General features: G+C 70.5%; 51 protein-coding genes and 7 pseudogenes (2 of these 58 cut by a window edge). 35 read left to right on the forward strand and 23 right to left on the reverse strand.

Translation table 11 applies throughout. The annotated features are described in order from the left end of the window. Positions 1 to 519, reverse strand: the beginning of a protein-coding gene (locus tag ACFT7S_RS21765) for an extracellular solute-binding protein (protein WP_382734379.1). The gene continues 753 nt to the left of window position 1, outside the view; only the first 519 of its 1,272 coding nucleotides appear in the window; it begins with the start codon at positions 517 to 519; its stop codon lies off the left edge, out of view. Positions 520 to 890: 371 nt separating this feature from the next. Between ACFT7S_RS21765 and ACFT7S_RS21770 the strand changes: the two genes are divergently transcribed. Beyond that, complete coding sequence (locus ACFT7S_RS21770) at positions 891 to 1,934, forward strand: LacI family DNA-binding transcriptional regulator (RefSeq protein WP_382734381.1); 1,044 nt, start codon at positions 891 to 893, stop codon at positions 1,932 to 1,934. 91 nt (positions 1,935 to 2,025) lie between these two features. Continuing rightward, on the forward strand, positions 2,026 to 2,925 hold the full coding sequence (locus ACFT7S_RS21775) for a phosphatase PAP2 family protein (protein WP_382734383.1): 900 nt from the start codon (positions 2,026 to 2,028) through the stop codon (positions 2,923 to 2,925). A 36-nt stretch (positions 2,926 to 2,961) separates the two neighbouring features. On the opposite strand, the pseudogene ACFT7S_RS21780 reads toward ACFT7S_RS21775, so the two are convergent. Next, a pseudogene (locus tag ACFT7S_RS21780) lies at positions 2,962 to 3,378 on the reverse strand (amidohydrolase); the annotation flags it as partial. 57 nt (positions 3,379 to 3,435) lie between these two features. Between ACFT7S_RS21780 and ACFT7S_RS21785 the strand changes: the two are divergent. Next, positions 3,436 to 3,701, forward strand: a pseudogene (locus ACFT7S_RS21785) (TetR/AcrR family transcriptional regulator); the annotation flags it as partial. A 135-nt stretch (positions 3,702 to 3,836) separates the two neighbouring features. Here ACFT7S_RS21785 and ACFT7S_RS21790 read toward each other — a convergent pair. Next, positions 3,837 to 6,827, reverse strand: coding sequence for a bifunctional [glutamine synthetase] adenylyltransferase/[glutamine synthetase]-adenylyl-L-tyrosine phosphorylase (locus ACFT7S_RS21790; protein WP_382734385.1), 2,991 nt, complete (start codon positions 6,825 to 6,827; stop codon positions 3,837 to 3,839). 124 nt (positions 6,828 to 6,951) lie between these two features. On the opposite strand from ACFT7S_RS21790, the gene ACFT7S_RS21795 reads away from it, so the two are divergent. Continuing rightward, the gene (locus tag ACFT7S_RS21795; RefSeq protein WP_382734387.1) at positions 6,952 to 7,467 is read left to right on the forward strand and encodes a pyridoxamine 5'-phosphate oxidase family protein; all 516 of its coding nucleotides are present in this window, start codon (positions 6,952 to 6,954) and stop codon (positions 7,465 to 7,467) included. A gap of 82 nt (positions 7,468 to 7,549) precedes the next feature. Here the strand turns inward: ACFT7S_RS21795 and ACFT7S_RS21800 are convergent, their stop codons facing one another. The 3 genes and pseudogenes from ACFT7S_RS21800 to ACFT7S_RS21810 all read right to left on the reverse strand — a co-directional run. After that, positions 7,550 to 8,341, reverse strand: coding sequence for a putative protein N(5)-glutamine methyltransferase (locus ACFT7S_RS21800; protein ID WP_382734389.1), 792 nt, complete (start codon positions 8,339 to 8,341; stop codon positions 7,550 to 7,552). 196 nt (positions 8,342 to 8,537) lie between these two features. Beyond that, positions 8,538 to 8,762: a hypothetical protein gene (locus ACFT7S_RS21805; protein WP_382734392.1), complete on the reverse strand. Its 225-nt coding sequence runs from the start codon at positions 8,760 to 8,762 to the stop codon at positions 8,538 to 8,540. Between the two features lie 82 nt (positions 8,763 to 8,844). After that, positions 8,845 to 9,123, reverse strand: a pseudogene (locus ACFT7S_RS21810) (EmrB/QacA family drug resistance transporter); the annotation flags it as partial. Here ACFT7S_RS21810 and ACFT7S_RS21815 point away from each other — a divergent pair. The 3 genes and pseudogenes from ACFT7S_RS21815 to ACFT7S_RS21825 all read left to right on the forward strand — a co-directional run. Next, a pseudogene (locus tag ACFT7S_RS21815) lies at positions 9,124 to 9,249 on the forward strand (TetR family transcriptional regulator); the annotation flags it as partial. A gap of 75 nt (positions 9,250 to 9,324) precedes the next feature. Beyond that, positions 9,325 to 9,651: a hypothetical protein gene (locus ACFT7S_RS21820; RefSeq protein ID WP_382734394.1), complete on the forward strand. Its 327-nt coding sequence runs from the start codon at positions 9,325 to 9,327 to the stop codon at positions 9,649 to 9,651. Next, entirely contained in the window at positions 9,648 to 10,352 is a 705-nt protein-coding gene (locus tag ACFT7S_RS21825; protein ID WP_382734396.1) for a hypothetical protein, read from the forward strand. The genes ACFT7S_RS21820 and ACFT7S_RS21825 overlap by 4 nt, the downstream gene beginning before the upstream one ends. Before the next feature lie 17 nt (positions 10,353 to 10,369). Here the strand turns inward: ACFT7S_RS21825 and glnA are convergent, their stop codons facing one another. Next, positions 10,370 to 11,731, reverse strand: coding sequence for a type I glutamate--ammonia ligase (gene glnA, locus ACFT7S_RS21830; protein WP_382734398.1), 1,362 nt, complete (start codon positions 11,729 to 11,731; stop codon positions 10,370 to 10,372). A gap of 241 nt (positions 11,732 to 11,972) precedes the next feature. Between glnA and ACFT7S_RS21835 the strand changes: the two genes are divergently transcribed. The 6 genes and pseudogenes from ACFT7S_RS21835 to ACFT7S_RS21860 all read left to right on the forward strand — a co-directional run bounded on the left by ACFT7S_RS21835 (position 11,973) and on the right by ACFT7S_RS21860 (position 17,788). Further along, a complete protein-coding gene (locus ACFT7S_RS21835) occupies positions 11,973 to 12,653 on the forward strand; it encodes a DUF3105 domain-containing protein (protein ID WP_382734400.1) in 681 nt (226 codons plus the stop codon). A gap of 68 nt (positions 12,654 to 12,721) precedes the next feature. Further along, positions 12,722 to 13,239, forward strand: a pseudogene (locus ACFT7S_RS21840) (DUF305 domain-containing protein). A 119-nt stretch (positions 13,240 to 13,358) separates the two neighbouring features. After that, positions 13,359 to 13,784, forward strand: coding sequence for a CBS domain-containing protein (locus ACFT7S_RS21845; protein ID WP_382734402.1), 426 nt, complete (start codon positions 13,359 to 13,361; stop codon positions 13,782 to 13,784). A gap of 91 nt (positions 13,785 to 13,875) precedes the next feature. Further along, positions 13,876 to 14,304 carry a hypothetical protein gene (locus ACFT7S_RS21850; RefSeq protein WP_382734403.1) on the forward strand — a complete coding sequence of 143 codons (429 nt, stop codon included), beginning with the start codon at positions 13,876 to 13,878 and terminating at the stop codon, positions 14,302 to 14,304. Positions 14,305 to 14,363: 59 nt separating this feature from the next. Further along, the gene (locus ACFT7S_RS21855) at positions 14,364 to 15,953 is read left to right on the forward strand and encodes a multicopper oxidase family protein (protein ID WP_382734405.1); all 1,590 of its coding nucleotides are present in this window, start codon (positions 14,364 to 14,366) and stop codon (positions 15,951 to 15,953) included. 80 nt (positions 15,954 to 16,033) lie between these two features. Beyond that, the gene (locus ACFT7S_RS21860; RefSeq protein ID WP_382734407.1) at positions 16,034 to 17,788 is read left to right on the forward strand and encodes an NAD+ synthase; all 1,755 of its coding nucleotides are present in this window, start codon (positions 16,034 to 16,036) and stop codon (positions 17,786 to 17,788) included. 159 nt (positions 17,789 to 17,947) lie between these two features. Here the strand turns inward: ACFT7S_RS21860 and ACFT7S_RS21865 are convergent, their stop codons facing one another. After that, positions 17,948 to 19,174: an MFS transporter gene (locus ACFT7S_RS21865; protein WP_382734409.1), complete on the reverse strand. Its 1,227-nt coding sequence runs from the start codon at positions 19,172 to 19,174 to the stop codon at positions 17,948 to 17,950. Positions 19,175 to 19,372: 198 nt separating this feature from the next. Next, positions 19,373 to 20,395 (reverse strand): endonuclease/exonuclease/phosphatase family protein, encoded by a 1,023-nt coding sequence (locus ACFT7S_RS21870; RefSeq protein ID WP_382734411.1) that lies wholly within the window; start codon positions 20,393 to 20,395, stop codon positions 19,373 to 19,375. A 384-nt stretch (positions 20,396 to 20,779) separates the two neighbouring features. Between ACFT7S_RS21870 and panB the strand changes: the two genes are divergently transcribed. From panB to ACFT7S_RS21885, 3 genes are all read left to right on the forward strand, one after another. Continuing rightward, complete coding sequence (panB, locus tag ACFT7S_RS21875; RefSeq protein ID WP_382734413.1) at positions 20,780 to 21,664, forward strand: 3-methyl-2-oxobutanoate hydroxymethyltransferase; 885 nt, start codon at positions 20,780 to 20,782, stop codon at positions 21,662 to 21,664. 112 nt (positions 21,665 to 21,776) lie between these two features. Further along, positions 21,777 to 22,799 (forward strand): ATP-binding cassette domain-containing protein, encoded by a 1,023-nt coding sequence (locus ACFT7S_RS21880; protein ID WP_382734415.1) that lies wholly within the window; start codon positions 21,777 to 21,779, stop codon positions 22,797 to 22,799. Then, positions 22,796 to 23,644: an ABC transporter permease gene (locus ACFT7S_RS21885; protein ID WP_382734417.1), complete on the forward strand. Its 849-nt coding sequence runs from the start codon at positions 22,796 to 22,798 to the stop codon at positions 23,642 to 23,644. Before ACFT7S_RS21880 ends, ACFT7S_RS21885 begins: the two co-directional genes overlap by 4 nt. 26 nt (positions 23,645 to 23,670) lie before the next feature. On the opposite strand, the pseudogene ACFT7S_RS21890 reads toward ACFT7S_RS21885, so the two are convergent. Next, positions 23,671 to 24,693: pseudogene (locus tag ACFT7S_RS21890) on the reverse strand (AfsR/SARP family transcriptional regulator); the annotation flags it as partial. Between the two features lie 105 nt (positions 24,694 to 24,798). Between ACFT7S_RS21890 and ACFT7S_RS21895 the strand changes: the two are divergent. Next, a complete protein-coding gene (locus ACFT7S_RS21895) occupies positions 24,799 to 26,427 on the forward strand; it encodes an IS200/IS605 family accessory protein TnpB-related protein (RefSeq protein ID WP_382734419.1) in 1,629 nt (542 codons plus the stop codon). A 3-nt stretch (positions 26,428 to 26,430) separates the two neighbouring features. Here the strand turns inward: ACFT7S_RS21895 and ACFT7S_RS21900 are convergent. Beyond that, positions 26,431 to 26,981 (reverse strand): annotated as a pseudogene (locus ACFT7S_RS21900) (BTAD domain-containing putative transcriptional regulator); the annotation flags it as partial. 156 nt (positions 26,982 to 27,137) lie between these two features. Between ACFT7S_RS21900 and ACFT7S_RS21905 the strand changes: the two are divergent. Then, entirely contained in the window at positions 27,138 to 27,935 is a 798-nt protein-coding gene (locus tag ACFT7S_RS21905) for a site-2 protease family protein (protein ID WP_382734421.1), read from the forward strand. On the opposite strand, the gene ACFT7S_RS21910 is transcribed toward ACFT7S_RS21905, so the two are convergent. Further along, entirely contained in the window at positions 27,932 to 28,126 is a 195-nt protein-coding gene (locus tag ACFT7S_RS21910) for a hypothetical protein (protein WP_382734423.1), read from the reverse strand. The two genes, ACFT7S_RS21905 and ACFT7S_RS21910, sit on opposite strands and share 4 nt — an antisense overlap. Before the next feature lie 111 nt (positions 28,127 to 28,237). Further along, a complete protein-coding gene (gene npdG / locus ACFT7S_RS21915) occupies positions 28,238 to 28,948 on the reverse strand; it encodes an NADPH-dependent F420 reductase (protein ID WP_382734425.1) in 711 nt (236 codons plus the stop codon). Positions 28,949 to 29,087: 139 nt separating this feature from the next. On the opposite strand from npdG, the gene ACFT7S_RS21920 reads away from it, so the two are divergent. Continuing rightward, positions 29,088 to 29,690, forward strand: a complete 603-nt coding sequence (locus ACFT7S_RS21920; RefSeq protein WP_382734427.1) for a hypothetical protein — start codon at positions 29,088 to 29,090, stop codon at positions 29,688 to 29,690. Positions 29,691 to 29,990: 300 nt separating this feature from the next. Beyond that, entirely contained in the window at positions 29,991 to 31,289 is a 1,299-nt protein-coding gene (locus ACFT7S_RS21925) for an MFS transporter (protein ID WP_382734429.1), read from the forward strand. Between the two features lie 29 nt (positions 31,290 to 31,318). Here ACFT7S_RS21925 and ACFT7S_RS21930 read toward each other — a convergent pair whose 3' ends face one another. Further along, positions 31,319 to 31,552 (reverse strand): hypothetical protein, encoded by a 234-nt coding sequence (locus tag ACFT7S_RS21930; RefSeq protein WP_382734431.1) that lies wholly within the window; start codon positions 31,550 to 31,552, stop codon positions 31,319 to 31,321. Positions 31,553 to 31,610: 58 nt separating this feature from the next. Here ACFT7S_RS21930 and map point away from each other — a divergent pair, with 58 nt between their 5' ends. Together map and ACFT7S_RS21940 are read left to right on the forward strand one after the other, a co-directional pair. Then, positions 31,611 to 32,468, forward strand: coding sequence for a type I methionyl aminopeptidase (gene map, locus ACFT7S_RS21935; protein ID WP_382734433.1), 858 nt, complete (start codon positions 31,611 to 31,613; stop codon positions 32,466 to 32,468). Positions 32,469 to 32,664: 196 nt separating this feature from the next. Beyond that, positions 32,665 to 33,330: a heme oxygenase (biliverdin-producing) gene (locus ACFT7S_RS21940; protein ID WP_382734435.1), complete on the forward strand. Its 666-nt coding sequence runs from the start codon at positions 32,665 to 32,667 to the stop codon at positions 33,328 to 33,330. Positions 33,331 to 33,345: 15 nt separating this feature from the next. Here the strand turns inward: ACFT7S_RS21940 and ACFT7S_RS21945 are convergent, their stop codons facing one another. Both ACFT7S_RS21945 and ACFT7S_RS21950 read right to left on the reverse strand, forming a co-directional pair. After that, positions 33,346 to 34,029 carry a PhzF family phenazine biosynthesis protein gene (locus tag ACFT7S_RS21945; RefSeq protein ID WP_382734538.1) on the reverse strand — a complete coding sequence of 228 codons (684 nt, stop codon included), beginning with the start codon at positions 34,027 to 34,029 and terminating at the stop codon, positions 33,346 to 33,348. Positions 34,030 to 34,037: 8 nt separating this feature from the next. Further along, positions 34,038 to 34,220 (reverse strand): hypothetical protein, encoded by a 183-nt coding sequence (locus ACFT7S_RS21950; RefSeq protein WP_382734437.1) that lies wholly within the window; start codon positions 34,218 to 34,220, stop codon positions 34,038 to 34,040. A gap of 283 nt (positions 34,221 to 34,503) precedes the next feature. On the opposite strand from ACFT7S_RS21950, the gene efeO reads away from it, so the two are divergent. Genes efeO through ACFT7S_RS21970 form a run of 4 tightly spaced genes read left to right on the forward strand, consistent with a single transcriptional unit; the run spans position 34,504 to position 38,860 of the window. Continuing rightward, complete coding sequence (gene efeO, locus ACFT7S_RS21955; protein ID WP_382734439.1) at positions 34,504 to 35,640, forward strand: iron uptake system protein EfeO; 1,137 nt, start codon at positions 34,504 to 34,506, stop codon at positions 35,638 to 35,640. A 23-nt stretch (positions 35,641 to 35,663) separates the two neighbouring features. Then, positions 35,664 to 36,968 (forward strand): iron uptake transporter deferrochelatase/peroxidase subunit, encoded by a 1,305-nt coding sequence (gene efeB, locus ACFT7S_RS21960; RefSeq protein WP_382734441.1) that lies wholly within the window; start codon positions 35,664 to 35,666, stop codon positions 36,966 to 36,968. Between the two features lie 52 nt (positions 36,969 to 37,020). After that, on the forward strand, positions 37,021 to 37,989 hold the full coding sequence (gene efeU, locus ACFT7S_RS21965) for an iron uptake transporter permease EfeU (protein ID WP_382734443.1): 969 nt from the start codon (positions 37,021 to 37,023) through the stop codon (positions 37,987 to 37,989). Beyond that, positions 37,877 to 38,860, forward strand: coding sequence for a hypothetical protein (locus ACFT7S_RS21970; protein ID WP_382734539.1), 984 nt, complete (start codon positions 37,877 to 37,879; stop codon positions 38,858 to 38,860). Before efeU ends, ACFT7S_RS21970 begins: the two co-directional genes overlap by 113 nt. A gap of 131 nt (positions 38,861 to 38,991) precedes the next feature. On the opposite strand, the gene ACFT7S_RS21975 is transcribed toward ACFT7S_RS21970, so the two are convergent. Together ACFT7S_RS21975 and ACFT7S_RS21980 are read right to left on the reverse strand one after the other, a co-directional pair. After that, positions 38,992 to 39,738, reverse strand: a complete 747-nt coding sequence (locus ACFT7S_RS21975; protein ID WP_382734445.1) for a bifunctional DNA primase/polymerase — start codon at positions 39,736 to 39,738, stop codon at positions 38,992 to 38,994. Positions 39,739 to 39,878: 140 nt separating this feature from the next. Next, positions 39,879 to 40,493, reverse strand: coding sequence for a TetR/AcrR family transcriptional regulator (locus ACFT7S_RS21980; RefSeq protein WP_382734447.1), 615 nt, complete (start codon positions 40,491 to 40,493; stop codon positions 39,879 to 39,881). Between the two features lie 111 nt (positions 40,494 to 40,604). On the opposite strand from ACFT7S_RS21980, the gene ddaH reads away from it, so the two are divergent. Then, entirely contained in the window at positions 40,605 to 41,489 is an 885-nt protein-coding gene (ddaH, locus tag ACFT7S_RS21985; RefSeq protein WP_382734449.1) for a dimethylargininase, read from the forward strand. On the opposite strand, the gene ACFT7S_RS21990 is transcribed toward ddaH, so the two are convergent. Beyond that, the gene (locus tag ACFT7S_RS21990; RefSeq protein ID WP_382734451.1) at positions 41,478 to 42,476 is read right to left on the reverse strand and encodes a small ribosomal subunit Rsm22 family protein; all 999 of its coding nucleotides are present in this window, start codon (positions 42,474 to 42,476) and stop codon (positions 41,478 to 41,480) included. The two genes, ddaH and ACFT7S_RS21990, sit on opposite strands and share 12 nt — an antisense overlap. Before the next feature lie 153 nt (positions 42,477 to 42,629). On the opposite strand from ACFT7S_RS21990, the gene ACFT7S_RS21995 reads away from it, so the two are divergent. Continuing rightward, positions 42,630 to 43,940 (forward strand): hypothetical protein, encoded by a 1,311-nt coding sequence (locus tag ACFT7S_RS21995; protein WP_382734453.1) that lies wholly within the window; start codon positions 42,630 to 42,632, stop codon positions 43,938 to 43,940. Between the two features lie 43 nt (positions 43,941 to 43,983). On the opposite strand, the gene ACFT7S_RS22000 is transcribed toward ACFT7S_RS21995, so the two are convergent. Further along, the gene (locus tag ACFT7S_RS22000; protein WP_382734541.1) at positions 43,984 to 45,300 is read right to left on the reverse strand and encodes a multidrug effflux MFS transporter; all 1,317 of its coding nucleotides are present in this window, start codon (positions 45,298 to 45,300) and stop codon (positions 43,984 to 43,986) included. Between the two features lie 81 nt (positions 45,301 to 45,381). Here ACFT7S_RS22000 and ACFT7S_RS22005 point away from each other — a divergent pair, with 81 nt between their 5' ends. After that, complete coding sequence (locus ACFT7S_RS22005) at positions 45,382 to 46,407, forward strand: Gfo/Idh/MocA family protein (RefSeq protein ID WP_382734455.1); 1,026 nt, start codon at positions 45,382 to 45,384, stop codon at positions 46,405 to 46,407. A gap of 48 nt (positions 46,408 to 46,455) precedes the next feature. Here ACFT7S_RS22005 and ACFT7S_RS22010 read toward each other — a convergent pair whose 3' ends face one another. Next, the gene (locus ACFT7S_RS22010) at positions 46,456 to 48,123 is read right to left on the reverse strand and encodes an alkaline phosphatase D family protein (RefSeq protein ID WP_382734457.1); all 1,668 of its coding nucleotides are present in this window, start codon (positions 48,121 to 48,123) and stop codon (positions 46,456 to 46,458) included. A 142-nt stretch (positions 48,124 to 48,265) separates the two neighbouring features. Here ACFT7S_RS22010 and ACFT7S_RS22015 point away from each other — a divergent pair, with 142 nt between their 5' ends. Then, positions 48,266 to 49,021, forward strand: a complete 756-nt coding sequence (locus ACFT7S_RS22015) for an SDR family oxidoreductase (RefSeq protein WP_382734459.1) — start codon at positions 48,266 to 48,268, stop codon at positions 49,019 to 49,021. Between the two features lie 79 nt (positions 49,022 to 49,100). Next, positions 49,101 to 49,988, forward strand: a complete 888-nt coding sequence (locus ACFT7S_RS22020; RefSeq protein WP_382734461.1) for a PhzF family phenazine biosynthesis protein — start codon at positions 49,101 to 49,103, stop codon at positions 49,986 to 49,988. Positions 49,989 to 50,051: 63 nt separating this feature from the next. Here ACFT7S_RS22020 and ACFT7S_RS22025 read toward each other — a convergent pair whose 3' ends face one another. Next, positions 50,052 to 50,663: a TetR/AcrR family transcriptional regulator gene (locus ACFT7S_RS22025; RefSeq protein WP_382734463.1), complete on the reverse strand. Its 612-nt coding sequence runs from the start codon at positions 50,661 to 50,663 to the stop codon at positions 50,052 to 50,054. 103 nt (positions 50,664 to 50,766) lie between these two features. Here ACFT7S_RS22025 and ACFT7S_RS22030 point away from each other — a divergent pair, with 103 nt between their 5' ends. The 3 genes from ACFT7S_RS22030 (at position 50,767) to ACFT7S_RS22040 (ending at position 53,835) form a co-directional block, all read left to right on the forward strand. After that, positions 50,767 to 52,215, forward strand: coding sequence for an MFS transporter (locus ACFT7S_RS22030; RefSeq protein ID WP_382734465.1), 1,449 nt, complete (start codon positions 50,767 to 50,769; stop codon positions 52,213 to 52,215). A gap of 73 nt (positions 52,216 to 52,288) precedes the next feature. Next, entirely contained in the window at positions 52,289 to 52,870 is a 582-nt protein-coding gene (locus ACFT7S_RS22035) for a GNAT family N-acetyltransferase (protein WP_382734467.1), read from the forward strand. Between the two features lie 62 nt (positions 52,871 to 52,932). After that, positions 52,933 to 53,835, forward strand: coding sequence for a glycosyltransferase family 2 protein (locus ACFT7S_RS22040; RefSeq protein WP_382734469.1), 903 nt, complete (start codon positions 52,933 to 52,935; stop codon positions 53,833 to 53,835). 314 nt (positions 53,836 to 54,149) lie between these two features. On the opposite strand, the gene ACFT7S_RS22045 is transcribed toward ACFT7S_RS22040, so the two are convergent. After that, entirely contained in the window at positions 54,150 to 54,680 is a 531-nt protein-coding gene (locus ACFT7S_RS22045) for a hypothetical protein (RefSeq protein WP_382734471.1), read from the reverse strand. A 244-nt stretch (positions 54,681 to 54,924) separates the two neighbouring features. Here ACFT7S_RS22045 and ACFT7S_RS22050 point away from each other — a divergent pair, with 244 nt between their 5' ends. Next, positions 54,925 to 55,270, forward strand: partial view of a Gfo/Idh/MocA family protein gene (locus tag ACFT7S_RS22050; protein WP_382734473.1) — the 5' portion only. Its footprint extends 1,103 nt past the window's final position; 346 of the gene's 1,449 nt are visible here — the first part of the coding sequence; the start codon lies at positions 54,925 to 54,927; its stop codon lies off the right edge, out of view.

Raw genomic sequence — 55,270 nt, forward strand, 5'->3', positions numbered from 1 at the left:
CGACGCCGGGACCTCGACACCGGCCTCCTTGAAGATCTTCTTGTTGTAGAAGATGCCCATGGAGTCGATGACCTGCGGGACCGCGTACGTCTTGTCCTTGTACTTGGTGGACGCGGCGGCCTGCTTGAGGAAGTCGTCCTGGTCCTTCAACGCGGTGGTGCCGTCGAGCGGGGCCAGGTAGCCGAGGTCGGCGAACTCCGGTGTCCAGGCGACCTCGGAGCGGATCACGTCGGGGGCGCCCGCGCCGGCCTGAGCGGCGTTCTTGAACTTGTTCTGCGCCTCACCGAACGGCACGTTGACGTACTTGACGTCGACCTTCGGGTGCTTCTTCTCGAAGCCCTCGGCCAGCTTCTTGAAGACCTTGTCCTCGCTGCCGACGGTGGAGGTGTCCCACCAGGTCACCGTGCCGGAGAGCTCTCCCGAGCTCTTGCTGCCGTCGGACTTGTCGTCGCTGCCGCAGGCGGTCGCCGCGAGCGCCAGGGCCGCAACCAGGGCGGTGGCCGTTATGCCACGTCGCATCTGAACTCCTTCAACTGCCGTACCGCTCCGTCGCGGCGCCGGGTCGACGTGAACGTAACAAGGATGAAAGACGACCGAAAGACCTTGCGGAAGATTTCTGCAAGCTCCGGCGATCGTTACATCCGCGTGTCCTCAAGGTTGCCGTCAGGACTCTTGACGAGAGCGTCGTACCCCTACCCACAGCAGGCCACACACGGTATATGCGCAGTGCGACGATCTGACTGCGGCCAGCAAACAGCGTTCGCAAGATGTTGCAAGATGTTGCTGCACGAAGGCCGAAAGCCCTCGATTCCGCTAGCCCGGAACGGCCCGCAAGGCCGATTCCCGCACACGGTGGGCAATCCGACACCAGCCCGGTACAGTCCCCTTTCATGACCGCACGGCTTGCCGATATCGCAACTCAGGCGGGGGTCAGCGAAGCTACGGTCAGCCGTGTACTGAACGGCAAGCCCGGCGTTGCCGCTGCCACCCGCGAATCCGTCCTCGCGGCGCTCGACGTCCTCGGCTACGAACGCCCGGTACGCCTGCGCAGGCGCAGCGCGGGCCTGGTCGGTCTCATCACGCCCGAGCTGGAGAACCCGATCTTCCCGGCGCTGGCCCAGGTCATCGGTCAGGCGCTGACGCGGCAGGGCTACACCCCGGTGCTGGCGACCCAGACTCCCGGCGGCTCCACCGAGGACGAACTCACCGAAATGCTCGTCGACCGGGGCGTCTCGGGCATCATATTCGTCTCGGGCCTGCACGCCGACACCTCCGCCGATATGCAGCGCTACGAACAACTGCGCGCACAGGGTGTCCCCTTCGTCCTCGTCAACGGTTTCTCGCCCAAGGTCCAGGCGCCGTTCATCTCCCCCGACGACCGGGCGGCGATGCGGCTGGCGGTGACGCACCTGGTCTCGCTGGGGCACCAGCGGATCGGTCTGGCGGTGGGACCCAAGCGCTTCGTCCCGGTGCTCCGCAAGATCGAGGGTTTTCACGCCACGATGCAGGAGCAGCTCGGCCTCACCGCGGACGAGGTCGAGGAGTTGATCCAGCACTCTCTGTACACGCTGGAGGGCGGCCAGGCGGCCGCCTCGGCGCTGATGGAGCGGGGTTGCACCGCGGTGGTCTGCGCGAGCGACATGATGGCGCTCGGTGCGATCCGTGCGGCCCGCCGGCTGTCGCGGGAGGTGCCGCGCGATCTGTCGGTGGTGGGGTACGACGATTCGCCGCTCATAGCGTTCACCGATCCGCCGCTGACCACGATCCGGCAGCCGGTGACGGCGATGGGCCAGGCCGCGGTGCGGACCCTGCTGGAAGAGATCGGCGGGACGCCCGCCCCGCACAGTGAGTTCGTATTCATGCCTGAACTGGTGGTTCGCGGCTCGACGGCCTCCGGTCCCGGGCCCGATTCCGGCGCTTCCGCCCGCCCGTAAAGTGCAGGGCGTGCAACCGGGTCCCGACCGGAGGATGATCGGGGAGTGTGGGACGTATCTGGCAGACTCTGCGCCTATGGGTGAATCGCACGTGAAGACACAGGAAGGCCGGACAGCGGCCACCGCGGCACCCACGCTCGGCGAGGCAGCCCCCGAGCCGGAGCGGAACAGCGCGTCGACGAGATTCCGGTCGATGCGCTCACCCCGTCGGCCTCGGCTCTGGTTCGAGATCCTGCTGATCGCGGTCAGTTACTGGTTGTACTCGCTGGTACGCAACGCCGTCCCCGAGCAGCGGGCCGCGGCCCTGCGCAACGCCGACTGGATCTGGTCGGCCGAGAAGACCATGGGCCTCGCCTTCGAGGAGACGGTCAACCGCACCGTCAACTCGGTGACCTGGCTGGTCGTGTCGATGAACTACTACTACGCGACGCTGCACTTCGTCGTCACCATCGGTGTGCTCGTCTGGCTGTTCCGCCGGCATCCGGGCCGCTACGCGGCGACCAGACTGGTCCTCTTCGCGACCACGGGCGTCGCCCTGCTCGGCTACTACCTGTACCCGCTCGCACCGCCCCGCCTGATGAACGGCGGGAATTTCATCGACACCGTGCTGCTGCACCAGACCTGGGGCTCGATGGCCTCGGGCAACTTCAAGAACATGTCGAACCAGTACGCTGCGATGCCGTCGATGCACATCGGCTGGTCGCTGTGGTGCGGTCTGACCATCTTCGCGCTGGCCTCGGCTCCCTGGGCGCGCATCCTGGGGCTGCTCTACCCGACGGCCACCCTGATCGTGATCGTGGCGACGGCCAACCACTTCTGGCTGGACGCGGTGGGCGGCATCACCTGCCTGACCTTCGGTTACGCGGTGTCGTACGCCTGGTACGGCTCGCTGCCGCACCGCCTCCCGAAGCTGGTGTCCTCCGGCCGGGGACGGCTGGGGGCCCTGTCCCCGGGGGCCGCGGCAGCGAGAACCGGCTCGTCCCGCGCCTGAGAACCGGCGCCGGGGACCCGGCGCCGGACGCGTTCCGGAGCGGTGCACGATGCGGCCACCGGTGACGGTCAGACGTACCGGGGCCTCCGCCGGCTCGTCGGCGGGTGCCTCCACCGGAGACCGAAGGCGGTCAGGTGGGCCCGGTAGCCGGGGGCGATCCGGCCCGCGAAGGCCTGTTCCCTGGCGGCCACCGCCGCATGCGAAGTGCAGCCCTCCAGCGCCATCGGCCCGGTCAGCGCCTGCTCGGCGGCGACCGGCTCGGTGTCGTACGCGGCAGCGCCAGGCCCTCGACGCCCGCTCGTCGCCAAGTCGCTCGGACCACCCGTCCGTGCGGTCGGCCCGGGTGTACGCGGTATGGGTGGGCTGCTTCGAGGCGACCACCCCGAGCTCCGCGAACCGGGCGGCCAGAGCGTGCGGCACGGTCTCGATGTGCTCGATACGGTGCCGCATCCGTGTCCGCGCCGGGCATGCGCCAGGGGCGAGCCTGAGCCGTACCGGCAGGTCCGTCACGTCCTCCACGCGATCGACACGTCGACGCTCACCCTGGAGCCCTGGGACGCGGCGATGACGGCCTGGGCCCGCTCCTACCGCGCCGCCTTCGCGGCCCACCCGCGCACGATCAGCGGGCGGTACGGCTCCTGCTGGGGGTGGGGTTCCCGGTCACGGAAGTGATGGCGGTGATCACGGCCCTGGAGAACCTGGTCCTGGGCTCGGCGCTGGACCTGGCGGCCCCGGAAACGATGTGGGAACCCTCGGACATCCTGGCGACACCGCGTCCGACGTCGTTTGGATCATGCCGGGCCAGCAGAATCCAGCCCCTCCGGCGCTTGAGGAGCGGGGGTCCGGGGGCGGAGCCCCCGGCACGGACGGAACCCGGTCGCGGGCGGGAACCCGGCCACAACCAGGACCCGTCACGCCCCATAGAACCGCTCCTCCATCACCGCCCGAGCCCGCCGCGTAATCCGCCGATAGTCATCCAGCATGTCGCCGACATGCCCCGGCTCGTACCCCAGGTAGCGCCCCACAGCCGTGACTTCGCGCGGGTTCGAGGGAAACGTGTCGCCCGGCCGCCCCCGTACCAGCATCACCGCGTTGCGCACCCGCGTCGCCAGTACCCACGCCTCGTCCAGCGTCTGCGCGTCCTCGGTCGGGATGAGACCGGCCGCGCACGCCGCGGCCAGTGCCTCCCTCGTACGCGTCGTCCGCAGCCCCGGCTCGACCCAGCCGTGCTGCAACTGCATCAGCTGTACGGTCCATTCGACGTCACTGAGCCCACCGCGCCCCAGCTTCGCGTGGAGCGTCGGGTCGGCGCCGCGCGGCATGCGCTCGGACTCCATCCTGGCCTTGAGCCGGCGGATCTCGCGGACGGCGTCGTCCCCCAGCCCCTCCATCGGGTACCGCAGCTGATCGATCAGGTCGATGAACTCGCGCCCCAACTCCTCGTCACCCGCGACGGGTTCGGCCCGCAGCAGCGCCTGGCTCTCCCAGACCAGCGCCCAACGCCGGTAATACGCCTCGTACGACTTCAGCGTGCGCGCCATCGGGCCACTCTTGCCCTCCGGCCGCAGATCGGCGTCGATCAGCAACGGCGGGTCGGCCGTGGGCAGTTGGAGCAGCCTTCGCATCTCGGACACGACCATGCCTGCGGCCCGGCCCGCCTCCTGGTCGCTCACGCCCTCACGCGGTTCGTGGACGAACAACACGTCCGCGTCGGAGCCGTATCCCAGCTCATGCCCCCCGAAGCGGCCCATGCCGATCACCGCGAAACGGGTCGGCAGGGTGTCCCCCCAATGCTCCCGCACGGCGGCGCGCAGAGCGCCCGACAGGGTGGCGGCGTTCAGGTCGGAGACCGCGGAGCCGACCCGGTCCACCAGTGCGCCCAGGTCCTGTTCGGCGGGGCTCTCCTCCGTACCGTAGGAGCGGATGATGTCGGCGGCGCTCGTACGGAACAGCTCCCGGCGCCGTATGCCACGCACCACGGCGACGGCGGACTCGGCGCCGTCGGCCCGCCCCACCGCGGCCAGCACCTCCTGCTCCAGGTGGTCACGGGTACGCGGCTTCAGGCCACCCGGGTCACCGAGGATCGCGACGGCCTCCGGGGCGCGCAGCAGCAGATCCGGGGCGAGGCGCCCGGCCGACAGGACGCGGGCGAGGTTCTCCGCCGCCGCCCCCTCGTCGCGCAGGAGCCGCAGATACCAGGGGGTTTTGCCCAGCGCGTCGGAGACCTTGCGGAAGCCGAGCAGTCCGGCGTCCGGGTCGGCGGAGTCCGCGAACCAGCCGAGCAGCACCGGCAGCAGCGTGCGCTGGATGGCGGCCTTGCGGGACACCCCGGACGACAGGGCCTCCAGATGCCTCAGGGCCGCGATCGGGTCCGCGTAACCGAGGGCTTCGAGCCGGATGCCGGCGGCCTTCGCGCTGAGCCGGGACTCACCGGGTGCCAGCTGGGCGACGGCGTCCAGCAGCGGCCGGTAGAAAAGCTTCTCGTGCAGCCGGCGTACGACGGACGCGTGGCGCTTCCACGCCTTGTTGAGCTCGGCGACCGGGTCCGTGCGCATCCCGAGGGAGCGGCCGAGCCGGCGCAGATCCGCCTCGCCCTCGGGCACCAGATGGGTGCGGCGCAGCCGGTAGAGCTGGATGCGGTGCTCCATGGCCCGCAGGAAGCGGTACGCCTCGTCGAACTGAGCGGCGTCGACCCGCCCGACGTAGCCGCCTTCGGCGAGGGCCCGCAGCGCCTCCAGCGTCGATCCGCTGCGCAGGCTCGCGTCGCTGCGGCCGTGCACGAGCTGGAGCAGCTGGACGGCGAACTCCACGTCCCGCAGCCCGCCGGGGCCGAGCTTGAGCTCGCGGTCGACACGGTCGACCGGGATGGTGTCGACGACGCGGCGGCGCATCTTCTGTACGTCGGCGACGAAGTTCTCCCGGTCGGCGGCCTGCCACACCAGCGGCGATACCGCCTCGACGTACTCGGCGCCCAGCTCGGGGTCACCGGCTACCGGCCGGGCCTTCAGCAGCGCCTGGAACTCCCAGGTCTTGGCCCAGCGCTGGTAGTACGCGAGGTGGGAGGAGAGGGTCCGGACGAGGGGACCGTTGCGCCCCTCGGGGCGGAGGTTGGCGTCGACCGGCCAGATGGTGCCCTCGACGGTCGTGTCGGAGCAGATCCGCATCATGTGCGCGGCCAGCCGGGTGGCGGCGGGCACGGCCCTGCTCTCCTCGACGCCGTCGATGGGCTCCCCCACGAAGATCACGTCGACGTCGGAGACGTAGTTCAGTTCATGGCCGCCGCACTTGCCCATGGCGATGACGGCGACCCGGCAAAGGGCGGCGTCGGCGGGCGCGGCCGTACGGGCGATGGCGAGCGCCGCCCGCAGGGTGGCCGTCGCCAGGTCGGCCAGCTCGGCGGCGGTCTCGGCGACATCGATGGTGCCGCACACGTCGCGTGCCGCTATGGCCAGCAGGCAGCGGCGGTAGGCGATCCGCAGCGAGTCCGCGTCGACGGCCTCGGCGAGCCCCCGCTCGAATTCGGCCACCCCCGGGTGCAGGTCGGTGGCCTCGTACGTGACGAGCGCCTGCCAGTCGCGCGGGTGGCGCGCCAGATGGTCGCCGAGCGCCTCCGAGGCGCCGAGGGTGCCGAGGAGCCGGTCCCGCAGGGGCTTGGCGGTGACGAGCGTGTCCAGCAGCCTCCGCCGCTCTTCGGCGTCCTCGGCCTCGACCACCCGCACGAGGCTCCGCAGCGCCAGATCGGGGTCGGCGGTCGCGCCGAGCGCTTCGAGCAGGACGGGATCGGAGCGTACGGAGGACAGGGCGTCGAGTTCCAGGTGCCGTTCGGCGGCGGAGGGGTCGGTGAAACCGTGCCGCAGCAGTCGGGTGAACGTACTGCTTCTGCGCCCCGGCACCGTCGTCATCCCGTGCTCTCCTGCCTGCCGACCGTCACATACTCGCGGTTCGAGCCTAGCCGGGCACCGAGGGATTCGGAGCGCTGGCGGAGTCCGCACTTCACCGGCACGATGAAGGAACAGGAGGTCCGCCATGTCCGAGAAGGACCCGGTCACCGAGCTGGACGCCCGCTACAGCAGCGAGGGCGCCACGGCCCGCCCGTGGCAGGACGCCGCCGCGCTGCTCGCGGAGGCGGAGCTTTACTGGCTGTCCACGGTCCGCCCGGACGGCCGCCCGCACGTCACCCCGCTGATCGGGGTCTGGGCGGACGGCGCCCTGCATTTCTGCACGGGCCCGGCCGAACGCAAGGCACAGAATCTGATCGCCAACCCCGAGGCCGTACTGACCACCGGGGCCAACGCGCTGGGCGAGGGCTTCGACCTGGTGGTCGAGGGCCGGGCGGACCAGGTGACGGACGAGGCCGGGCTGACCCGGCTGGCCGCCGCCTGGGAGGCGAAGTACGGCGCCGACTGGCACTTCGACGTCCGGGACGGCGCGTTCTTCACCGAGGCCGGCGGCCGGGCCCTGGTCTTCGCGGTGGCCCCGCGTACGGCCTTCGGCTTCGCGAAGGGCGAGCCGTTCGGCCAGACGCGGTGGCGCTTCACCTGACGGGGGCCCGGAGTCACCTGACGGGGGGCCGGGAGTCACCTGACGGGGGGCCGGGAGCCCGGCCCCCCTCCCACCCCACTGGTCAGGGCGCCGGCCTGGTGCCGATGACGACGGTGGAGTACAGCTCATCGGAGGTGACCACGCGCGGAATCAGTCCGCCGCTGCCCACCGCCTCCTCCGCCCGCGCCGCCTGACGCTCGCTCGTCTCGACGAGCAGGCTGCCGCCCGGCGCCAGCCACCGGGGTGCCTCGGCGGCCACTCGGCGCATGACGTCCAGTCCGTCGCCGCCGCCGTCGAGTGCCACGCGCGGTTCGTGGACGCGCGCTTCGGCGGGCAGCAGTTCGACATCGCCGGTCGGTACGTACGGCACGTTCGCGAGCAGTACGTCGACGCGTCCGCGCAGGGACTCCGGCAGGGGTGCGAAGAGGTCGCCCTCGTAGACCCGCCCGAGGCTGCCGACGTTGCGCCGGGCGCACCGTACGGCCGCCGGTTCGACGTCCGTGGCGTGCAGTTCGACCTCGTCAAGCGCCGCTGCCAGGGCGGCTCCGAGGGCTCCCGAGCCGCAGCAGAGGTCGACGACGACGGACGGGGTGGGGGTGAGGCCCACGGCCTGCTGGACCAGGAACTCGGTGCGGCGGCGGGGCACGAAGACGCCGGGGCCGACATGGACGCGCAGTCCGCAGAACTCGGCCCAGCCGAGGACGTGTTCGAGGGGCAGACCCGCGACGCGGCGTTCGACCATGGCGGCCAGGACGGCCGGGGTGTCGGCGGTGGAGAGCAGAAGTGCGGCCTCGTCCTCGGCGAAGACACAGCCGGCGGCGCGGAGGGTGGTGACGATCGACGAGAGGGAAAGCGGTGACGCGGAAACCGACATGAAGCGGAGCCTTTCGGAAAACGCCGATGGGCGCTCCGCGATCGTCTATGTCGGGTCGACCACGCGATCGTCGGAAGGGAGCACCCAGCCTGATACAGCGGTAATGGGTCTCACCTCCTGAAGTACGTCCCCGTGTGGGGAGTGATCACCATACCCCAGGGCCTGATGAACAGTGCGGGGCCCTGGGGCAGAGGGGTCAGCGTCGGGGCGAGCGGTGGTCGCGGCCACCATCGATGAAACGATTGTGGACGGCTATCGAGGTGTTGGCCGCCCGGGTCTCCCGGATCTCCGCGCTGTGGTGGCGTTCGATCTCCAGGCCGTCGAAATTCTGCGTACGGCGTCGCGCACGGAGACTCACCCTCACGACCAGGAGCACGATCAGTGAGAACAACGTGCCGAGAAGTACGAGCACTGCGGTCATATCCCCCCCGTTCAGCAGGACTCCATTGTCCGTGCCCGGTCGCGGCCCGTCCAGTGCTGCATCGGCTGCCGCGAAATGGCTGGAGATCCACGCTGTCGCGCAGCTTCGTCGAGGTCAGGAACATCGAGGCGACCACTCCGACCACGGCGATGGCCGCCACGTTCAGGGTCGAGCCGCCGGAGGACGAGGCGGCCGGGTCGATGCCCAGCTTCGTGAGCCCTTCGGTGATCTTCGTGGCGACCTGGTGGGCGAGCACCGCGCCGAGCACCGAGACGCCGATGGTGCCGCCGAGGGACCGGAAGAAGGTGATCGCGCCGCCGGCCGCGCCGAGTTCACCGAGCGGGACGGTGTTCTGGAGGAGATGGCCGCCGCGTTCCTGTCCTCGCTGCGCATCGCGATGCGGATGTGGATCGAGGAGGATCTGACCGGCGATCCGGCCGCCCTGATCGACAAGATTCTCGACGAGATGGCCAGAGGCTTCAACTGACCTTGCGCCCTTGCTTCCTGACATAATTTCCGCCGCCGGAACACTCGCCCGCCACCGGATCAGGAGCATCGGCCCGTGCCGAACCATGACGCGTCAGCGCGCTATCTGCGACGCCAGCACCCCACCGAAGTCACTGGTTTCACCTGGGAGTTCACCGGTGAGAGCCTGACCGTCCTCGGTAACTGCCCACGGTGCAGGGGCGAGACGAGTTACCAGCCCCCGATCGAGGTCCAGGTCGGCGTCACGAAGGGCCCCGGAGGCCCGGCGAAGATCGACCGCATGGGCCCGGAGGAGACGTACATGGTGTGCCGGTGTGCGCACGCGCATCCCGGGGACACCCAGGAGAAGGGCGGCTGCGGCCTCTCCTGGACCGCGGTACGCCCGCCGGCCGGTTCCTCATGAGCGGGGCCGGGCGGTACACGACGGACCAGCTGGACCGTGCCGACGCACGGCTCCGGGAGATGCTGGACGCGCAACTGGACATCGCGCGCCGCCAGGCCGAGGGATGGCGCAACTTCCTCACCCTCGGCACGGGCCTGCTGACCGCGGTCCTGATCCTCAAGGGCCGCGACAACGTCACCGAACTCACCACGGGCTACCGGCTGGCGGTGACCGCCCTTCTCGTGGGCGCCTTCGCGGGCCTGCTGGCCGCCGCGTTCGCAGCGGTGTCCGCGGCGCACGGGAGGCCGGGGGACCATCTGCGGTACGCCGATGCCGTGCGTCTGCTCGACTGGGAGGAGACCGAACGGAAGCGGATCGTGGACCGCATCCACTTCGTCCGCTGGGCGACCACCGGCGGCGTCGTCGCGGTGGCGGCGGCCGTCCTGCTCACCTGGACCGCACCCGCGGCCGAGGAGAAGAAGCCGGACACCCAGCTCGTGACCGTACGAACCCCGGCGGGCCCGGTCTGCGGGGAACTCGTCGCGGTGGACGCCAAGGGCGTCACGGTCCGGGTGGTTCCCGCCACCGGAACCAAGAACGACAAGGACAAGAAGAAGGACGACAAGACGGAGAGCGCGAAGCAGGCCGCGAAGCCCGGCGTCCTGCGTCATCTGCCCTGGGGGCCCGAGGCCACCGAAGTGACCCCGGCCCCCACCTGCTGATCTGCGGTCGCCTGCGGTTACAGCACCGGCAGGAGGTTCTTCAGCTCGAAGGCCGTGACCTCGCTGCGGTACTCCTCCCACTCCTGCTTCTTGTTGCGGAGGAAGAAGTCGAAGACGTGCTCGCCGAGCGTCTCGGCGACCAGTTCGCTCTTCTCCATGAGGGCGATCGCCTCGCCGAGGTTCTGCGGGAGCGGCTCGATGCCCATCGCGCGGCGCTCGGCGTCGGACAGGGCCCAGACGTCGTCGTCGGCGCCGGCCGGGAGTTCGTAGCCCTCCTCGATGCCCTTGAGGCCCGCGGCGAGCAGCACCGCGTACGTCAGGTAGGGGTTGGCGCCGGAGTCGATGGAGCGGACCTCGACGCGCGCCGAGCCGGTCTTGCCGGGCTTGTACATGGGGACGCGGATCAGGGCGGAGCGGTTGTTGTGGCCCCAGCAGATGTACGAGGGGGCCTCGCCGCCGGCGCCGGCGGCGCGGGAGGAGCCTCCCCAGATGCGCTTGTAGGAGTTGACCCACTGGTTGGTGACCGCGGAGATCTCGGCGGCGTGCTTCAGCAGACCGGCGATGAAGGAGCGGCCGACCTTGGAGAGCTGGTACTCGGAGCCCGACTCGTAGAACGCGTTGCGGTCGCCCTCGAAGAGGGAGAGGTGGGTGTGCATGCCCGAGCCCGGGTAGTCCGAGAACGGCTTCGGCATGAAGGTCGCCTGCACGCCCTGCTCCAGCGCGACCTGCTTCATGACCAGGCGGAACGTCATGATGTTGTCGGCGGTGGAGAGCGCGTCCGCGTAGCGGAGGTCGATCTCCTGCTGGCCGGGGGCGCCCTCGTGGTGGCTGAACTCGACCGAGATGCCCATCGACTCGAGCATGGTGATCGCCTGGCGGCGGAAGTCCATGCCGACGTTCTGCGGGGTGTGGTCGAAGTAGCCCGAGTTGTCGGCCGGCGTGGGCCTGGTGCCGTCGAGCGGCTTGTTCTTCAGCAGGAAGAACTCGATCTCCGGGTGGGTGTAGAAGGTGAAGCCCAGGTCGGAGGTCTTGGCGAGGATGCGCTTGAGCACATAGCGGGGGTCGGCGAAGGACGGCGAACCGTCGGGCATGAGGATGTCGCAGAACATCCGGGCCGTGCCGGGCGCCTCCGCACGCCAGGGCAGGATCTGGAAGGTGCCGGGGTCGGGCTTGGCGATCATGTCCGATTCGTACACCCGGGCGAATCCCTCGATGGCCGAGCCGTCGAAGCCGATGCCCTCGTCGAACGCCTGCTCCAGCTCCGCGGGGGCCACGGCGACGGACTTGAGGAACCCGAGGACATCGGTGAACCACAGCCGTACGAAGCGGATGTCGCGCTCCTCGAGTGTCCTGAGGACGAATTCCTGCTGCTTGTCCATAGCCACATCCTTGCAGTTCAGACGGTCTGTGCACCACCGCCCGGGGTAGGGGAGGAACTCCAGTATTACGACCCGGGATTTCACCCAGATTACGCACTCGGTGTGAGAGAGAGCACTCGGCCACCCACTACGATCGGCGCCCAAGGCGTGCAAGGGGGGCCGCGGCTTCGCGACGGCCCTCCGCATGCCCGTTTCAGGACCTGTTTTTCCCCTCTCCCCCTTCGCAGAAGGACTGGCCGACATGAGCTTCGACCGCAGGACCCGCATAGAGCAGATGCGCAACGCCGACCGCACGCGCGACCGCCGCAACCGGGTCGTCGCCATAGCGCTGAGCACCCTGGTGGTCGCTGGTCTGGTCGGCTTCGGCTCGTACCTCGTGCTGGACAAGTCCGAGGCGAAGGAGAAGAGGGCGGACGAGGTGGCGCAGGACGGCAAGCCGCCCGCGGAGGACAAGTCGGCGCTGGCCGCCGAGCCCATCAAGGACGAGAAGTCCTGGGACGCGAAGAAGCTGACCCGCAACCACGTCGCCGGCGAGGTGACGTACGCCATGAAGCCGCCGGTCGGCGGTGACCACAACCAGGCGTGGCTGAACTGCGACGGCGTCGTATACGAGAAGGCCGTCCCCGACGTCAACGCCGTGCACGCCCTCGAACACGGTTCGGTCTGGGTGACGTACACCGGCAAGGCCACCGACGCCGATGTGCGCAAGCTCGCGAGCCGCGTCGACAGCACCCCGTACTCGCTGATGAGCCCGTACGAGGACCAGGCCGGGGCGATCATGCTGAGCGCCTGGGGCAAGCAGGTCACGGTGGACAGCGCCGACGACCGGCGGGTGGCCCAGTTCTTCGCGAAGTACGTCCAGGGCCCGCAGACACCCGAGCCCGGCGCGCCCTGCACGGGCGGGATCGGGGCCGCCGGGTGACGCCCGAGCCCGACGCCGGCACGGAGCCGGCGGACGAGAGCGCGCGGCGCACGCGCCGCACGCGGTGGGTGGCGGGTTCCGCCGTCGCTCTCGCCCTGCTGTTCGCGGGGGCGGCGACGGTCGCCTCCGCGCGGGGCGACGGGTCGGGCGATGCTGCGGGTTCCGGGTCGGGCGACGGGGCCGGCGTGGCGTCGGTCCCCTCGGCGGGTTCGGCCGACGCGGGATTCGCGCGCGATATGGCCGTCCACCATCAGCAGGCCGTTACAGCGGGCACGACATGGGCGGCACGGCGGGGGCGGAGGGCTCGGGGTTCACCGCTCACGACGGGGCCCTCATGCCCGGCATGGCGACCAGGACCGAGCTCGACCGGCTCCGCGCGGCCGACGGCAGGCAGGCGGAGATCCTGTATCTCCAGCTGATGACCGACCACCACAAGGGCGGTGTCGACATGGCCCGTGGCTGCGCCGGCCTGTGCACCGTGAAGGTCGAGAAGCGGCTCGCCCAGGGCATGGTCGACGCCCAGCGGTCCGAGCTGGATCTGATGGCCGACATGCTGACGGCCAGGGGCGCGAAGCCCCGCCCTTAGGCATATGGCGGCCCACCCGAACGGGTCGCAGCGGTCGCGTGCCCCCGGGCGGCCCCACGACGATGGGTGCGCTCGGGGCCGTACGCCAGTGCCCACCGGCACGCAGGAGGAAACCCTTCATGACGACCGCCAAAGACATCATGCACAACGGGGCCCAGTGGATTCCGGCCCACGAGACGCTCGACCGTGCCGCGCAGATGATGCGCGACCACAAGGTGGGCGCGCTACCCATCTCGGCCAACGGTGAACAGGACCGCATGGTCGGCATTCTCACCGACCGCGACATCGTGGTCGGCTGTGTGGCGATGGGCCGCGACCCGTCCAAGGTGACCGCGGGCGAGCTCGCCCAGGGCACGCCGCGCTGGATCGACGCGGACGCGGGCGTCGAGGCGGTGCTGCAGGAGATGCAGGAGCACCAGATCCGCCGTCTGCCGGTGATCGAGAACAAGAAGCTGATCGGCATGATCAGCGAAGCCGATCTGGCGCAGCACCTCTCCGAGGAGCAGATCGCGGGCTGGGCGGAGAAGGTCTACTCGCGCAGCTGACACGCCATCGTGACGGCCGTGGCCCGACACCCCTGGCGAAGGGCGTGCCGGGGCCACGGCTCGCATACCCGGCGGGGGTAGGGTGTCGGACGTGGAGCGGAAGAGGAGTGCGACGTTCGGGCAGTGGCTGCTGTTCGTCGCGCTGCTGTTCGGGATCGCCACCATGCACACGGTCGGGCATCCCGCCGAACACCCACCGCCCGGGGCTTCGGCGACCGCGGCACACAGGGGCCACGAGGCGCCCGAGCCCGTTCCCGCGGCCTCATCCGCACTCCCCCATGCCTCCCCGGCCCGTGATGCCGCCGATGCCGCGCCGATGAGCGGCATGGACCCGATGGCCGTCTGCCTCGCCGTACTGAGCACCTGGGCCGTGGCCCTGCTCGCACTCCGGCTGGTCGGGCCGCGCCGCGCGGGCCCGCTGTCCGGCCGCATGGCCGGAGTGCGGCTGCCGCGGCTCCCCCGGCCGGATCCGCCGCCCCGCAAGGCCGTTCTCGCCACGCTGTCGGTGCTGCGCATTTAGGAGCGGGTGTGACCTCCGCCCTCCTCCAGCACACCGACTTCTTTGAGGTGCACTCAGTCATGTCCGCACAGCACACGCGCCGAGCCGTGCTCGGCGCCGGAATCGCCCTGGCCGGTACGGGAGTTCTCACCGCCTGTTCCGGTGGCACGTCAGGCGGTACGGCCTCCGGCGCGAAGACCGGCGACCGTTTCGTCTCGCCCGACGGCAAGGAGGTCGCGGCGGCCGAGGCCGAGCGGGGCTCCGGTCCCGTACGGAAGGTCTCGCTCACCGCGACCCCGGCCCGCCTGGATCTGGGCGGCGGGCGCACGGTCGGCTCCTGGGCCTACGGAGACCGGCTGCCCGGCGCCGAGGTCCGGGTCACCGCCGGTGACACGCTGGCGCTCACCCTCGCCAACCATCTGCCGCAGCCGACCTCGCTGCACTGGCACGGCCTCGCCCTGCGCAACGACATGGACGGCGTCCCGGGGCTGACGCAGCGGAACATCGCGCCGGGGGCGGACTTCGCGTACCGGTTCGCGGTTCCGCACCCGGGGACGTACTGGTTCCATCCGCACTCGGGTGTCCAGCAGGACCGCGGGCTGTACGCGCCGCTGATCGTCGAGGACCCGAGGGAGCCGCTCTCGTACGACAGCGAGTGGGTCGTCGTCCTCGACGACTGGGTTGACGGCGTAGACGGCTCGACACCCGACGCGGTCCTCGCCGAGCTCAGCAAGGGCATGGGCGAGGGCGAGGGCGACAGTGGTAGTGACAACGGCGGCATGGATCACGGCGAGCACGACATGTCGCAGATGTCCGCGCGAGCCGAGGGCGACGGGCCCTCGCGCATGATGATGGGCGCCACCAGCGAACTGCTCGGCGGCGACGCGGGCGACGTCGCCTATCCGTACTACCTGGTCAACGGCCGTACGCCGCAGTCCCCTTCGTCCTTCACCGCCCGGCCCGGCGACCGCATCCGGCTGCGTCTGATCAACGCGGGCGGCGACACCGCTTTCCGGGTCGCGCTCGGCGGCCACCGGATGACCGTCACGCACACCGACGGCTTCCCGGTCCGGCACACGACGACCGATGCCCTGCTGCTGGGTATGGGCGAGCGGTACGACGTGCTGGTCACCGCCGGGGACGGGGTGTTCCCGCTGACCGTGCTCGCCGAGGGCAAGAAGGCGTCGGCCCTGGCCCTGCTGCGTACGGGGAGCGGCGCGGCGCCCACCGCCTCCGTACGGCCGAAGGAGCTGGACGGGAAGCTGGTGACGGCAGACCGGCTGGTTCCGGACGAGTCCGTCGCCCTGGCCGCGCGCACCCCGGACCGTACGATCCGGATCGCGCTCACGGGCTCCATGGCGGCGTACGACTGGGCCTTCGACAAGAAGCCGTACCGCGCCGATCAGCGTCATCCCGTAGAGGCCGGGGAACGGGTCAGGCTGGAATTCCACAACACCACGTCGATGTGGCATCCGCTGCATCTGCACGGCCACACCTTCGCGCTGGCGGGCGGCGCGGCCGGGGCCCGCAAGGACACTGCGGTGATCCTGCCGAAGCGCCCGCTGACGGTCGACTTCGACGCCGACAATCCGGGCCTGTGGATGCTGCACTGCCACAACGTCTACCACGCGGAGGCGGGCATGATGACGGTCATCGGCTACCGGCGCTGACCGCCCGTCCTGGCGGGCCGGCCCTGATTTTGCACGGCCCGCCAGGACATCGCGTCAGAAAGACGATTAGACTGGGCGGCGTGCCTCAACTACGCCTCGCACTGAATCAGATCGACTCGACGGTCGGCGATCTCGCCGGGAACGCCGAGTCGATCGTCCACTGGACCCGGCACGCCGCCGAGCAGGGCGCCCATCTGGTGGCGTTCCCCGAGATGGCGTTGACCGGCTACCCCGTCGAGGATCTGGCCCTGCGGTCGTCCTTCGTCGACGCGTCGCGCGACACGCTGAGCGCGCTGGCCGCCCGTCTTCAGTCGGAGGGCTTCGGCGAGCTGCCGGTCGTCGTCGGCTATCTGGACCGTTCCGGGAAGGCCCAGGCCCGGTACGGCCAGCCCGCCGGGTCGCCGCAGAACGCCGCCGCGGTGCTGCACCGCGGGCAGATCGCGCTGAGTTTCGCCAAGCACCACCTGCCCAACTACGGCGTGTTCGACGAGTTCCGGTACTTCGTGCCGGGCGATTCGATGCCGGTCGTGCGGGTGCACGGCATCGATGTGGCGCTCGCGATCTGCGAGGACCTCTGGCAGGACGGTGGCCGGGTGCCGGCCGCACGGTCCGCCGGAGCCGGGCTGCTCCTGTCGATCAACGCCTCGCCGTACGAGCGCGACAAGGACGACACCCGGCTCGAACTGGTCCGCAAGCGGGCGCAGGAGGCCGGTTGCACCACGGCGTACCTCGCGATGATCGGCGGACAGGACGAACTGGTCTTCGACGGCGACTCGATCGTCGTCGACAAGCAGGGCGAGGTGATCGCCCGCGCCCCGCAGTTCGCGGAGGGCAGCATGATCCTCGACCTGGACCTGCCGGCCGCCGCGGCCGAGGCGCCGTCCGGGAGCGTGGACGACGGGCTGCGCATCGATCATGTGGTGCTGTCCGACGAGCCGCTCCCGGCGTACGAGCCGGAGCTGATGGGCGGCTACGCGGAGCGGCTCGACGACGACGAGGAGCTGTACTCGGCGCTGGTCGTGGGCCTGCGCGCGTACGCCGCGAAGAACGGATTCAGCAGTGTGCTGATCGGGCTCTCGGGCGGGATCGACTCCGCGCTCGTCGCGGCCATCGCGTGCGATGCGCTCGGAGCGCAGAACGTGTACGGCCTTTCGATGCCGTCGAAGTACTCCTCGGACCACTCCAAGGGCGACGCGGCCGAGCTGGCGCGGCGTACGGGGCTGAACTTCCGCACCGTGCCGATCGAGCCGATGTTCGACGCGTACATGGGGTCGCTGGAGCTGACCGGGCTGGCCGAGGAGAACCTGCAGTCGCGGCTGCGCGGCACGATGCTGATGGCCGTCTCCAACCAGGAGGGCCAGATCGTCCTCGCGCCGGGCAACAAGTCCGAGCTGGCGGTGGGGTACTCGACGCTGTACGGAGACTCCGTCGGTGCGTACGGCCCGATCAAGGACGTCTACAAGACGTCGGTCTTCCGCCTCGCGAAGTGGCGCAACCGGGCGGCCGAGGAGCGGGGGCAGACGCCGCCGATCCCCGAGGCGTCGATCACCAAGCCGCCGAGCGCCGAGCTGCGTCCGGGGCAGATGGACACGGATTCGCTGCCCGACTACGACGTACTGGACCGGCTCCTGGAGCTGTATGTGGACCGGGACCAGGGGCGGGACGCGATTGTGGCGGCCGGGTTCGATGACGCGCTCGTGGTGAAGACGTTGCGGATGGTGGATACCGCGGAGTACAAGCGGCGGCAGTATCCGCCGGGTACGAAGATTTCGCCCAAGGGGTTCGGGAAGGACCGGCGGTTGCCGATCACGAATCGGTGGCGCGAGTCGGGGTGACGGGGGTTGGCGCCGGGGTCCCCCCGGCGGGCGGTTCGTCCTCAAGCGCCGGACGGGCTGGATGGGGTTGCCGGTCAGAAACAAGCCCGTCGAGGGGGTCCCTCCCATGCCCTTAAGGCTATGGGGGAGATTGAGGACAGGCCTGGGTGCGAGCCGCCGTCAGTGGGCTTCTGCTCGGGCCCCGGAGTCCGGTTCGTGGGTGTGGATGTGGGCGTCCCCACCCGCCACGACCCTCGACATACCCGGCGTGCGGTCCAGGACGCCTGCCGTTACCGCGATCGCCAGGCCCACCACCGCCAGCACCGCGCCCACGAGTGCCGGTGAGGTCCAGCCCCAGCCGGCCGCGATCGCCACGCCGCCCAGCCACGCGCCGCCCGCGTTGGCGAGGTTGAAGGCCGAGTGGTTGGAGGCGGACGCGAGCGTGGGCGCGTCCTTGGCCTTGTTCATGACCAGCATCTGCAGCGGTGTGGTCGTCATGAACCCGACCCCGCCCAGCAGCACCACCATCACCAGCGCCGCCCACTGCACATGGACGGTGAACGGGAAGACGACCAGCACGACGGCGAGCGCCGCCAGCGACCCGTACAGCGTGGGCCGCAGGGCACGGTCCGTGAGCGGTCCGGCCGCGAGCGCGCCCAGGGTCATCCCGGTGCCGAACAGTGCCAGCACCAGCGTCACCGAGGATTCGCCGAAGCCCATCGCCTCGGTCGTCATGGCCGAGAGGTAGGAGTAGACGGCGAAGACGCCGGCGAAGCCGAAGACGGCGGTGAGCAGTCCGAGGAGGACCTGACGGTTGCCGAGCGCGCGCAGTTCGCGGCGGACGTTCTGGTGTGCCTCGACCGGGATCTGCGGGACGAGGCGGGCGAGCGCGGCCATCGCGCCGAGGCCGATCACCGCGACGACCAGGAAGGTCGCGCGCCAGCCGAGGTGCTGGCCGAGCAGCGTGGCCGCCGGTACGCCGATGATGTTGGCCACGGTGAGGCCCAGGAACATCGTCGCGACGGCCCGCGCCCGGCGCCCCTCCGGCACCAACGTGGCGGCGACGACCGCGCCGACACCGAAGAACGCGCCGTGCGGCAGCCCGGCCAGCAGCCGGCCGGCGAGCAGCCAGCCGAAGTCGGGGGCGAGCGCGGAGGCCAGGTTCCCTACGGTGAAGAGGGCCATCAGCAGCAGGAGCATCCGCTTGCGCGGAATCCGGGAGCCGAGGCCGGTGAGCAGCGGGGCGCCGAGGACGACGCCGATCGCGTACGCCGATACCAGGTAGCCGGCGGTGGGCACGGACGTTCCCAGGTCGTCGGCGACATTGGGCAGCAGGCCCATCATCACGAACTCTGTCGTTCCGATGCCGAAGGCGCTCACAGCCAGCGCGAGCAGGGCCAGGGGCATGGTGATGAACCTTTCGGGGCAGGGCGGGGCAGGGCGGCGGAGGGTGAGGGCAGCAGGGCGCGGCCCGGCCCATGAGGCCCGGCATGTGGTGGAAGCGTGCGGGAGGCCGTACCGGCTTCATTGCGGGCACGGGTTAAGTATGTTCCCGGAACAAAGTGTCGCAGACGTTTTATGCCCGGAGGTGAACGGGCCGTTGCGTCAGAGTTCGACGCGGGCGGCGATCGGAAGATGGTCGCTGTCCGTCGCCGGGAGCGTCCACGACGACAGGGGCTCGACGCCCTTCACCATGATCTGGTCGATGCGCGCCATCGGGAACGAGGCCGGCCAGCTGAAACCGAAGCCGTCGCCCGCCGCGCCCTGCGTGGAGCGCATCTGGGAGGTGACCGCGTTCAGCGAGCGGTCGTTCATCGTGCCGTTGAGGTCGCCGAGCAGGAAGACCCGGCCGAGCGGTTCGCCCGCGATGGCCTCGCCGAGGGCGTCGGCGCTGTTGTCCCGCTGGTTGGCCGTGAAGCCGGCCTTCACCTTCACCCGTACCGACGGCAGGTGGGCCACGTACACCGCGATCTTCCCCTCCGGCGCGGCGACCGTGGTGCGCATCGCCCGGGTCCAGCCCATCTTGATGTCCACAGGACGGGTGTCGCTGATCGGGTACTTGCTCCACAGTCCGACGGTGCCCTGCACCGAGTGGTACGGGTAGCGGGCGGCGAGCGACTTCTCGTACGTCGGCACCTGACCGCCCGGCAGTTCCTGGAGGGCCACCACGTCCGCGCCGGAGCCCGCCACCTGCTCTGCGGTGCCCGCGGGGTCCGGGTTGTCGGCGTTGACGTTGTGGGTGGCGACAGTGAGGTCGCCGCCCGCGCCGGACTTGTCGGTGAGGAGACCGCCGAAGACGTTGAGCCAGACCACGACCGGCAGCAGCAGCGCAACCAGTGCGGTCGCGGAGCGCCGTACGAACCCCAGGACCAGCAGCAGCGGGATGAACACCGCGAGCCACGGCAGGAACGTCTCGGTGAGGCTGCCCAGGTTGCCGATGGTGTTCGGGATCTGCGCGTGGAAGATCATCAGGAGAGTGATGAAGACCGAACAGGCCGCGAGAAGGATTCCGCGCCGCCAGATTCCGCGGTCCGCCGTCCATCTCTCGCGCAGGCCCCGGAAGCGGGTTCCGGTGTGGGGCGGCTCCACGCTGCCGTTGCCGGTATCCGCTCCGTACGCCTGCACCATCGCGCTGTCCTCACTGCCTTGCCCTACACATCGCCGCGCCTCACGACCCTAGGCGATGAGCGGCGCTTTCCTGCCGTCGACGACGGCCGTACCCCTCACAGGACGACCAGAGCGGCGGCGTGGGTTCCGCTCAGGGCACGACCTGGGGGCCTTGTGACAGAACGGGCACACTCGCCCGCTCCTTCGGCGCGTCCTGTGACCTGCGGTTACGCGGGCCAGGCACTGGCACAGGACGTTGATGGTGCGGCCGGCGCGGTCCTGGGAGAACGTGCCGGGGAAGGTCCTGCGCGGGGCCACTTCACGCGGACCGGCACGGGATGCCACCATGGAAGCGATCCGGGGACGCCGTCAGGGCGCCTCGAGATGACGAAGGAGCCGTTGGCAATGTCGCTTCAGGCTGCGCACCACCAGTCCGCCACCCCCCCCGCGGGGCCCTCCGACAGCAGCAAGGCGCTGTACGGAGGAAAGTCCACCCGCCGCATCACCGTCCACGACATCGCCGCCGCCACCGAGCGCGGCGAGAAGTGGCCCATGCTCACCGCGTACGACGCGATGACCGCGTCCGTCTTCGACGAGGCCGGCATCCCGGTCATGCTCGTCGGCGACTCCATGGGCAACTGTCACCTCGGCTACGAGACCACCGTGCCCGTCACGATGGACGAGATCGCCATCCTCTCCGCCGCCGTCGTCCGGGGCACCAAGCGTGCCCTCGTCGTCGCGGACCTGCCGTTCGGCTCGTACCAGGAAGGGCCCGTCCAGGCCCTGCGCAACGCCACCCGGCTGATCAAGGAGGCCGGCGTCGGCGCAGTCAAGCTGGAAGGCGGCGAACGCTCCCACGAGCAGATCCGTCTCCTGGTCGAGTCCGGCATCCCGGTCATGGGCCACATCGGCCTGACCCCGCAGTCCGTCAACGCGATGGGCTACCGGGTACAGGGCCGCGGCGAGGAGTCCGCGCAGCAGCTGCTGCGCGACGCCAAGGCCGTGCAGGACGCCGGGGCGTTCGCCGTCGTCCTGGAACTCGTACCGGCCGAACTGGCCGCCGAGGTCACCCGCACCCTGCACATCCCGACCGTCGGCATCGGCGCCGGGCCCGGCACGAACGCCCAGGTGCTCGTCTACACGGACATGGTCGGGCTGACTGGCGGCAAGGTGCCGCGCTTCACCAAGCAGTACGCGGATCTGCGCAAGGTCCTCGGCGACGCCGCGAAGGAGTTCGCGGACGAGGTCGTCGGCGGGACGTTCCCGCAGCCGGAGCACACGTTCCACTGATCCGCACCGAACCACATCCCGCACCACCGACAGCCCGCCGGCTTCCCCCTCCGGCGGGCTGTCGGCCCGCTGTCGGAAAAATATCGGTGCGCTGTCAGTGGCAGATGGTCCCATGGGGCCCATGACGCGAATCGACAAGAACCCCAGGCGCGGCGGAAACGCCGTCGAGGTACGGGGGCTGGTCAAGCACTACGGCGAGACCAAAGCACTGGACGGCGTGGACCTCGATGTACGCGAGGGCACCGTCCTCGGTGTGCTCGGCCCCAACGGAGCGGGCAAGACCACGCTCGTACGCTGCCTCTCCACCCTGGTCCTGCCGGATGCCGGACACGCCGTCGTCGCCGGCTTCGACGTGGTGAAGCAGCCCCGGCAGCTGCGCCGCACCATCGGCCTGACCGGCCAGTACGCCTCGGTCGACGAGAAGCTCTCCGGCTGGGAGAACCTCTACATGATCGGGCGGCTGCTCGACCTGCCCCGCAAGACCGCCCGCGCCCGCGCCGACGAGCTGCTGGAGCGGTTCTCGCTCACCGAGGCGGCCAAGCGCCCCGCGATGGACTACTCCGGCGGTATGCGGCGCAGGCTCGACCTGGCCGCCTCCATGATCGGCAGCCCGTCCGTCCTCTATCTCGACGAGCCGACCACGGGGCTCGACCCCCGTACCCGTAACGAGGTCTGGGACGAGGTGCAGCGCATGGTCGCCGAGGGAGCGACCGTCCTGCTCACCACCCAGTACATGGAAGAGGCCGAGCAGCTCGCCAACGAGCTGACCGTCATCGACAAGGGAAAGATCATCGCCAGCGGCGGTGTCGACGAGCTCAAGGCGAAGGTCGGCGGCCGCACCCTGCAGATCCGGCCCTCGGACCCGGCGGAGCTCGCCGCGATGGCGCAGGCGGTCCGGGAGGCCGGTCTCGACGGGATCGCGGGCGCGCAGGCCGTCCCCGACGAGGGCCTGTTGTACGTGCCGATCCTGAGCGACGCGCAGCTGACCGCTGTCATCGGACTGCTCGGCACCCGGGGCTTCTCGCTCGCCCATGTCGCCACCGCACTGCCCAGCCTGGACGAGGTGTTCCTGGCCATCACGGGCGAGAAGAGCTCGCACGCGACCGACACGATTCCCGAGGAGGTCGCGGCATGAGCACAGCGACTCTGACGCCCACCCCCACCGGATCCGCGCCGGTGAAGGCCGTGACCGACGAGGGGCGGATCGGGCTGCGCGGCAATCTGCGGCACATCAGTGCCCTGGCGCGGCGCAATCTGCTCCAGATCAAGAAGGATCCGGAGTCGATGTTCGATGTGCTCCTGATGCCGATCGTCTTCACACTGCTCTTCGTGTACGTCTTCGGCGGGTCCGTCGGCGGGAGCATGGGCGGCGGCCGGCAGGAGTACCTCAACTACCTGGTCCCCGGCCTGATGGCGATGATGGGGATGAACATCGCCTCGGCAGTCGGCACGGGAGTCAACGACGACTTCCGCAAGGGCGTCATGGACCGGTTCCGTACGATGCCGATCGCCCGCTCCTCGGTCCTCATCGCGAAGATCGTGGTCGAGCTGGGCAGGATGATGGTCGCCACCGTCATCCTGCTGTGCATGGGCTTCGCCCTCGGTATGGAGCTGGGGACCTCGGTGCTCGGCCTCCTCGCGGCGGTCGCGCTGTCGGCGGTGTTCTCCGCCGCCATCATGTGGATCTTCATCCTGCTCGGGCTGGCCATGAAGACGGCCCAGGCGGTTCAGGGGACGGGGTTCCTGGTGCTGATGCCCCTGCAGTTCGGCTCCTCGATCTTCGCCCCGACGCAGACGATGCCCGGCTGGCTCCAGACGTTCACCGACTACAACCCGCTGTCCAATCTGGCGGACGCCGTGCGCGGGCTGATGATGGGCGGGCCCGTCGCCCACTCGGTGTGGGTCACGCTCGCCTGGACCCTCGCCATCACGGTCGTGACGGCGCCGCTCGCGGTCAGCAAGTTCCGCAAGAAGACCTGACGGGCGCGGCCCGTACCTCGCAGCGTCTACCGATATGCGTCGGCCAGGGCGGTGGCCTCCTCCAGGGTGAGGCCGCCGCCCTCGGCATAGGCCACGGCGAAGGCCGCGTCCCCGATCGCCGCACGGGCCGTCTCCTGCGCCCGGGCCAGGTTCTGACGCTCCAACGACGTCAGCAGGTGCCCCTGCGGCAACAGGGCCGTCCGCAGCCCCAGCACCCGCGCCGCGTCCACGCCCGCCGCCCGGCCGCCCAGTCCGCCCATCGCCCAGGCGACCGAGATCAGGTGCACAGAGGTCATGTGCGGCGCCACCATCATTGACAGTCGGTCCCGGGACCGCTCCACCGCGTGCAGCGCCCGGCCCAGAGCCGTGGCGTGGTCACCTTCGAGGTTGTCCAGCCAGGCGAGCCCCCCGCTCACGAACCCGTCGAACATCGCGACCGTCTCCGAGCGGAACTCCCCGCGCAGCAGGTCGAGTTGCTCCCGCGCCTCGGCGAGGCGGCCGGTCCGCCCCAGCCAGAGTCCCAGCTGCATGCGCGCCACGGGCATCGCGTCGTACCCCGGCTGCGGCCCGCCGTCGAGGATGTCCCGCAGGATGCGCTCCGCCTCCTCGCCGTGGCCGGTCTCGGTGAGAGCGCCCGCGTACCGCGCCCGCAGCACCGTCACCTGGGCGCGGGCGCCGAGCTGTTCGGCGTAGCCGATGGCGGCCCGGTAGTCCTCGGCAGCGCGGGTGAACTCGCCGCTGCGCTCGTTGGCCTCGCCTCGTGAGGAGAGCGATTCCGCGGCGCCCCAGGTATCGCCGAGCCGGACGAAGATCTCCAGGCTCTCGTCGGCGTCCGCCCGTGCCGCGCCCGCCCACTCGGGGTGGTTGGCCAGCACGTTGGCCCGCATCTGGAGCGCGGACGCCAGCTCCCATTCGTAGCCGAACTCCCGGCAGGCACGCACCGTTTCCTCCACCAGCTCACGCAGCTGACCGGTCTCGCCGGTGAGCAGGATCGCGTACATCCAGAGGGAGCCCGGTGTCCGGCAGGTCTGCGGCTGCCCCACCTGATAGTCGCGGGGGTGGGAACGGGAGTTCTGGGGCCGTATGGGTGACCTTGGCGGCTTCGGCTCGTTGGGCCGGGTGGCAGGTGCTCGGAATCGGGAGGGGGTGATGTGGTGGGCGGGTTGCGGAAGGTGGGGGCTTCCTTCGTGGTGCCCGGAGCTGCCGGGGTGGCGATCCGGGACCGTCTCAAGCACCTCACGCCGCAGGACGAGGAGGTGCTGCGTGCGGTCGGCGCGCACCAGGGTGCGCTTGCTTCCCGCGATCTGAAGGCTCGTTGTGCGGATGGTCTGCAGCACAGTGCGGAAACCTGGGCTTCGCGTAAGCGAGCCCTGACCGGGGTGTCGTCGTCGCGGATCGCGGGTGCGATCACCAAGGCCGCACATGATCAGTGGGCGCTCGCCCGCCGTTGCCAAACAGCGCATATCCAGCAGCTGGAAGCCGGGATCAAGACGCTGCGCCACCGCCTGTCCCTCCCGATCGGGGAACACGGAACGAAGCGGGCTGCGGGCGGCTACCGGTCGAAGAGCGAGTGGTTTCGCAAGTCGCGTCGCCTCGCGATGCTGGAACACCGGCACAACGCCGCTGTCACCGACCGGCAGGCCGGGCGTGTCCGGGTGGTACGGGGCGGTAAACGTCTCCTCAACACCCGACACCACCTCACCCGAGCCCAGCTCACCGAGGAGCAGTGGCGGGAGCGATGGAAGGCGGAGCGCTGGTTCATCGCTGCCGATGGTGAGTCGGGGAAACGGTTCGGGAACGAGACGATCCGCGTCACGGACACCGGAGAAGTGTCGCTCAAGCTGCCCGCGCCGCTCGCGCACCTGGCCAACGCCAAGCATGGCCGCTACATCCTCACCACCCGTATCGGCTTTGCGCACCGGGGTGTGGAGTGGGCCGACCGCATCACCGCGAACCGGGCCGTCGCCTACCGCATCCACCTCGACACGAACCGTGGACGCTGGTACCTCACCGCGTCCTGGCAACGCCCCGTCGTCCAGACCATCCCGCTCACCACCGCCCAAGCCCGGGGCATGATCGGCGTCGACACCAACGCCGACCACTTCGCCGCCTACCACCTCGACCAGCACGGCAACCCCATCGGCAACCCGCACCGCTTCCCTTACGATCTCTCCGGCACCGCCCATCACCGCGACGCACAGATCCGCCACGCGATCACCCGCCTGATCAACTGGACCAAGCGGACAGGTGTTGCCGCGATCGGCATCGAAGACCTCGACTTCACCCCGGAGAAGACCCGGGAGAAGCACGGCCGCAGGAAACGGTTCCGGCAACTCATCTCCGGCATCCCGACCGGCAAGCTCAAGGCCCGGCTGGTCTCCATGGCCGCCGAACAGGGCCTCGCGATCGTCGCGGTCGACCCGGCCTACACCTCCAAGTGGGGGGGCCAGCACTGGCAGAAGCCACTGGTCACCCCGCACCGAAAGATGTCCCGTCACGATGCCGCCGGTATCGCGATCGGACGACGCGCCCTCGGACACTCGATTCGGCGACGGACGGCACCGCCCCCACACGACCAGAGCGATCGTGCGGGGCATCGGACCGTCCAGGCCAGTCGTGTATCCCGAGGGCGTGACGGAAACCGCCCACCCGCAACGGACCACGCCCCAGGAGACGTGCCACCGAACGGGAAGAGAACGCGGGGACCGAGCGCATCCAAAACCGTGCGGGATGCGCCCAGTACACATAACTGGGTCCAAGACTCACTTATGCACACTGGTTAGGAACGGTTCGTCGATCGGGTGGACCGCGGTGAGCCGGGTGCGGCGGGCGTCCAGCCGACACGCCTCCAGTCCGGCCGCGGCCGCGGCACGGTCGGGCAGATCGGGGAGTACGGGCTCACGCCACAGGGCGAGCGCGTCGTCGAGAGCGGCGACGGCCTTCTCCGCGTCACCCTCGGCCAGCGCCCGCGTTCCCTTCCCCGCCAGCCGCTCGAAGCGGTGCAGGTCCACGTCGTCCGCTTCGGCGGCGAGCCGGTAGCCGCCCTCGACGGACTCGACCGCCGCCCGTCCCAGCACCCGCCGGAGCCGTGCCACGAGTGCCTGCAGGGCGCCCACCGCGTCCGCGGGCGGATCGCCGTCCCACACTCGTCGACGAGCACGGCGGCCCCGACCGTACGGCCCGGGCGCAGGGCCAGAACGGTCAGCAGGGTACGCAGCCGCGCCCCGCCGAGGGCGACGGCCGTGCCGTCGGGGCGAAGGGCCCGGGTGGTTCCGAGGATGCAGTAGCGCACCCGCCCATTGTCCGTGAACACAGCCCGTCGCCACACCGCACCCATGATGTACGCGTCCACGTGTCCTTCCGGAGGCGCCGCGCACCGGCCGCCTCCCTACCGCCTTCGCGGAACCAACGTCCCTGCGCGAGACGTTCTCGGCGTATCGCGCCGTACTGTCGGGGCTCGCCGCATTCCGTCCAGCCACCAGGAGTTCAACCGATGACCACCGCAGCCACTCGCAGCGACCGGAGGATCAGCCCGATCTTCCTCGCGATCGTCGCCGTCATGGCGGTCTCGGGCTGGGCGGTGTGGACGGACTTCGCCGGACAGACCGGCTTCGCGGTCTTCCTGTTCGTCACGGCGGCCTGGATCGTCTCGCTCTGTCTGCACGAGTACGCCCACGCCCGTACCGCGCTGCACAGCGGGGACATCTCCATCGGGGCGAAGGGCTATCTGACGCTCAACCCCCTGAAGTACACGCACGCCCTGCTGAGCATCGTGCTGCCCGTGCTCTTCGTGATCATGGGTGGGATCGGGCTGCCGGGTGGTGCGGTCTTCATCGAGCGGGGCCGGATCTCCGGCCGCTGGCGGCACAGTCTGATCTCCGCGGCCGGGCCGCTGACCAACATGCTGTTCGCGGTCGTCTGTACGGCGCCGTTCTGGCTGGACGCCCTGGACGGGGTGCCGACCGCCTTCCGGAACGCGCTGGCGTTCCTGGCGCTGCTCCAGGTCACGGCCGCGATCCTGAACTTCGTGCCGATCCCGGGTCTTGACGGCTACGGGGTGATCGAGCCCTGGCTCTCGTACAAGATCCGCCGCCAGGTCGAGCCGTTCGCGCCGTTCGGGCTGATCGCGGTCTTCGGCATCCTGTGGATTCCCGAGGTGAACATCGCGTTCTTCGAGGCGGTCGACGGGCTCCTGAACGGGCTCTGGGTCAGCGAGATCGAGTCGTACTGCGGGCAGGAGTCCTACCGGTTCTGGCAGGAGCAGAACCCGATCTGCTCAGTGAACAGTTAGGGCCTCTGGCCGGCGTCCCGGGCCGCGGCCGTCGCGCGGTACTGGCGCAGGTAGAACCACGCCATGTTGGAGGAGAGCCCGGCCAACAGCACCCAGATGATCCCGAGCCAGGTGCCCTGGACGAAGGAGACCACCGCTGCGGCGACGGCGAGTACGCAGACGACGAGGGCGTAGAGGGCGAGGCGGGGCATGGGGGGCTCCTGTCCGGGGATGGTGCGCGATCCCGTCCAGTGTCCCTCATGCCCGATTCCGCTCGGTGTCCGGTCCGGGGCCGCCCGGCGGCGGCCGGCCCCGGAGCCCCGTCATACGTCGGTGGTGCGCAGCCCCGCGTGGGCCTTGTAGCGACGGTTGACCGAGATCAGGTTGGCGACCAGCGACTCGACCTGGTGCGCGTTGCGCAGCCGGCCCGCGAAGATGCCGCGCATGCCGGGGATGCGGCCTGCGAGTGCCTGCACGAGGTCGGTGTCGGCGCGGGCCTCGCCCAGGACCATCACATCCGTGTCGATCTCCTCGATCGTCGCGTCCTGGAGCAGCACCGCCGAGAGGTGGTGGAAGGCCGCGGTGACCCGGGAGTCCGGCAGCAGGGCGGCGGCCTGCTCGGCGGCGCTGCCCTCCTCGGGCTTGAGGGCGTAGGCGCCCTTCTTGTCGAAGCCGAGCGGGTTGACGCAGTCGATGACGAGCTTCCCGGTGAGCTCCTCGCGCAGGGACTCCAGGGTCTTGGCGTGGCCGTCCCACGGCACGGCGACGATCACGATGTCGCTGCGCCGTGCGCAGTCCGCGTTGTCGGCGCCTTCGACGCCGAGGCCGAGTTCGGCGGCGGCCGTGCCGGCCCGTCCGGCGTCCCGGGAGCCGATGATCACCTTCTGGCCTGCGCGGGCGAGGCGGTAGGCGAGGCCGCGGCCCTGCGGGCCGGTCCCGCCGAGCACGCCGACGGTCAGTCCGGAGACGTCGGGAAGGTCCCAGGGGTCCTTGGCGGGGGGCTTGGGCGCGCTGCCGCTGTCATGGGTAGTCATGGCCCCGACACTACTGCCAGGCAGGGCGTGGAACGCGGCGGCGCCGGCCGGAACGGCGGGCTCGCCGGTGGCTCCCGTTCGGGTGGGTCCGTCGCCAACGCCGGGCGCTACGGCGGGCCTTGGGGCATCATGCCGGACCATGGATGCCGTACGTGTCGCGCTGCTGCGTGAAGTGCTCGCCGGGACCGAGTGGCCCGCGGCGACCCGACGTTTCGCCGGGACGCTCCGCTCGTCCGTGGTCCCGCACGGCGGCGGGCTGCTGCTCGTGGGGACCGAGGTGTACGAGCCGTGGCATCTGGCCGCGCATCTGGTCGACGAGTCCACCTGGTCCGGGCTGCCGGAGCTGCGGCCGACCCTGGTGCGGCACCGGGTGGAGGCGGGTGACCCGGTGCATCTGGCCGTCGGTCTGGGCCGGATCGAGGCGGCGCGGCGGGGCGAGACGCTGCTCGTGGTGGCCCCGGAGCGGCCGGACGGCGGGCTGTTGGAGCGGGTGCACGACGCGCGGCGGGCCGGGGCAACCGTACTGGCGCTGGACGGCGGTGACCCGGAGGTGCGGGGGCTGGCCCATGAGGCGCTCTCGGTCACCGGCGAGGACGATGTGGACCTCGATACCGTGCAGCATCTGGTGAGCGCGGCGGCCGGGGAGAACAGCAGGCCCGCGCCGCGCGGCCGCCGCTCGTTTCGCGACCTGCTCTCCCGGCTGGCCGACCAGCTGACGGCGCCGCCGCCCGCCCGCTGGTGAGACCGACCGGCACATGGGGGGTGGAAGAAGGAGCGGGGCTGGGTGCGTGCAGCTGCAAGGCGGCGGATTGAGGCATGGCGAATGGGGCCTCGCCTGCTCGAGCGGAGCCGAGAGCTCGGGGAACATGGTGATTGACGACAACACAGGAGGGGGTCCCCCTGCTCGATGGGGTCTCCCCTGCTCGAACGAAGTTGAGAGCTTGGGGGAGTGCGTGCCCAGCCCCGCGACGCCGCCCCCCATTTGCCGGTCGGTCTAAATCCGGTTGCAGAGGGCACACGGGTCGCCGGACCATGGCCCCTCGTGACGTCCCCGACCTTCCTGACAGCCAAGCTCTCCGCGCTTCTTCCCGATCTTTCGCCCTGGCGTTCCTCGGCCGACTTCAGGCTGTTGTGGAGCCAGGGGCTTATCACGTACTTCGGCAGCTTCATGGCCCTGATCGCGCTGCCGCTGCAGATCAAGCACCTCACCGGATCACCCCTGGCGGTCGGCGCGATGGGCGCCGTGGAGCTGGTGCCGCTGATCGTGTTCGGGCTGTACGGCGGGGCGCTGGCCGATGCGGCGGACCGCCGCAAGGTCATCTTGGGCACGGAGGCGGGGCTCGGGCTGCTCGCCGTGATCCTGCTGGTGAACGCGCTGATGCCCGAGCCGGCGCTCTGGCCGCTGTATGTGGTCGCCGCCGGGGTCGCCGCACTGGCAGGGCTCCAGCGGCCCGCGCTGGACTCGCTGCTCGCCCGGATCGTGCCGCACGACCAGCAGACCGCAGCGGCGGCGCTGAACTCCCTGCGCTGGCAGATCGGCGCGATCGCCGGTCCGGCGCTGGCGGGGCTGGTGGTGGCCTATGCCGGGCACGCCACGGCGTACGCGGTCACGGTGCTCACCTTCGCCGTCTCCGTCCTGCTCTGTCTGCGGCTCGCCCCCGCGCCTCCCGCCCATGACGCGCCGAAGCCGTCGCTGCGCGGGATCGCGGAGGGCGCGCGGTACGCGTGGAGCAGGCCGGTCCTCCTGGGGACGTACGCGATCGATCTGGCGGCGATGCTCTTCGCCTTCCCGAACGCGATCTTCCCGTTCCTGGCGGACGAACTGGACGCGGAGTGGTCGCTCGGCCTGATGTACGCGGCGGGGTCGGTCGGCTCCCTGGTGCTGGGTCTGACCAGCGGCTGGACCTCGCGGGTGCGGCGGCACGGGCTGTTCGTGGTGTTCGGCGCGGCCGTCTGGGGTCTGGCGATCGCGGCGGCAGGCTGGTTCGGCGAGGTGTGGCTGGTGCTGGTGTGCCTGGCGGTGGCGGGCGCGGGCGACATGCTGAGCGGTCTGGGCCGGTCAACGATCTGGAACCAGACCATTCCGGAGGAGCTGCGGGGCCGGCTCGCGGGCATCGAGGTGCTGTCGTACAGCGTCGGCCCGCAGCTGGGGCAGGTCAGGGCCGGTGCGATGGCGGGCTGGACGGGGACGCGGCCGGCGATCTGGAGCGGTGGTGTGGCGTGCGTGGCATCGGTTGCTCTGCTGGCGGCGGCGTTGCCGAAGCTTCTGTCGTACGACTCCGAGACGGACGAGGACGCGGCGTTGCGGCGGGCGCAGCACGCGAACCCCTCCGGCGTCTGAGGAGGGGGCCGGAGGGTGGTGCGGTCCCGTCAGTCGCTGGAAGGCTCTTCGGGGGCCGACTTGTCGTGCCACTTCGGGTCGGTCTCCCACTCCAGGTTCCGCTCCTGAGCGGTGTCCATGGCGTGGCGGGCCTCCTCCGGCGTCGCGTAGGGACCGAAACGGTCCTTCGCCGGGCACTCGGGGCCTTCCTCGACCTTCTTGTGCTCCAGGCAGTAGTACCACTCGCCCGGCTTGCCGACGGTGCGCTTCTTGAACAGGGCCATCGTCGCTTCCTTTCCTTACGATCATGCTGCCCCGAGCCCGCTGGTTAGACTCGCTGGCATGTCTGGCCAGTCGCTGCTCGTACCAGGGGAGATCACTCCCATTCGTTCCGTCCCCGGAAACATCCGGCGCCCCGAGTATGTGGGCAAACCGGCTCCGGCGCCCTACACCGGCCCCGAGATCCAGGACGCCGAGACCGTCGAACGGATGCGGATCGCGGGCCGTATCGCCGCACAGGCGATGGAGGAGGCCGCGAAGCACATCGCTCCGGGTGTCACCACCGACGAGCTCGACCGGGTCGCCCACGACTTCATGGTCGATCACGGCGCGTACCCGTCGACGCTCGGTTACCGCGGTTTCCCGAAGTCGCTCTGCTCCTCGCTCAACGAGGTCATCTGTCACGGCATCCCGGACTCCACCGTGCTGCGGGACGGCGACATCGTGAACCTCGACGTCACGGCGTACATCAACGGCGTGCACGGCGACAACAACGCCACGTACCTCTGCGGCGACGTCGACGAGGAGTCACGTCTGCTCGTCGAGCGCACCCGGGAGTCGCTGAGCCGGGCCATCAAGGCGGTCCGCCCGGGGCGCCAGATCAATGTGATCGGCCGGGTCATCGAGTCGTACGCGAAGCGCTTCGGTTACGGGGTGGTGCGGGACTTCACCGGGCACGGCATCAATTCCTCGTTCCACTCCGGTCTCATCGTTCCCCATTACGACAGCCCGCATGCCACCACGGTGATGCAGCCCGGGATGACGTTCACGATCGAGCCGATGCTGACGCTCGGCACCCATGAGCACGACATGTGGGACGACGGCTGGACCGTGGTGACGAAGGACGGCAGGCGGACCGCACAGTTCGAGCACACGCTGGTGGTGACGGAGACGGGGGCGGAGATTCTTACTCTTCCGTAACCCTCCGCGCCGGTGCGTCCGGGCGTATCGTTTTTACCGACAGACAGTCGGGAACGAGTTGACTTAGGTAAGCCTAAGTAGGAAGATCGGCGTATGGCAGGCGCCGCTGCCCCCGGCCGCGACGCTTCCGATATGTCCGTCTCTTTCTGGACTTCCTTTTCTGGACTTCCCGTCCCCTGGTCTTCGGAGGCCCGCCTTGGACGCACCCGGCACCGCCACCCCCTTCTCCACGCTCATCCGCACTGCGTCGCACGAGCAGCACACCGAGGCGGAGACCTCGACGTTCATGGGCGATCTGCTCGGCGGACGCCTGGGGGTGGACGCGTACACGCGCTACACCGAGCAGCTGTGGTTCGTGTACCGGGCGCTGGAGGACGGCGCGAAGACCCTGCGGAACGACCCGGTCGCCGGGCCCTTCATACAGTCCGAGCTGATGCGCAGCACCGAGCTGGAGCGCGACCTGGCGCATCTGCGCGGGCCCGGCTGGCGCGAGGGCCTGCAGCCGCTGCCCACCACAGCCGCGTACGCGGAGCGGGTCGCCGAGTGCGCCCGCACGTGGCCCGCCGGATACATCGCGCACCACTACACGCGCTACCTCGGGGACCTCTCGGGCGGCCAGATCATCCGCGACAAGGCGGAGAAGACCTGGGGGTTCGCGCGCAAGGGTGACGGGGTGCGGTTCTACGTCTTCGAGGAGATCGCCAACCCGGCCGCGTTCAAGCGGGGTTACCGCGAGCTGCTGGACGCGGTGAACGCGGACGATCTGGAGAAGCAGCGCATCATCGACGAGTGCAAGCGCGCGTTCGCGCTGAACACCGCCGTCTTCCGGGAGCTGGGCGAGGTCTTCCCGCTCAGCGCGTAACGCACACGGCCGGCCTCACACGCCGGCCGGACTCGGATTCACCAGAAGGACGCGGCCCCCTACCTCCACCGTGCCGTCCGGCGCGGGCGCTGTAAGGATCTGGGAGCCGCGTCCTTGTCTGATGTTCAGGGCGCGGCCGAGCGCCGCGCTGAGCAGCAGCGCCGCCGCGCCGGTCGCCTCGTCCTCCACGATGCTGTCGTCCCGCCGGGGGAAGGCGCGGGCCCTGACCCGGCCCGCGGCCTCGTCCTCCCAGGCCCATACGTAGAGCCACCCCTCGCCGGGCGGCGGTCCCGTCAGCGCCTCGACCTCGGCGGCCGACGCGTAGCGCTCCAGCGTCCTCGGCGGTGCCCATTCGGGACGGGCGGTGATCCAGGTGAACTCGCCGTCCTGGCGGGCGAACACGTCTCCCACCGGCAGCTCCAGAATCTCCAGATCGAGCAGCCAGGCCGCGCCGACGAGCGGATGCCCGGCGAACGGCAGCCGCAGCCCCGGGGTATAGATGTCGACGCGCCCCCGCTCCGGATCGTCGACGAACACGGTCTCGCTGAAGCCGAGTGTGCGCGCCAGCGCCTGCCGGGACGCCTCGTCGGGGTACGCCGCGCCTTCGCGTACGACCCCGAGCGCGTTCCCGTGCCGGCCGTCCGGGCCGCAGAACACACGCAGTACGTCGATGCCGTCGGGTACGCCGAAGTCGTTCACGTGCGCATTCAAGCACCGTACGGACTCCCTCGACGCAACAGGCCCGCACCGGCGGCCACGACGACACCGGCACCGGCGAACAGCGCACCGGCCGGGACGTCGGAGCCGGTGGAGGCCAGGGCACCCGAGCCGCCGACCGTGCCGCCGGTGCCACCGGTCGTCGTACCCCCGGTGGTCGAACCGCCGGTCATGGAGCCGCCCGTGGAGGAGCCGCCCGCCGGGGGACGTCTTCCAGCACCCGCGGGCCGGGGTGCCTCTCGTCGTATCGACAAGGACCTCTTGACCATTGCTTGACCGGACTCTGGGTCGCTGATGGGTCGACTGTGACCAGGCCGTTCTCCTGCCTCGGAGGTGAGAGGTGAATCACCGCACGAGGGGGTACCGGTCAGGTAAGGCTCGGTTAAGTTAGGTCCGCCTCACCCGGCTTTGCCCGACTGTTCCCCGTATCTCTTCAACCTCTTCTGTGGAGCCCGCATGCGAGCCGTTCGTTTCTCCGTCGTCACCGCTGCCGCGACCGTGGCCGCCCTGACCGCCGTCACCGGCTGCGCCGAGAAGAGCGACGGCAAGGGCGACGGCGCGGTCCAGGTCGTCGCCAAGGACGACTCCTGCGAGGTCTCGAAGACGAAGATCCCCGCCGGCCATGTCGAACTGGCCGTCGAGAACAAGGGATCGAAGGTCACCGAGGTCTACGTCCTCTTCCCGGACGACCGCATCGTCACCGAGCGCGAGAACATCGGCCCCGGCACCAAGGCGAAGATCACCGCCGAGGTCAAGGCCGGTTCGTACGAGATCGCCTGCAAGCCCGGCATGAAGGGGCACGGCATCCGGCAGAAGATCGAGGTCACCGGTGGCTCGGCGGCCAAGCGCAGCCCCGAGATGGACAAGGCCGTCGCCGAGTACCGCACCTATGTGCAGGCGCAGGCCGACGAGACGCTGCCCAAGGTGAAGGTCTTCACCGACGCCGTCGCCGCAGGTGACATCGAGGCCGCGAAGAAGGCCTACGCCGACTCCCGTATCGGCTGGGAGCGCACGGAGCCGGTCGCCGAGTCCTTCGGCGATATCGACCCGAAGGTCGACGTCCGCGCGGACGGCCTGGAAGAGGGTCAGAAGTGGACCGGCTGGCACCGCCTGGAGAAGGCACTGTGGGAGGACAAGAAGCTGGGCGCCGAGGAGAAGGCCCTCGCCCCCGTCCTCTACAAGGACCTCGTCGACTGGCAGAACCGGGTCGGCAAGGCGGAGATCACCCCGACCTCGATGGCCAACGGCGCCAAGGAACTCCTCGACGAGGTCGCCACCGGCAAGGTCACCGGTGAGGAGGAGCGCTACAGCCACACCGACCTCGTCGACTTCAAGGCGAACGTCGAGGGTGCGGAGAAGTCGTACGCGCTGCTGAAGCCGATCGCGTCGAAGAACGACGCCGCGCTGACCGCCTCCCTGGACAAGCAGTTCGCCGCGCTCGACACGCTGCTGGACAAGTACCGCCAGGACAAGAACTCCTACGAGTTCACCTCGTACGACAAGGTCGGCAAGGCGGACCGCAAGGAGCTCTCGGACGCGGTCAACGCGCTCGCCGAGCCGCTGTCCCGGCTCGCCGCCGCGGTAACGAAGTAATACGGACGAGGAGGCTGCCGCTCATGTCCGACGACGCACAGAAGTCATCCGAAGCGACAAACGCACCCGAAGCGACGGACTCGCCCTCCCCGGAGGAGCGCAACGGCCCGTCGCGCCGCTCCCTGCTCGGCTGGGGCGGTTCCGGGCTGGCGCTCGGCGCCGTGGCGGCGAGCGGCGCGGTCGCTGCCGTGCGCTCCGACGGGGGCACGGCACCCGTCGGGCTGAGCGGCGCCGCGGTGCCGTTCCACGGTGCGCACCAGGCCGGGATCGCCACCGCCGTACAGGACCGGCTGCACTTCGCCGCCTTCGACGTGACGACGAAGGACCGGGCCGAACTGGTCGCCCTGCTCCAGGAGTGGACGCGGGCCGCCGAGCGGATGACGGCCGGACGCCCGGTGGGCGACGGGGCGTACGGGGGTCTCCCCGAGGCTCCGCCGGACGACACCGGCGAGGCGCTGGGCCTCAAGCCCTCCCGTCTGACCCTCACCATCGGTTTCGGCCCCGCCCTCTTCGCGAAGGGCCGGTTCGGGCTGGAGGACCAGCGTCCCGAGGCGCTCGTCGAGCTGCCGAAGTTCCCCGGTGACAACCTCGACGCGAGCCGCAGCGGCGGCGATCTGTGCATCCAGGCATGCGCGGACGACCCGCAGGTCGCGGTGCACGCCATCCGTAACCTCGCCAGGATCGGCATGGGGCGTACGGCGATCCGCTGGTCGCAGCTGGGCTTCGGCAAGACCTCGTCGACCACGCCCGACGCCCAGACCCCGCGCAACATGATGGGCTTCAAGGACGGCACCCGGAACATCTCCGGTACCGACGCGGCGGCCCTGAAGAAGCACGTATGGGTCGACGGGAGCGACAACTCCGACTGGATGACGGGTGGTTCGTACCTCGTCGCCCGGCGTATCCGGATGCACATCGAGACCTGGGACCGGACCGGGCTCCAGGAGCAGGAGGACATCTTCGGCCGGGACAAGGGCGAGGGCGCCCCGGTCGGGAAGTCGAAGGAGCGCGACGAGCCGTTCCTGAAGGCGATGCTGCCGAGCGCGCATGTGCGTCTCGCACACCCGGACACCAACGACGGGGCGACGATCCTGCGCCGGGGCTACTCCTTCACCGACGGTACGGACGGTCTCGGCCGGCTCGACGCGGGCCTGTTCTTCCTGGCGTACCAGCGCGATGTCCGCAAGGGCTTCATTCCGGTGCAGCGCAGCCTGGCGGCGCACGACGCGCTCAACGAGTACATCCAGCACGTGGGTTCGGCCGTGTTCGCCGTCCCGCCGGGCGTCCGCGACAAGGACGACTGGTGGGGCCGGGCCCTGTTCTCATGAAGCGCGCTCTCTTGATCCGCGCTCTCTCGATCTGTACTGCGGAAGGACCGGCATGTTCGGCAACTATCTGATCGGCCTGCGCGAGGGGCTCGAGGCCAGCCTCGTCGTCTGCATCCTTGTCGCCTATCTGGTCAAGACGGAACGCCGTGACGCGCTGCGCCCGGTGTGGACGGGCATCGGGATCGCCTGCGCGATCTCGCTGGCCTTCGGTGCCGCGCTGGAGTTCGGCTCGCAGGAGATGACGTTCAAGGCTCAGGAGGCGCTGGGCGGTTCGCTGTCGATCATCGCGGTCGGCCTGGTGACGTGGATGGTCTTCTGGATGCGGCGCACCGCGCGGCACCTCAAGGCGGAGCTGCACGGAAAGCTCGACGCGGCGCTCGCGATGGGCACCGGGGCGCTCGTGGCCACGGCCTTCCTGGCGGTGGGCCGTGAGGGTCTGGAGACCGCGCTGTTCGTGTGGGCGTCGGTGCGGGCGAGCGGGGAGGGTTCCTCGTCGCCTCTGATCGGGGTGCTGCTGGGTATCGCCACCGCCGTCGCACTGGGCTGGCTGTTCTACCGCGGGGCGCTGCGGATCAACCTCGCGAAGTTCTTCACCTGGACGGGCGGGATGCTGGTCGTCGTGGCGGCGGGCGTGCTGGCGTACGGCGTTCACGACCTCCAGGAGGCGGAGTTCCTGGCCGGTCTGCAGAACAAGGCGTTCGACGTCAGCGCCACGATTCCGCCGGACAGTTGGTACGGCACGCTGCTGAAGGGCGTGTTCAATTTCCAGCCCGACCCGACCGTTCTTCAGGTCACGGTGTGGGCGCTGTATCTGATCCCCACGCTCGCGCTGTTCCTCGCCCCGGTAGGGTTCGGACGGTCAGTGCGGGCGACGGATCAGAAGGCGCAGAAAGCAACGGATGAGAAGGCTGGGGCGACTGGCGGCGGGGCTCGCGACGGCGACAGTGCTGAGCGTGACGGCGAGCGGCTGCGTGACGGTACACGGCGAGCTGGAAGTCGTGCCGGGAGCGACGAAGTCTGAGGCCGCACAGGCCCTGGAGGACTTCACGACCGCCTACAACAAGGCGGACAAGGCGTACGATCCTGCGCTCGACGCGGACCGGGTGACCGGTTCGCTCGGCGCGATCAACCAGGCGGGCCTCAAGGCGCGGCAGAAGAACAGTCCGGAAGGCAACACGGCCCACCAGCCGCTGGAGCTGACCGATGCGTCGTTCACCATCCCGAAGAAGGCCGGCTGGCCGCGCTGGTTCGTCGCGGACACCGACTCCAACCGTGACCAGGACGCCGGGAAGCTGGACACCCGCTGGCTGCTGGTCTTCGTACGGACCGGTCCCGACGCGCTGTGGAAGGCCGCCTATCTGGCGGTCGTCACCCCCGCCCAGCTTCCCGGATTCCGGGTGGACGGCGACGGCTGGGCGGAGCCGGTGGCTCCCAAGTCCGGCGAACTGACCGTGGATCCTGCGGACTTGAGCGCCTCGTACACCGGGTATCTCAAGGACGGCGAGCCGGATGTGTTCGCTCCGGGGGCGGCCACGTCGGCCTGGCGGGACACGCGCAAGAACACGCGCGTGGCCGGTTTCTCGTACCAGTACATCGACCAGCCCCTGGACACGGGGACGTTCGCGCCGCTCGGTCTCACGACGGAGGACGGCGGGGCGCTGGTCTTCTTCAGCAGCAAGCACTTCGAGCGGCAGACGGCGGCTCAGGGCCTGAAGCCGGCGCTCAACTCGGACGTGGAGGCGCTGCTGACGGGCGAGGTGAAGAGCTCCCTCACCAAGGAGCGGGTCTCCAGCCAGCTCGTGTACGTCCCCGAGGGGGGCGCCACGGACGCGGAAGGCAAGGTACGCGTACTGAACCGCCTGCCGGGCCTGACGGCCGCGCAGGGCTCGTAGCAGTTCAAGCCCGTCGAGGGGGTCCCCCATGCCCTTAAGGCAATGGGGGAGATCGAGGACAAAGCGGCAACCGGACGCACCCGGTCACCACCACCCCGGCCGGCCGGCCGGCCACTCAGCGGCTCAGCGGCTCAGCGGCTCAGCGGCCACGCCACCGAATCGTGGTCCAGATCGCTCTGCTCCGCAGAATCCGCATACTGAGCACACGCGTCGGTGAGCGTCTCCAGCAGGGTCAGCGGATCGGGCAGCGGGTGCTCGGGCCCCCGGAGCCAGTGCACGTTCAGCTCACCGGGAAGCCGCGCGGGCGGCAGGAGGACATAGCTGCCGCGGCAGTGCCAGCGCAGCCCCGGGTGCTCGTCCATGGTCTCGGGGTGGCAGTCCAGCTCGCAGGGCCACCACTCGTCCTCGTCCTCGGGCGTGCCGCGGGTGGCGGTGAAGAAGAGCATCCGGTCCTGGCCGGACTGGGCCACGGGGCCGACGTCGATACCTGCGGCGATGAGCCGTTCCAGGGCTCCCGCGCCGGCGGTCAGCGGGACGTCCAGCACGTCGTGGATCATGCCCGTCGCGGTGATGAAGTTGGCCAGCGGCTGGCCTTCGGCCCAGCGCTCGATCTGCGCGCGGTCGGTCGTCGACTGCGTCTGCCAGGCGAACGAGACGGGGTGGCGCGCGGGGGTGGGACATCCGACGCGTTCGCACGAACATCGGTAGCCGTTCGGATGCGCGGCGGGCGAGATCGGCATGCCCGCGTCGGCGACGGCCAGCAGCAGCTCCAGGCGGGCCGTCTCATCGGCTTCGGCCTGCTGCGGTTTGGGTCGTCGCCGCAGCCACTGGGAAATCCTGTTCTCTGTGCCGCGATAACGGCCGGAATCGGCGCCCATCTATCCCCTCACCTCAGCGTTGCCTCTCCATCGTCCCACCATCCTGCGCCTCGGGTGGCCAGAGTTCTCAAGCAGGTACGGGGGGAGACGCACCGAGGTGAGCACGATCACGCCCGATGTCATGACATACCGGGTATAACTCAGTCGTCCGCCGAGAGGCCTCGGAGGGCGTAGTCGACCACCGCGTCGGCGTACGCGTGCGTCAGCGGGAGGGTCCGGAGCAGCCAGCGGTGGGTCAGAGGGGCGATCAGCAGCTCCAGGGCGATGCGGGGGTCGATATCGGCGCGCAGCTGTCCGGCCTCCTGGGCGGCGCGCAGCCGTGTGACATAGAACTGGAGCTGGGGGTCGAGCAGTTTTTCGGTGAATTCGGCGCCCAGCTTCGGATCGACGATCCCTTCGGCGGTGAGCGCGCGGGTCGGCGCCTCGATCGCCGGGTCGTTCAGCTCGTCGACGGTGGCCCGCAGGACGCGCTTGAGGTCGGCCGCGAGATCCCCGGTGTCCGGCAGCCCGTGCACCTCCCCGGCAGCCTCGGCCGCCCGGTCCCCGAGGTCGGTGAACGCCTCCAGCAGCACGGCCGCCTTCGACGGCCACCAGCGGTAGATCGTCTGCTTGCCGACCCCGGCCCGTGCGGCGATCCCCTCGATCGTCGTCTTCCCGTAGCCGACCTCCACGACCAGGGCGAGAGCGGCGTCGTGGATGGCGCGGCGGGAGCGGTCGCTGCGGCGGCTGGAGTCTGGTGCCTTGGTGGGTGCCATGTCCGCCAATCTAGCGCGAAGCCAGCCGATACGTCTCGTCTCGGTTCGTCGGATGGCCCCCACGCGAACCACCCGATCGGTCCACTGCGGATCGGCCCGGCACGGCGCACCATGAGCTCACGCACTGATCGTGCGTCCCACCGTTCCGCAGCCGAGGCTGCCGTTCGAGAGGAGCCCGCATTGACTCGTGACGCCACCCCCCGTCGCTATCTGATGTGCGCCCCCGACCACTTCAGGGTCACGTACTCCATCAACCCGTGGATGGACCCCTCGAAACCGGTCGACCTGCAGCTGGCCCGTACCCAGTGGGAGGACCTGCGCGACCGCTACCGCACGCTCGGGCACACCGTCGACCTTCTCACGCCCCGGTCCGACCTGCCGGACATGGTCTTCGCCGCCAACGGGGCCACCGTGATCGACGGCCGCGTGCTGGGCGCCCTGTTCGCCTACCAGGAGCGGTACGCGGAGGCGGCGGCCCACCTGGACTGGTTCCGGGGATCCGGCTTCACGGAGATCCGGGAGCCGGATCACGTCAACGAGGGCGAGGGGGATTTCGCGGTCACCTCCTCGTACCTCCTGGCGGGCCGCGGGTTCCGCTCCAGTCCGCTCTCGCACGACGAGGCGCAGGAGTTCTTCGGGCGCCCGGTCATCGGGCTCGATCTGGTGGACCCGCGCTACTACCACCTGGACACGGCCCTGTGCGTCCTCGACGAGGCGGGCGACGAGATCATGTACTACCCGGGCGCCTTCTCGCCGGGCAGCCGGTCCGTGCTGGCCCGGCTCTTCCCGGACGCGCTGATCGCCCAGGAGCCGGACGCCGCGGCGCTCGGGCTCAACGCGGTCAGCGACGGGCTCCACGTACTGCTGCCGCAGGCCGCCACGGGGCTCTTCGACCCGCTGCGGGACCGCGGCTTCGATCCGGTGCCGATGGATCTGGGCGAGCTGCTGAAAGGCGGCGGCAGCGTGAAGTGCTGCACCCAGGAGCTACGCCTGTGAGGTGTCGGGCGGCCAGGCGTCACCCCATGCGGTGTCCCTGGCCGCCCGGTACAGCTCGCCGTGCCGCTTGGTGACCGTGGAGCGCTGAAGGGCCTCGTCGCGGGTGCAGAGTTCGAGAAGCACCTGCCCCTTGCGGATCTGCGGCCTGCGGGTGACCCGGGAGGCGGCCGGCGTCACGGGGAAACGGGTCGCCACGACGTAACTGAACTTCTCGTCCTCGTGGCTCAGGGAGCCGCCCTTCACCTGCCGGTGCAGCGAGGAGCGGCTGACCCGGGCGGAGAAGTGGCACCAGTCGGTGCCCGGTTCGATGGGGCACGCGTCGTCGTGCGGGCAGGGCGCCGCGACGGTGAACCCGGCGGCGATCAGCCGGGTGCGGGCCTCGATGACGCGCTCGTATCCGTCGGGGGTCCCGGGCTCGACGATCACCACGGCCTGCGCGGCGCCCGCGGCGGCGTCGACCAGCTCGGCCCTGGCCTGCGGGGTGAGCTCCTTGAGTACGTACGAGACGGTCACCAGGTCCGTCGGCGCGAGTTCCAGTGCGGCGCCGATCCTGGCCTGCTGCCACTGGGCGCCGCGCAGCCCGGGGAGGTCCGATGCGGCGGCCAGTTCACGGCCCAGGACGAGCGCGGGCTCGGCCCAGTCCAGGACCGTGGTCGCCGCCCCCTGCCAGGCTCCGGCGACCGCCCAGCTCGCCGCACCCGTGCCGCCCCCGACGTCGGTGTGTGTGGCGGGCGCCCAGTGCGGGGCGGCCTCGCGCAGCGCGGCGAGCGCGGACCGTACCGCTTCGAAGGTCGCGGGCATCCGGTACGCGGCGTACGCGACGACATCGGACCGGTTGCGCAGGACCGGGGCGTCCGTGGGGGTGGTCCCCCGGTAGCTGGCGATCAGCCGGTCGACGGCCTGGGTGGCCTGCTTGGGCGGCAGCCCGTCGAGCAGCGCGGCCAGGGCCGTGCGCAGGGATTCCGCGGTGGGGGTGGAGGCGTTCACCGCCGAATTGTAGGCGCAGGCAGCCGGCCGGTCGCAGTCCGTCCGTCGGTACGGAACCGGGACGGAACGGCGACGGAACCGAACTGCTTTTCCCCTGCAGGCTGTTGCTACGCTGACCGCCGCGAGGTTCGGGGATTGCTCATCGGGGGGACCATGAGACAGAGGATCGTGCGCCTGGCTCTGGCCGGGGGGGTGCTGGTCCTGGCCCTGCTGCTCCTGCTGGCGACCTGCGGGGGTGACGGCGGCAGCGACGAGAGCGACAAGAAACCCAAGAAACCGACGAAGAAGAGCGCCGGTCCTTCGACGCAGCTCACCGTCCCCCCGGAGTACACGACGTCGCACGGCTGGGAGATCATCGGGGCGGCGCCCGAGTACGCGCTCTCCCGCTCGACGGGCCGGCTGGCCTTCCTGGTGACGGCCTCCGGGAACCGCTACCGGCTGCGGACCATCGACGCGGGGTCAGGGAAGCTGGCGTGGAGCGGCACGGCCTGGCGCCCGCCGGACCCGCTGCACTTCCCGAAGCTGCTCTCCGTGGCCACGGCTGACCGGCAGTACTTCGTGACCTGGGCGTACGGGAAGATCGGCGACGGCCTCTCCGCGACGGACACCTTCGTCTCCCTCGATGTGTACGACGCGGCCGACGGCACCCGCCGCCGTGTCGAGGTGCCGTGGAGCGGCGCGCCCAAGGTCACGGCCACCGGTCCCGACATCCTGATCAGCGACGGGCGCGCGAACAGTGCGGTGATCGACCCTGCCACCGGTGAGGTGTCCCGGGTCGCCGCCGCCGCGCTGAAGTACCCGAAGGGCTGCCCGGCCTGCAAGCAGCTCACGGAGGTGCGCGGCCAGACCGAACAGGGGCTGCTGGTGAGCGGGTCACGGGAGTTCTGGGTGCGGGGCGGCTGGTTCAGCCGGAACGTGGCGCCCAAGGGCACCGACCGGAAGAGCGGGGTGCCGACGTCCGTGGCGCCGGGGTGGATTCTGGCGAAGTGGCAGCTGGCCAAGGGCGCGAAGCGTGCCGCCAGTCATGAGCTGTGGGCGGTGCACGAAGCGGCGACGGGGAAGCCGGTGGTCTCGGTGGAGTGCCACAAGCCGGCGATCGAGCCGGGGCGGTATCCGCAGGCGGTCGTATCGCCGTCGGACGGCTATCTGGTTGCCGGGAACCTCGCCTTCGATCTGGGGGCGGCGAAGGGGTTCTGTCTGGAGGACGAGGACGGCTCGACCTCGGTGACGCTCGCCTCGGTGACGGACCGGGGTGTGGCCTACGGCGCGATGAACGTACGCGATGCCACGGACGCCCTGGAGGGAGGCGGCGAACCGGTCGAGATGGAGTTCACGACCGGGGCGACCTCGCCGCTGTCACCGAATGTGCGACTGCCGGGGATGGAGACGGCGGGCGTCGGCCTGTTCCGCTGGATGGACCGGAGGGACCGGCTCCATCTGATCGGATACCCCCGCAGCGGCTGACCGGGGCGGGGCGGGCGCCAAGCAGTGTCCGCCCGCCGCCGCGTCAGAGTCCGTCCGCCGTACGGGCCTGCTGCTGCCACGGCCTGCACAGCGCCAGGAAGCACGCCACCGCCCCCAGCGCGCAGACCACCTGCACCACGGCCATCGGCACGGCCGTCCGCTCCCCCGCGATACCGACGAGCGGCGAGGCGATCGCCCCGATCAGGAACGACGACGTGCCGAGGAGCGCCGAGGCCGAACCGGCCGCGTGCTTCGTACGCATCAGGGCCTGGGCGTTGGTGTTGGGCATAGCGAGGCCCATCGCCGACATCAGCACGAAGAGCCCGGCCGCCACCGGCACCAGACCGACGTCGCCGAAGACCCCGGACGTCATCAGCAGGAGTGCGACGGCGGCCAGCGAGATGATGCCGAGCCCGAAGCCGAGCGCCTTGTCCAGGCTGACCCGGCCCACCAGTACCTTGCCGTTGATCTGGCCGACGGTGATCAGGCCGATCGAGTTGATGCCGAAGAGCAGGCTGAAGGTCTGCGGCGAGGCGCCGTAGATCTCCTGCACGACGAACGGCGAGGCACTCACGTACGCGAAGAGCGCGGCGAAGGCGAGGCTGCCGGCGATCATGTAGCCGGCGAACACCCGGTCGGCGAGCAGACCGCGCATGGTGCGCAGCGCCTCGCCGACGCCGCCGGTATGGCGTCGCTCCGGCGGCAGTGTCTCGTGCAGCCACCTCCACACGACCAGGGTGAGCACAATGCCGACGCCGGTGAGCACGACGAAGATGCCCCGCCAGTCGGTGAACCGGAGCACCTGTCCGCCGATCACCGGGGCGATGACCGGGGCGACTCCGGAGATCAGCATCAGAGTGGAGAAGAACTTGGCCATCTCCACGCCGTCGTAGAGGTCACGCACCACGGCCCGGGAGATCACGATACCGGCGGCGCCCGCCAGACCCTGGAGGAGGCGGAAGCCGATGAGGAGTTCGGCGGTGGGTGCGAAGGCGCAGATCGCGGTGGCGATCACGTAGACGACCATGCCGAGGAGCAGCGGTGTGCGCCGGCCCCACCGGTCGCTCATCGGTCCGACGACGAGCTGCCCGAGCGCCATGCCCGCCAGGCAGGCGGTCAGCGTGAGCTGGACGGTCGAGGCGGGGGCGTGCAGGACGTCGGTGACCTCCGGCAGCGCCGGGAGGTACATGTCCATGGAGAGGGGCGGCAGCGCGGTCAGTCCACCGAGAACCAGGGTGACCAGCAGTCCGGTCCGCCGGGCGGCGGGGGTGGACGTGATCGGGGCGGTGCCGGGTTCGGCGCCGGCCCCTGTCGTGGGTATGTGCTCTTTCTGGGCCCGGCTTCCGCCGCTGTCCGGCATTCTCATCTCCGCATCGTTGAATCCGCATCTATGCTCTCAGCTCAACACGATGGTCGGAACCGTTTACTTATGGGGGCGGACATGAGCAGAACTGTGCGATGGGGCGTGCTGGCAACGGGCGGTATAGCCGCGCGGTTCACCGAGGATCTCCTCGGGATGCCGGACGCCGGGGTGGTGGCGGTGGCCTCCCGTACGGGCGCCTCCGCGAAGGCGTTCGCCGAACGGTTCGGGATCGGACGGGCGTACGGGAGCTGGGCGGAGCTCGTCGCCGACGACGAGGTCGACGTGGTGTACGTGGCCACGCCGCACTCCGCGCACCGGGAGGCGGCCGGGCTCGCTCTCGAAGCCGGAAAGCATGTGCTGTGCGAGAAGGCGTTCACGCTCAACACCCGGCAGGCCGAGGAGCTCGTGGCGCTGGCCCGGGAGCGCGGGCTGTTCCTGATGGAAGCGATGTGGACGTACTGCAACCCCGTCATCCGGCGGATGACGGAGCTCGTGCGGGACGGTGCCATCGGCGACATCCGTACCGTCCAGGCGGACTTCGGTTTCGCGGGCGCGTTCGACGCCGGGCACCGGCTGCTCGATCCGGCCCTGGGCGGCGGCGCCCTGCTGGACCTCGGCGTCTACCCGGTGTCTTTCGCCCACCTGCTGCTCGGTGAGCCGGACCGGGTGCAGGCCGACGCGCTGCTCTCCCCCGAGGGCGCCGACCTGAACACCGGGATGCTGCTGGGCTGGTCCGGTTCGGGTGCCACCGCGCTGCTCGCCTGCTCGCTCGTCGGCGACCACCCGACGACCGCGTCGGTCACCGGGACGGCCGGGCGGATCGACTTCCCGCACGGCTTCTTCTATCCGGAGCGGTTCGTACTGCACCGGCCGGGCCGGGAGCCCGAGGAGTTCGACTCGGGCCCGGGTCCGCAGGGCCTTTCGGGACTGCAGTACGAGGCCGCAGAGGTGATGCGCGCGATACGGGCGGGCGAGACGGAGTCCCCGCTCGTACCGCTGGACGGCTCGCTCGCGGTGATGCGGACGCTCGACGCGGTACGTGACCGCATCGGCGTCCGCTACTCGGCCGACGGGCCAGGAGATTCAAGCCCGTCCGCAGCTTGAGCGAAGGACAAAACGGTTGCCGGGCGGGCTTGGCCTACGGCCCCGACGTCACGCGGGCGTGAGCCCCGGGTTGCCCGCCTCGGTCACGAACGAGGCCGCCGTCGTCACCGGCGCACCGGGCGTCGTGACGGCGGACACCGTACGGAAGTCGGCGCGCGCCTCCTTCGTACCGAGCGTGATGAGGGCGTAGCCGCGGCGGCCGTTGTAGAACTTCATGTGCGGGTTGGCCTGCGTCAGATTGCTCCAGTTCGCGGGCCGCTCGGCGCCGTTCTTGCCGCTGCTGATGGACGTGGCGACGATCTCCGTACCGATGGTGCGGGAGGACGGGTCGTTGAAGTCCTTCTTCAGGTCGAGGCCGTAGCCGACGTGCACATCGCCGGTCAGCACCATCAGGTTGTCGACCCCGGCGGCCTCCGCGCCGTTGAGGAGCCGCTGCCGGGAGGCCGGGTAGCCGTCCCACGAGTCCATGGACAGCTTGAAGGCGTCGGTCGGGACGTCACGCCGCTGGGCGAAGACGACCTGCTGCGGCACGACGTTCCACCGGGCCCGCGAGGCGCGCCAGCCATCGATCAGCCAGCGCTCCTGCTCCGCTCCCGTCATGGTGCGCGCGGGGTCCTCGGATTCGGGGCCCGGCACCTTCCAGCCGTCGCCGAGCGCCTGGTTGCTGCGGTACTGGCGAGTGTCGAGGATGTCGAACTGGGCGAGCCTGCCGAAGGTCAGCCGGCGGTAGAGCCGCATGTCGGGGCCGGTCGGCCGCTGCGGGGTGCGCAGCGGCTGGTTCTCCCAGTACGCGCGGTAGGCGGCGGCCCTGCGGAGCAGGAACTCCTCCGGCGGTACGTCGTTCTCGGGGGTCCCGCCCGCGTAGTTGTTCTCCGTCTCGTGGTCGTCCCAGGTGACGACGAACGGGTGAGCGGCGTGGGCCGCCCGCAGATCGGGGTCGGACTTGTAGAGGGCGTACCGCAGCCGGTAGTCCTCCAGGTTGACCGTCTCGCGGTTGTAATGGGCGGGGAGCGTGCGGTCGGTGTAGGCGCGGGCACCGCCCGTCGCGTTCACGGCGTACTCGTAGAGGTAGTCGCCGAGGTGGAAGACCACATCGACGTCCTCGTCGGCGAGGTGCTTGTACGCCGTGAAGTAGCCGTCGTGGTACGCCTGGCAGGAGACGGCGGCGATGCTCAGCGAGCTGTTGGCCGCGCCCGGGGCGGGGGCCGTACGGGTCCGGCCGGCCGGACTGATCCAGTCGCCGGCGCGGAAGCGGTAGTAGAAGACGCGGTCGGCGTGGAGCCCGCCGACGTCCACATGGACGCTGTGGGCGAACTCCGGGTGGGCGGTGGTCGATCCGCGCCGCACGACGCGGCTGAAGCGCTCGTCGCGGGCGATCTCCCAGCGGACCCTGACGCGGGCTTCGGGCATTCCGCTGCCCGGCTCGTAGGGGCGCGGGGCGAGTCTCGTCCAGAGCAGGACGGAGTCGGGCAGGGGGTCGCCCGAGCCGACGCCGAGCGTGAAGGGGTCCTCGGTGATCTTCCGGGCGTCGAGCTCGGCGGCGCTCGCGGTGCCCGCGGTGGGCAGGTTCACGGCGAAGGCCAGCGCGGCTGCCGCACCGGTGACGGTGAGGAACCGGCGGCGCTCCAGGCCGGCGCCGAGATGCTGGGCGGCGGCGCGGAGTTCGGTCGAGTGGCCCTGCTGTGCAGGCGTTCCGACGATCTGTGCGGGTGTCATGTGCCCCTCCCCTGACGGCTGCTGTCAGGGGAATTGGAGTGCGGGGCGACGACCCCCCGTTATCGCGTGCACAACATTCGGATGGCGGCCCGATGAGCACCGCGTGCCGGTCGCCCCCACACCTCACGTACGCTGCCGGGCCATGAACGCTGAGCAGAGAATCGCTGTCGTAACGGGTGCCGGGTCAGGAATCGGAAAGGCCGTGGCGCTGACCCTCGCCGGTGCGGGCTGGTCGGTGGCACTGGCCGGGCGGCGACTGGAGACGCTGGAGACGACCGCACGGGAGGCGGGGGCCGGGGACGCGCTGTGCGTACGCACCGATGTGACCGATCCGGGCGAGGTGAACGCGCTCTTCGCCGCCGTACGGGAGCGGTTCGGCCGGCTGGACCTGCTCTTCAACAACGCGGGCACGTTCGGCCCGCGCTCGGTTCCGGTCGAGGACATCGCGTACGAGGACTGGCGCGCGGTGGTGGACGTCAACCTGACGGGCGCGTTCCTGTGCGCGCAGGCGGCGTACCGGCAGATGAAGGAGCAGGACCCGCAGGGCGGCCGGATCATCAACAACGGTTCGATCTCCGCGCACGCGCCACGTCCGCACTCGATCGCGTACACGGCGACGAAGCACGCCATGACCGGACTGACGAAGTCGCTCTCCCTGGACGGGCGTCCGTACCGGATCGCCTGCGGGCAGATCGACATCGGCAACGCGGCCACGGAGATGACGGAGCGGATGCAGACCGGCATCCTCCAGGCCAACGGCGAACTGGCGGTGGAGCCGGTGATGGCGGCGGCGGACGTGGCACGGACGGTGCTGCACATGGCGGAACTGCCGCTGGAGGCGAATGTGCAGTTCGCGACGCTTCTGGCGACGACGATGCCGTACGTGGGCCGGGGCTGAGCCGCACTCCCTGGACCTCGCCACGGAGCGCGGCTCAGCCCCGGGAATGCCCCCGGCACGACCGGGGTTGACCTGCGACATGAGTCAGCCTTCCGGTACCCCCGGTTCCTCCGCCTCCTCCGCCTCCTCCGCTTCCGGCATGCTCCGGTACACCGCTTTCTCGGCCGACCCGGAAGGCGGCAATCCCGCGGGCGTCGTCCTGGACGCCTCGGACCTTGACGACGCGGCGATGCTCGCCGCGGCCGCCGAACTCGGCTACAGCGAGTCGGCCTTCCTCACCGAGACGGCCGACCGGGCCTACACGATCCGCTACTTCAGCCCGAAGGCCGAGGTGCCGTTCTGCGGTCACGCCACCGTCGCGACGGCGATCGCCCTCGCCGAACGCGACGGCCCCGGCGACCTGGTGTTCTCGACCCGGGCGGGTACGGTCCCGGTCACCGTCACCCGCGAGGGCGACCAGCTGCGCGCCACGCTCACCAGCGTCGAGCCGCAGGTCACGGAGGTCTCCCCGGCTGATCTGACGGAGGCCCTGGCGGCGCTGGACTGGCCGGCCGCCGATCTGGACCCGGCTCTCCCGCCCCGTATCTCCTACGCGGGCGCCCGCCACCTGGTGCTGGCCGCCGCGACCCGCGAGCGGCTCGCGGACCTGGCGTACGACTTCGCGCGCCTGGAGGCGTTCATGCGCCGCCTCGACCTGACGACGGTCCAGCTGGTGTGGCGCGAGGGCCCGACGGTCTTCCATGTGCGCGATCCCTTCCCGGTCGGCGGGGTGGTCGAGGACCCGGCGACAGGCGCGGCCGCGGCGGCCTTCGGCGCGTACGCACGCGACCTGGCGCTCGTCCCGGAGGCAGCGGTCCTCACCCTGCACCAGGGCGAGGACATGGGCCGCCCCGGCACCCTCACCGTGGAGCTGCGCCCCGGTGACAGCCGCGTCCGGGTGAGCGGTACAGGCACCCGGATCGGCTGACCGCACGCCGCATCGCCCCGGCTCCAGGAGCCCGTCCCTGCCCACCCCTGCCCGCTTCGGGCCTCAACTCACGTACACACCCGCCCTCGCCGCCGCCGCGGCGGCTTCGGCCGCCCGGTCTGCGGCGATTTCGTCGAGTGCGCCCCCGCCGGTCAGCAGCCGGTAGTAGAGCGGCGCCGAGACGGCCCGGATCACCTCGCACGCGTCCGTACCGGCGGGCAGTTCGCCGCGTTCGACCGCCGCTTCCACGCAGCCCGCCCACTCCTTCACGCGCACCTCGTAGAAGCGGTGCAGCGCCTCCGCCGTGCGGGTGTCGCAGGTCGCCGCCGCGATCACGGACGTGAAGAGGGGACCCTGACGGGGGTCGGTGAGCGTCCGGACGACCAGGCGGGCGTTGGCCGTGAGGTCCTTGTCCAGCGATCCGAGGTCCGTACGCGGCACGGACTGTTCGGCCATGTCCGCCAGCAGGTCGGCGACCAGACCGGCCGGGGTGGACCAGCGCCGGTAGACGGTCGTCTTGCCGACCTCCGCGCGTCGCGCGACCTCGGCGAGGTCGAGCCCGCCGAAGCCGTGTTCGGCCAGGGCGTCGCCCGCCGCCCGCAGGACCGCGTCCCGCACCCGGGCCGTACGCCCACCGGGCCGGACCATTCCCGGCTCCCCACCCTCAGCATCCATAACGGGCCTCCTGTTCCATTAACTCATCGATTCCTGCTACGGTGACGCCATCTTAATGGAACCACAGATCCATTAATACGTCCCGCCCCAGGAAAGGGCACTCATGTCCGCATCCAGCACGGCACCGCTCGCACCCCCCGCCCCACAAGCGACCGACCCTCGCATGACGGGACGGCAGAAGCTCGTCCTCACCCTTCTCCTCGGCGCCCAGTTCATGATCGCCGTGGACTTCTCGATCCTGAACGTCGCGCTCCCGGTCGTCGGCGAAGGACTCGGCTTCTCCCTCTCCCACCTCCAGTGGATCGCCACCTCCTTCGCGCTCGCCGCCGCAGGATTCACGCTCCTCTTCGGCCGCGTCGCCGATCTCGTCGGCCGCAAGCGCCTGTTCATCGGCGGCATGGTCGTCCTCGGCCTCTCCTCCGCGCTGGGCGGCCTCGCCACCTCGCCCGAAGTCCTCCTCACCGCACGGGTGCTGCAGGGCCTCGCCACCGCGGCCGTCACCCCGGCCGGGCTCGCGCTACTCACCACCGCCTTCAAGGAGGGCCGGCTGCGCGAACGCGCCCTCGGGCTCAACGGCGCCCTGATGTCCGCCGGATTCACCGCCGGAGCGATCCTCGGCGGGCTGCTCACCGATCTGCTCTCCTGGCGCTGGGCCTTCTTCATCAACGTGCCGGTCGCCGCGCTCGTCGTCGCCCTCGCCCCGTCCGTGATCACCGACTCACGGCCCGCCGTCCGCCCGAAGCTCGATGTGCCCGGCGCCGCGACCGTCACCGGCGGACTCCTGCTCCTCGTGTACGGACTGACACAGGCGGGCGAGTCCGGCTGGACCACACCCACCACTCTCGCCGCCCTGCTCGCGGGCGCCGCGCTCCTCGTCGGCTTCTGGTTCATCGAGAAGCGGGCGGCGGCGCCCCTCGTCCCCGTACACATCCTGAAGCGCCGCAGCGTCATCTGGGGCAACGCCACCGGTCTGATCGCCTTCGTCACCGAGACCTCACTGGTCTTCCTCCTCACCCTCTACCTCCAGGAGGTCCTCGGATACTCGCCGCTCGCCACCGGCCTCGCCTTCGGCGTCCTGGGCCTCGGTACGGTGATCGGCGGCACCCTCGGCGGCCGTGCGGTGGGCCGCTTCGGCACCCGGCGCACCATCGCCTTCGGTGGCATCGTCCAGGCCGCCGCCACCCTCTCCCTGGTGGCGCTCGGCACCTCCGGCGGCTGGATTCAGCTCGTGCTGGCCGCCACCTTCATCGGCGGTATCGGCAACATGCTGATGATCGTCGGCTTCATGGTCACCGCCACCTCGGGCCTCCCCGACGACGAGCAGGGCCTCGCCACCGGGCTGGCGACCATGACCCAGCAGGTCGGCATCACCCTGGGCATCCCGGTCATGAGCGCCGTCGCCACCGCCCGTATGGGAGGGGCCACGGGACCGGACGCGGTGCTGTCCGGTGTCTCGCTCGCCGTCCTGGTGAACTCCGCCCTCGTCCTGGCCGGCGCCCTGGCTGCCTGGGTCTTCCTCGGACGGCGCGAGGTACGGAGCCCGGCCGGGTGAGCCGGTCGCCTATCAGCCGGGGCGCGCCCGCGTCCGGGCCGGGGCGCGGGGCGCGTCGCGGCAGGATACGGACATGGTTCAGCCGTTGACCGTTCCGAGCATGACCGCGGGCCCCGACTTCGTCCTGCGCCCCTGGGAGCTGAGCGACCTCCCGCTGGTGCGGGAGGCCGCGGCGGACGACTACATCCCGCTGATCACCACGATTCCGTCCCCGTACTCGGAGAAGGCCGCCGAAGCCTTCGTCCGCCGGCAGTGGGACCGGGCGGCCACCGGCGCCGGATACCCCTTCGTCGTCGCCCGCACCCGCGACCGGCGGCCGGTCGGTTCGATCGGCCTGTGGCTGAGGGACGTGTCCGAGGGCCGCGCCTCGGTCGGCTACTGGCTGGTGGCCCCGGTCCGCGGGCAGGGAGTGGCCGGGGCGGCCCTCCGTACGGTCAGCACCTGGGCACTGCACGACCTGCGCATCCCGCGCGTGCAGCTCCTCGTGGAACCGTGGAACACCGCGTCGGTACGGACCGCCGTGGAGGCCGGGTTCCGGCGCGAGGGCCTGCTGCGGGGCTGGCAGCAGGTGGGCGACCGGCGCCGGGACATGCTCATGTACGCCGCCCTGAACGCCGAACACCCTTCCGATGACCGGGCGGCGACGGACAGGTGAACCCCGAGACGTTACGATCACGCGCACCGCAGCCGAACCGCCGAACCCAGGAGTGCCGACCCTTGCCCGAACCACGCATCGGCGTATCCATCGTGACCATGGGAGACCGGCCGCAGCAGGTCGAGGCACTCCTCGCGTCCGTGGCCATGCAGGACGTCCGGCCCACCCGGCTCGTCGTCGTGGGCAACGGCTCACCCCTGCCGGACTTCAGCCGCTTCCCCGGCCTGTCCGATCTGGCGGGCGGTGTCACCACGATCGAGCTCGACGAGAATCTGGGCTGCCCCGGCGGCCGCAACGTGGCCCTGAGCCGGCTGGCCGAGCTCGGTGACGTGGACGTGGTCATCGAGCTGGACGACGACGGGCTGCTCGTCGACAGCGGCGTGTTCCGCAAGGTCCAGGAGCTGTACGCCGCCGACCCCCGGCTCGGCATCGTCGGATTCCGTATCGCGGACGAGCACGGCGAGACCCAGCGCCGCCACGTACCCCGCCTGCGCGCCACCGACCCGATGCGGCGCGGCCCGGTCACCGCGTTCCTCGGTGGCGGCCATGCCCTGTCCATGAAGATGCTCGCGGAAACCGGCACCTGGCCCGCGGAGTTCTTCTTCACCCACGAGGAGACGGATCTGTCCTGGCGGGCGCTGGATGCGGGCTGGAAGATCCTCTACGAACCCGACCTGCTCCTCCAGCACCCGAAGACCTCCCCGGCCCGGCACGCGGTCTACTACCGGATGACGGCCCGCAACCGTGTCTGGCTGGCCCGCCGCAATCTGCCTCTGCCGCTGGTCCCCGCCTACCTGGGCACCTGGACCCTCCTCACCGTGGCCCGGACCCGCTCGCCGAAGGGCCTGCGGGCGTGGGCGGGCGGCTTCGCCGAGGGGGTACGGACCCCGTGCGGCCCACGCAGCCCGATGCGCTGGCGCACGGTGTGGCGCATGACGATGCTGGGCCGCCCCCCGGTGATCTGAGCGAACGCCGGTGATCCGAGCAAGCCACGGTGATCCGAGCGAGCCGCGGCCTCCCGGGGGTGTTCCCGGCGCGCTACGACAGGTGCGCGGTGACCTCCGGGCAGCCGCCGGTCCTGTCACTCGTGCGTACGGCTGTCGCGGGGCCCAGCGGGAGCGGCAGCGTGAACGTCCGGCAGGTGAGCGACCCGCCCCCCCGAAGCGCGCGACGACCCGGATCGCATCCGTATCCCGGTGCACGGCCCAGTACTTGGGAGCTGTGCCGCCGATCTCGGTGTCCGTCAGTTCGCTTGTCGCTGTCGGTGCCAGGGGTCATGTCACGACCATTGATACCCGATCTGGCCGAGCCGGTTCTGCATCACGCCCGCGTGCCCGGTGGTCCCGTCCGACTTGGGGTGGAAGGACTCACGGCTGAGGCAGTCGCCGCCCAGCCACGACCAGGTGCAGAAGGGGCTGGCTTCGTCGTCCTTGTGGAAGTCGCCGTCACCGTTCGGGCCGATGACGACCTTGTTGATCCACTCGGGATCGTCGCAGCCGCCATGCCCGACGAAGGCGCTGACCGGGTTCGCGGTCTGGGTGGTGAGCCGGACCCTGGGCACACCGGCCATCTTGTAGACGCCGAGCGAGACCCAGTTGTTGGCGAACCGCTTCTGGTTGACGTAGCGCGTCTTGGTGAACGCGCCGCTGCCGGTGTCGATCTCGTACTTCGCCTGCTGGGTGTGTGCTCCGTGGTCGGGCAGTCGGGTGGGCGGAGAGCGGGCCGTGCGATGGTCCCGACTGCGTATGCCGCCCCGGCGCGGCACGAGGTGCGCGCAGGTGTCTGCCGTGCGGAAGTGCTGGGAACGCACCCGACTCCGGGGCCTGCTGGGGGGCCGCACCGGCCCAGCGTGGGAGGGGCCCCTCTCGGTGCACTCTCGCTGCCGTCTTCCGAGGTACGGGGCCCGCCCGCCCCGTCCGTCGCCCCGTCCGCACCGGATGCTTGGTTTTGTTCGCAACAGGGCCACTGCGAACACCTATTGACATGAGGCTGACATTCCGGCGAGAGTCGTTGCCGCCAGTGATGCCGGTCACATGACAAGGAGCATTGTCGCCATGTCTGAAATACCCGCAGTCTCACGCCGTTTGGTCCTGGGAGGAACGCTGGCCACGGGGGCACTCGCCGCCGGGATCGGCTCGGCCACCAGTGCCTCGGCCGCGCCGGCGTCGGCCGCCTCCGCCCTGGCGGGATCCGCCGAGCCGCGCCGCGCAGCCGGCCAGAAGTCCATGATCAATGTGCCGTTCGAGCCGTACGCGACCGTCCGCGTCGGTGTGATCGGACTCGGCAACCGGGGCTCCGGAATGACGACGGGCTGGTCCGTCGTCCCCGGCTGCACCGTGGCGGCGGTGTGCGACATCCGCGCCGACCGCGTGAAGCGCACCGCCGACCAGCTGGTGACCC

Source organism: Streptomyces sp. NPDC057136 (genome assembly GCF_042670885.1).
In the GTDB taxonomy this organism is placed as follows: Bacteria; Actinomycetota; Actinomycetes; order Streptomycetales; family Streptomycetaceae; genus Streptomyces.

Bases quoted from the DNA above. Each gene is read 5' to 3' on its own strand.
- ACFT7S_RS21770 (WP_382734381.1), top strand. From the start codon at position 891: ATGACCGCACGGCTTGCCGATATCGCAACTCAGGCGGGGGTCAGCGAA.
- ACFT7S_RS21790 (WP_382734385.1), bottom strand. From the start codon at position 6,827: ATGACGACGGTGCCGGGGCGCAGAAGCAGTACGTTCACCCGACTGCTG.
- ACFT7S_RS21795 (WP_382734387.1), top strand. From the start codon at position 6,952: ATGTCCGAGAAGGACCCGGTCACCGAGCTGGACGCCCGCTACAGCAGC.
- ACFT7S_RS21800 (WP_382734389.1), bottom strand. From the start codon at position 8,341: ATGTCGGTTTCCGCGTCACCGCTTTCCCTCTCGTCGATCGTCACCACC.
- ACFT7S_RS21805 (WP_382734392.1), bottom strand. From the start codon at position 8,762: ATGACCGCAGTGCTCGTACTTCTCGGCACGTTGTTCTCACTGATCGTG.
- ACFT7S_RS21825 (WP_382734396.1), top strand. From the start codon at position 9,648: ATGAGCGGGGCCGGGCGGTACACGACGGACCAGCTGGACCGTGCCGAC.
- glnA (WP_382734398.1), bottom strand. From the start codon at position 11,731: ATGGACAAGCAGCAGGAATTCGTCCTCAGGACACTCGAGGAGCGCGAC.
- ACFT7S_RS21835 (WP_382734400.1), top strand. From the start codon at position 11,973: ATGAGCTTCGACCGCAGGACCCGCATAGAGCAGATGCGCAACGCCGAC.
- ACFT7S_RS21845 (WP_382734402.1), top strand. From the start codon at position 13,359: ATGACGACCGCCAAAGACATCATGCACAACGGGGCCCAGTGGATTCCG.
- ACFT7S_RS21855 (WP_382734405.1), top strand. From the start codon at position 14,364: ATGTCCGCACAGCACACGCGCCGAGCCGTGCTCGGCGCCGGAATCGCC.
- ACFT7S_RS21865 (WP_382734409.1), bottom strand. From the start codon at position 19,174: ATGCCCCTGGCCCTGCTCGCGCTGGCTGTGAGCGCCTTCGGCATCGGA.
- ACFT7S_RS21870 (WP_382734411.1), bottom strand. From the start codon at position 20,395: ATGGTGCAGGCGTACGGAGCGGATACCGGCAACGGCAGCGTGGAGCCG.
- panB (WP_382734413.1), top strand. From the start codon at position 20,780: ATGTCGCTTCAGGCTGCGCACCACCAGTCCGCCACCCCCCCCGCGGGG.
- ACFT7S_RS21880 (WP_382734415.1), top strand. From the start codon at position 21,777: ATGGGGCCCATGACGCGAATCGACAAGAACCCCAGGCGCGGCGGAAAC.
- ACFT7S_RS21885 (WP_382734417.1), top strand. From the start codon at position 22,796: ATGAGCACAGCGACTCTGACGCCCACCCCCACCGGATCCGCGCCGGTG.
- ACFT7S_RS21905 (WP_382734421.1), top strand. From the start codon at position 27,138: ATGACCACCGCAGCCACTCGCAGCGACCGGAGGATCAGCCCGATCTTC.
- ACFT7S_RS21910 (WP_382734423.1), bottom strand. From the start codon at position 28,126: ATGCCCCGCCTCGCCCTCTACGCCCTCGTCGTCTGCGTACTCGCCGTC.
- npdG (WP_382734425.1), bottom strand. From the start codon at position 28,948: ATGACTACCCATGACAGCGGCAGCGCGCCCAAGCCCCCCGCCAAGGAC.
- ACFT7S_RS21920 (WP_382734427.1), top strand. From the start codon at position 29,088: ATGGATGCCGTACGTGTCGCGCTGCTGCGTGAAGTGCTCGCCGGGACC.
- ACFT7S_RS21930 (WP_382734431.1), bottom strand. From the start codon at position 31,552: ATGGCCCTGTTCAAGAAGCGCACCGTCGGCAAGCCGGGCGAGTGGTAC.
- map (WP_382734433.1), top strand. From the start codon at position 31,611: ATGTCTGGCCAGTCGCTGCTCGTACCAGGGGAGATCACTCCCATTCGT.
- ACFT7S_RS21950 (WP_382734437.1), bottom strand. From the start codon at position 34,220: ATGACCGGCGGTTCGACCACCGGGGGTACGACGACCGGTGGCACCGGC.
- efeO (WP_382734439.1), top strand. From the start codon at position 34,504: ATGCGAGCCGTTCGTTTCTCCGTCGTCACCGCTGCCGCGACCGTGGCC.
- efeB (WP_382734441.1), top strand. From the start codon at position 35,664: ATGTCCGACGACGCACAGAAGTCATCCGAAGCGACAAACGCACCCGAA.
- efeU (WP_382734443.1), top strand. From the start codon at position 37,021: ATGTTCGGCAACTATCTGATCGGCCTGCGCGAGGGGCTCGAGGCCAGC.
- ACFT7S_RS21975 (WP_382734445.1), bottom strand. From the start codon at position 39,738: ATGGGCGCCGATTCCGGCCGTTATCGCGGCACAGAGAACAGGATTTCC.
- ACFT7S_RS21980 (WP_382734447.1), bottom strand. From the start codon at position 40,493: ATGGCACCCACCAAGGCACCAGACTCCAGCCGCCGCAGCGACCGCTCC.
- ddaH (WP_382734449.1), top strand. From the start codon at position 40,605: ATGAGCTCACGCACTGATCGTGCGTCCCACCGTTCCGCAGCCGAGGCT.
- ACFT7S_RS21995 (WP_382734453.1), top strand. From the start codon at position 42,630: ATGAGACAGAGGATCGTGCGCCTGGCTCTGGCCGGGGGGGTGCTGGTC.
- ACFT7S_RS22000 (WP_382734541.1), bottom strand. From the start codon at position 45,300: ATGCCGGACAGCGGCGGAAGCCGGGCCCAGAAAGAGCACATACCCACG.
- ACFT7S_RS22005 (WP_382734455.1), top strand. From the start codon at position 45,382: ATGAGCAGAACTGTGCGATGGGGCGTGCTGGCAACGGGCGGTATAGCC.
- ACFT7S_RS22010 (WP_382734457.1), bottom strand. From the start codon at position 48,123: ATGACACCCGCACAGATCGTCGGAACGCCTGCACAGCAGGGCCACTCG.
- ACFT7S_RS22015 (WP_382734459.1), top strand. From the start codon at position 48,266: ATGAACGCTGAGCAGAGAATCGCTGTCGTAACGGGTGCCGGGTCAGGA.
- ACFT7S_RS22020 (WP_382734461.1), top strand. From the start codon at position 49,101: ATGAGTCAGCCTTCCGGTACCCCCGGTTCCTCCGCCTCCTCCGCCTCC.
- ACFT7S_RS22025 (WP_382734463.1), bottom strand. From the start codon at position 50,663: ATGGATGCTGAGGGTGGGGAGCCGGGAATGGTCCGGCCCGGTGGGCGT.
- ACFT7S_RS22030 (WP_382734465.1), top strand. From the start codon at position 50,767: ATGTCCGCATCCAGCACGGCACCGCTCGCACCCCCCGCCCCACAAGCG.
- ACFT7S_RS22035 (WP_382734467.1), top strand. From the start codon at position 52,289: ATGGTTCAGCCGTTGACCGTTCCGAGCATGACCGCGGGCCCCGACTTC.